Annotated in this window: 48 protein-coding genes (2 of these 48 running past the window's edge); 17 read left to right on the top strand and 31 right to left on the bottom strand. The window is 68.2% G+C overall.

The annotated features are described in order from the left end of the window. Positions 1-1,400, top strand: the 3' portion of a protein-coding gene (locus E0W60_RS10645) for an ATP-binding response regulator (protein WP_135703910.1). Its footprint begins 466 nt before the window's first position; 1,400 of the gene's 1,866 nt are visible here — the last part of the coding sequence; the start codon falls outside the window, past its left edge; its stop codon occupies positions 1,398-1,400. 47 nt (positions 1,401-1,447) lie between these two features. Here the strand turns inward: E0W60_RS10645 and E0W60_RS37000 are convergent, their stop codons facing one another. From E0W60_RS37000 to E0W60_RS10600, 10 genes are all read right to left on the bottom strand, one after another. Continuing rightward, positions 1,448-1,615 carry a hypothetical protein gene (locus E0W60_RS37000; RefSeq protein ID WP_165971435.1) on the bottom strand — a complete coding sequence of 56 codons (168 nt, stop codon included), beginning with the start codon at positions 1,613-1,615 and terminating at the stop codon, positions 1,448-1,450. A gap of 216 nt (positions 1,616-1,831) precedes the next feature. Continuing rightward, positions 1,832-2,254 carry a VOC family protein gene (locus tag E0W60_RS10640; RefSeq protein ID WP_135703909.1) on the bottom strand — a complete coding sequence of 141 codons (423 nt, stop codon included), beginning with the start codon at positions 2,252-2,254 and terminating at the stop codon, positions 1,832-1,834. Between the two features lie 29 nt (positions 2,255-2,283). Beyond that, positions 2,284-3,399 carry an NADH:flavin oxidoreductase/NADH oxidase gene (locus E0W60_RS10635; protein ID WP_135703908.1) on the bottom strand — a complete coding sequence of 372 codons (1,116 nt, stop codon included), beginning with the start codon at positions 3,397-3,399 and terminating at the stop codon, positions 2,284-2,286. 92 nt (positions 3,400-3,491) lie between these two features. Further along, positions 3,492-4,709 (bottom strand): YbfB/YjiJ family MFS transporter, encoded by a 1,218-nt coding sequence (locus E0W60_RS10630; protein WP_135703907.1) that lies wholly within the window; start codon positions 4,707-4,709, stop codon positions 3,492-3,494. Between the two features lie 158 nt (positions 4,710-4,867). After that, entirely contained in the window at positions 4,868-5,488 is a 621-nt protein-coding gene (locus tag E0W60_RS10625) for a TetR/AcrR family transcriptional regulator (protein WP_135703906.1), read from the bottom strand. A gap of 94 nt (positions 5,489-5,582) precedes the next feature. Beyond that, entirely contained in the window at positions 5,583-6,929 is a 1,347-nt protein-coding gene (locus E0W60_RS10620; RefSeq protein WP_135703905.1) for an MFS transporter, read from the bottom strand. A gap of 196 nt (positions 6,930-7,125) precedes the next feature. After that, entirely contained in the window at positions 7,126-8,154 is a 1,029-nt protein-coding gene (locus E0W60_RS10615) for a tripartite tricarboxylate transporter substrate binding protein (RefSeq protein ID WP_135703904.1), read from the bottom strand. Positions 8,155-8,198: 44 nt separating this feature from the next. Next, positions 8,199-10,670, bottom strand: coding sequence for a CaiB/BaiF CoA-transferase family protein (locus E0W60_RS10610; RefSeq protein ID WP_135703903.1), 2,472 nt, complete (start codon positions 10,668-10,670; stop codon positions 8,199-8,201). 42 nt (positions 10,671-10,712) lie between these two features. Next, complete coding sequence (locus E0W60_RS10605) at positions 10,713-14,030, bottom strand: acetyl-CoA carboxylase family protein (protein ID WP_135703902.1); 3,318 nt, start codon at positions 14,028-14,030, stop codon at positions 10,713-10,715. Positions 14,031-14,081: 51 nt separating this feature from the next. Continuing rightward, on the bottom strand, positions 14,082-15,632 hold the full coding sequence (locus E0W60_RS10600; RefSeq protein WP_135703901.1) for an acyl-CoA carboxylase subunit beta: 1,551 nt from the start codon (positions 15,630-15,632) through the stop codon (positions 14,082-14,084). A 202-nt stretch (positions 15,633-15,834) separates the two neighbouring features. On the opposite strand from E0W60_RS10600, the gene E0W60_RS10595 reads away from it, so the two are divergent. The 4 genes from E0W60_RS10595 (at position 15,835) to aspA (ending at position 21,753) form a co-directional block, all read left to right on the top strand. Then, positions 15,835-17,574 (top strand): sigma-54 interaction domain-containing protein, encoded by a 1,740-nt coding sequence (locus tag E0W60_RS10595; RefSeq protein ID WP_240745781.1) that lies wholly within the window; start codon positions 15,835-15,837, stop codon positions 17,572-17,574. 228 nt (positions 17,575-17,802) lie between these two features. Beyond that, entirely contained in the window at positions 17,803-18,921 is a 1,119-nt protein-coding gene (locus E0W60_RS10590; RefSeq protein WP_133093278.1) for an NAD(P)H-dependent flavin oxidoreductase, read from the top strand. A 338-nt stretch (positions 18,922-19,259) separates the two neighbouring features. After that, a complete protein-coding gene (locus E0W60_RS10585) occupies positions 19,260-20,276 on the top strand; it encodes a ribonuclease Z (RefSeq protein WP_135703899.1) in 1,017 nt (338 codons plus the stop codon). A 31-nt stretch (positions 20,277-20,307) separates the two neighbouring features. Next, positions 20,308-21,753 carry an aspartate ammonia-lyase gene (aspA, locus tag E0W60_RS10580; RefSeq protein WP_135703898.1) on the top strand — a complete coding sequence of 482 codons (1,446 nt, stop codon included), beginning with the start codon at positions 20,308-20,310 and terminating at the stop codon, positions 21,751-21,753. A 17-nt stretch (positions 21,754-21,770) separates the two neighbouring features. Here the strand turns inward: aspA and E0W60_RS10575 are convergent, their stop codons facing one another. From E0W60_RS10575 to E0W60_RS10555, 5 genes are all read right to left on the bottom strand, one after another. Continuing rightward, on the bottom strand, positions 21,771-24,161 hold the full coding sequence (locus tag E0W60_RS10575) for an acetamidase/formamidase family protein (protein ID WP_135703897.1): 2,391 nt from the start codon (positions 24,159-24,161) through the stop codon (positions 21,771-21,773). A gap of 99 nt (positions 24,162-24,260) precedes the next feature. Further along, positions 24,261-24,452, bottom strand: coding sequence for a DUF1427 family protein (locus tag E0W60_RS10570; protein ID WP_063240339.1), 192 nt, complete (start codon positions 24,450-24,452; stop codon positions 24,261-24,263). Positions 24,453-24,467: 15 nt separating this feature from the next. Beyond that, positions 24,468-24,695 carry a XapX domain-containing protein gene (locus E0W60_RS10565; RefSeq protein WP_135703896.1) on the bottom strand — a complete coding sequence of 76 codons (228 nt, stop codon included), beginning with the start codon at positions 24,693-24,695 and terminating at the stop codon, positions 24,468-24,470. Positions 24,696-24,786: 91 nt separating this feature from the next. After that, complete coding sequence (locus E0W60_RS10560) at positions 24,787-25,812, bottom strand: acetamidase/formamidase family protein (protein WP_135703895.1); 1,026 nt, start codon at positions 25,810-25,812, stop codon at positions 24,787-24,789. A 299-nt stretch (positions 25,813-26,111) separates the two neighbouring features. Next, positions 26,112-27,137 carry a LysR family transcriptional regulator gene (locus E0W60_RS10555; RefSeq protein ID WP_240745780.1) on the bottom strand — a complete coding sequence of 342 codons (1,026 nt, stop codon included), beginning with the start codon at positions 27,135-27,137 and terminating at the stop codon, positions 26,112-26,114. Positions 27,138-27,342: 205 nt separating this feature from the next. Between E0W60_RS10555 and E0W60_RS10550 the strand changes: the two genes are divergently transcribed. The 3 genes from E0W60_RS10550 to E0W60_RS10540 are packed head-to-tail and all read left to right on the top strand — an operon-like array spanning position 27,343 to position 30,906. Then, positions 27,343-28,341 (top strand): Bug family tripartite tricarboxylate transporter substrate binding protein, encoded by a 999-nt coding sequence (locus E0W60_RS10550; protein ID WP_135703893.1) that lies wholly within the window; start codon positions 27,343-27,345, stop codon positions 28,339-28,341. Between the two features lie 34 nt (positions 28,342-28,375). Next, positions 28,376-29,878, top strand: a complete 1,503-nt coding sequence (locus tag E0W60_RS10545) for a M81 family metallopeptidase (RefSeq protein ID WP_135703892.1) — start codon at positions 28,376-28,378, stop codon at positions 29,876-29,878. A gap of 35 nt (positions 29,879-29,913) precedes the next feature. After that, positions 29,914-30,906, top strand: coding sequence for a tripartite tricarboxylate transporter substrate-binding protein (locus tag E0W60_RS10540; RefSeq protein WP_135703891.1), 993 nt, complete (start codon positions 29,914-29,916; stop codon positions 30,904-30,906). Here E0W60_RS10540 and E0W60_RS10535 read toward each other — a convergent pair. Together E0W60_RS10535 and E0W60_RS10530 are read right to left on the bottom strand one after the other, a co-directional pair. Then, entirely contained in the window at positions 30,890-31,321 is a 432-nt protein-coding gene (locus tag E0W60_RS10535; protein ID WP_133093288.1) for a cupin domain-containing protein, read from the bottom strand. The two genes, E0W60_RS10540 and E0W60_RS10535, sit on opposite strands and share 17 nt — an antisense overlap. Before the next feature lie 137 nt (positions 31,322-31,458). After that, complete coding sequence (locus tag E0W60_RS10530; RefSeq protein ID WP_135703890.1) at positions 31,459-32,226, bottom strand: SDR family NAD(P)-dependent oxidoreductase; 768 nt, start codon at positions 32,224-32,226, stop codon at positions 31,459-31,461. A 128-nt stretch (positions 32,227-32,354) separates the two neighbouring features. Here E0W60_RS10530 and E0W60_RS10525 point away from each other — a divergent pair, with 128 nt between their 5' ends. Then, positions 32,355-32,948 (top strand): TetR/AcrR family transcriptional regulator, encoded by a 594-nt coding sequence (locus E0W60_RS10525; protein ID WP_135703889.1) that lies wholly within the window; start codon positions 32,355-32,357, stop codon positions 32,946-32,948. 106 nt (positions 32,949-33,054) lie between these two features. Then, positions 33,055-34,356 carry an MFS transporter gene (locus E0W60_RS10520; RefSeq protein ID WP_135703888.1) on the top strand — a complete coding sequence of 434 codons (1,302 nt, stop codon included), beginning with the start codon at positions 33,055-33,057 and terminating at the stop codon, positions 34,354-34,356. Positions 34,357-34,400: 44 nt separating this feature from the next. On the opposite strand, the gene E0W60_RS10515 is transcribed toward E0W60_RS10520, so the two are convergent. Continuing rightward, a complete protein-coding gene (locus tag E0W60_RS10515) occupies positions 34,401-35,039 on the bottom strand; it encodes a CDP-alcohol phosphatidyltransferase family protein (RefSeq protein ID WP_135703887.1) in 639 nt (212 codons plus the stop codon). A 7-nt stretch (positions 35,040-35,046) separates the two neighbouring features. Then, positions 35,047-35,337: an antibiotic biosynthesis monooxygenase family protein gene (locus E0W60_RS10510; RefSeq protein WP_135703886.1), complete on the bottom strand. Its 291-nt coding sequence runs from the start codon at positions 35,335-35,337 to the stop codon at positions 35,047-35,049. A 152-nt stretch (positions 35,338-35,489) separates the two neighbouring features. On the opposite strand from E0W60_RS10510, the gene E0W60_RS10505 reads away from it, so the two are divergent. Beyond that, positions 35,490-37,295, top strand: a complete 1,806-nt coding sequence (locus E0W60_RS10505; protein ID WP_135703885.1) for an ExeM/NucH family extracellular endonuclease — start codon at positions 35,490-35,492, stop codon at positions 37,293-37,295. Here E0W60_RS10505 and E0W60_RS10500 read toward each other — a convergent pair. The 7 genes from E0W60_RS10500 to E0W60_RS10470 form a co-directional block, all read right to left on the bottom strand. Then, positions 37,292-37,762, bottom strand: coding sequence for a DUF2127 domain-containing protein (locus tag E0W60_RS10500; protein ID WP_135703884.1), 471 nt, complete (start codon positions 37,760-37,762; stop codon positions 37,292-37,294). The genes E0W60_RS10505 and E0W60_RS10500 overlap by 4 nt on opposite strands. 76 nt (positions 37,763-37,838) lie before the next feature. Continuing rightward, on the bottom strand, positions 37,839-38,294 hold the full coding sequence (locus tag E0W60_RS10495) for a hypothetical protein (protein WP_135703883.1): 456 nt from the start codon (positions 38,292-38,294) through the stop codon (positions 37,839-37,841). Positions 38,295-38,367: 73 nt separating this feature from the next. Continuing rightward, a complete protein-coding gene (locus tag E0W60_RS10490) occupies positions 38,368-38,934 on the bottom strand; it encodes an SRPBCC family protein (RefSeq protein ID WP_135703882.1) in 567 nt (188 codons plus the stop codon). Positions 38,935-39,119: 185 nt separating this feature from the next. Next, positions 39,120-40,643, bottom strand: a complete 1,524-nt coding sequence (locus tag E0W60_RS10485) for an efflux transporter outer membrane subunit (protein ID WP_240745779.1) — start codon at positions 40,641-40,643, stop codon at positions 39,120-39,122. Positions 40,644-40,654: 11 nt separating this feature from the next. After that, the gene (locus E0W60_RS10480; RefSeq protein WP_135703880.1) at positions 40,655-43,843 is read right to left on the bottom strand and encodes an efflux RND transporter permease subunit; all 3,189 of its coding nucleotides are present in this window, start codon (positions 43,841-43,843) and stop codon (positions 40,655-40,657) included. 109 nt (positions 43,844-43,952) lie between these two features. Beyond that, positions 43,953-45,194 carry an efflux RND transporter periplasmic adaptor subunit gene (locus tag E0W60_RS10475; protein WP_135703879.1) on the bottom strand — a complete coding sequence of 414 codons (1,242 nt, stop codon included), beginning with the start codon at positions 45,192-45,194 and terminating at the stop codon, positions 43,953-43,955. 239 nt (positions 45,195-45,433) lie between these two features. Further along, positions 45,434-46,327 (bottom strand): alpha/beta hydrolase, encoded by an 894-nt coding sequence (locus E0W60_RS10470; RefSeq protein ID WP_135703878.1) that lies wholly within the window; start codon positions 46,325-46,327, stop codon positions 45,434-45,436. Between the two features lie 382 nt (positions 46,328-46,709). Between E0W60_RS10470 and E0W60_RS10465 the strand changes: the two genes are divergently transcribed. The 3 genes from E0W60_RS10465 (at position 46,710) to E0W60_RS10455 (ending at position 50,068) form a co-directional block, all read left to right on the top strand. After that, positions 46,710-47,645, top strand: coding sequence for a LysR family transcriptional regulator (locus tag E0W60_RS10465; RefSeq protein ID WP_133093301.1), 936 nt, complete (start codon positions 46,710-46,712; stop codon positions 47,643-47,645). Between the two features lie 129 nt (positions 47,646-47,774). Further along, complete coding sequence (locus E0W60_RS10460) at positions 47,775-48,374, top strand: superoxide dismutase family protein (RefSeq protein ID WP_133093302.1); 600 nt, start codon at positions 47,775-47,777, stop codon at positions 48,372-48,374. 116 nt (positions 48,375-48,490) lie between these two features. Next, positions 48,491-50,068, top strand: coding sequence for a phospholipase D family protein (locus tag E0W60_RS10455; protein ID WP_135703877.1), 1,578 nt, complete (start codon positions 48,491-48,493; stop codon positions 50,066-50,068). Positions 50,069-50,077: 9 nt separating this feature from the next. Here the strand turns inward: E0W60_RS10455 and E0W60_RS10450 are convergent, their stop codons facing one another. Beyond that, positions 50,078-50,341 (bottom strand): hypothetical protein, encoded by a 264-nt coding sequence (locus E0W60_RS10450; RefSeq protein ID WP_133093304.1) that lies wholly within the window; start codon positions 50,339-50,341, stop codon positions 50,078-50,080. Between the two features lie 190 nt (positions 50,342-50,531). Continuing rightward, positions 50,532-51,791: a M20/M25/M40 family metallo-hydrolase gene (locus tag E0W60_RS10445; protein WP_135703876.1), complete on the bottom strand. Its 1,260-nt coding sequence runs from the start codon at positions 51,789-51,791 to the stop codon at positions 50,532-50,534. 197 nt (positions 51,792-51,988) lie between these two features. Between E0W60_RS10445 and E0W60_RS10440 the strand changes: the two genes are divergently transcribed. Next, on the top strand, positions 51,989-53,089 hold the full coding sequence (locus E0W60_RS10440; protein WP_240745778.1) for a helix-turn-helix domain-containing protein: 1,101 nt from the start codon (positions 51,989-51,991) through the stop codon (positions 53,087-53,089). 19 nt (positions 53,090-53,108) lie between these two features. Here E0W60_RS10440 and E0W60_RS10435 read toward each other — a convergent pair whose 3' ends face one another. Beyond that, positions 53,109-53,840, bottom strand: a complete 732-nt coding sequence (locus tag E0W60_RS10435) for a BON domain-containing protein (RefSeq protein ID WP_133093307.1) — start codon at positions 53,838-53,840, stop codon at positions 53,109-53,111. Between the two features lie 147 nt (positions 53,841-53,987). Then, positions 53,988-55,646: an AMP-binding protein gene (locus tag E0W60_RS10430; RefSeq protein ID WP_135703874.1), complete on the bottom strand. Its 1,659-nt coding sequence runs from the start codon at positions 55,644-55,646 to the stop codon at positions 53,988-53,990. A gap of 261 nt (positions 55,647-55,907) precedes the next feature. Here E0W60_RS10430 and E0W60_RS10425 point away from each other — a divergent pair, with 261 nt between their 5' ends. Beyond that, positions 55,908-56,582, top strand: a complete 675-nt coding sequence (locus tag E0W60_RS10425) for an SOS response-associated peptidase (RefSeq protein WP_135703873.1) — start codon at positions 55,908-55,910, stop codon at positions 56,580-56,582. A 510-nt stretch (positions 56,583-57,092) separates the two neighbouring features. After that, a complete protein-coding gene (locus E0W60_RS10420) occupies positions 57,093-57,614 on the top strand; it encodes a DsbA family protein (RefSeq protein ID WP_135703872.1) in 522 nt (173 codons plus the stop codon). Positions 57,615-57,623: 9 nt separating this feature from the next. On the opposite strand, the gene E0W60_RS10415 is transcribed toward E0W60_RS10420, so the two are convergent. Continuing rightward, positions 57,624-57,671, bottom strand: partial view of a TonB-dependent siderophore receptor gene (locus E0W60_RS10415; protein ID WP_135703871.1) — the final stretch only. The gene runs 2,157 nt beyond the window's last position; the window shows 48 of its 2,205 coding nt (coding positions 2,158-2,205); its start codon lies off the right edge, out of view; the stop codon is at positions 57,624-57,626.

Raw genomic sequence — 57,671 nt, 5'->3', positions numbered from 1 at the left:
TGGCGATCGGCTTCTTTATTCCGTCGATCGTGCCGGTCTGGATCGCGTTCCTGGTCACCGGCGATATCGAATACCTGCCCATGTTCCTCGGCACACCGCTGTACCTGTTCGTGCTGATCATGTTCGCACGCAACTATTCGCGCGTGGCGCGGCATTCGATCGCGCTGCGCTTCGAAAACATCGAGCTGATCTCGCAGCTGCGCGAGCAGACCGCGCGTGCCGAGGCCGCGCAGCATGCGGCGGAGCAAGCGAGCCGCGCCAAGTCGGTGTTCCTGGCCTCGGCCAGCCATGACCTGCGCCAGCCGCTGCATGCGATGGGGCTGTTCCTGGTGTCGCTGGGCCGCACCGCGCTGGATGCGCGCCAGCGCCAGTTGCTGGAGCATGTGGAGGCATCGTCCGGCGCCGCACGCGAAATGCTGAACTCGCTGCTGGACTTCTCCAAGCTCGAAGCCGGCGTGGTCACGCCGCGGCCGCGGCCGTTCCGGCTGCAGCCGCTGCTGCACAAGCTCGAGAACGAATTCGCGCCGCAGGCCGATGCGCGCGGGCTGGTGTACCGCACGCGCGATACCACCACAACGCTGTACGGCGATCCCACGCTGGTCGAACTGGTGCTGCGCAACCTGATCGCCAATGCGATCCGCTATACCCGGGAAGGTGGCGTGCTGGTGGCGTGCCGCCAGCGCCGGCTGCATGCCGTGATCGAGGTATGGGACACCGGCATCGGCATTCCCGCCGCGCAGCATCGCGAGATCTTCCGCGAATTTCACCAGCTCGGCAATCCGGAGCGCGACCAGCGCAAGGGGCTGGGGTTGGGGCTGGCCATCGTCGAGGGGCTGGCGCGGACGATGCGCACGCACGTCACGCTGGGCTCGCGGCCGGGGCGGGGGTCGGTGTTCCGCTTCGTGATGCCGCGCGCGTGGAGCACGCCGGAAGACACGCCGCACCCGGTGGCACCGGGCGGGCTTGACGGGCTGCGCGTGCTGGTGATCGACGACGACGAAGCGATCCGCACCGCCATGTCGGAGCTGCTGGGGGCATGGCAATGCGACTGCCGCACGGCCGAATCCGAGGACGAGGCGCTGGCCATGCTCGCGGCGTTCCGGCCTGCACTGGTGCTTGCCGACTACCGCCTGCGCGGCCATCGCACCGGCCAGGAAGCGCTGGACGCGATCCGGCAGCAGCTGGGCCGTCATGTGCCGGCGATCATCATCACGGGAGATACGGCGGCGGACCGGCTGCGGACCGCGCATGCGGCAGGCACGCTGCTGCTGCACAAGCCGGTGGTTCCGCAGGAATTGCACGCGGCGATCGACACGCTGCTGCGCGATGCCCCCGCGCAGAATGTGCAGGACGCGCAGGGCGAAACACGCCGCGGCCATTCACAGGCCGAAGCTGATTAGGACGGCCCTCCCGCATCAAGCCGGATGGCCGCGCACCGCTGCGGGCGTCAGCCGCCCGAATGCAGCGGGGACAGCGAGTAAGCGAGCACCAGTCCCGCCACGATCGCCGGCGAACCCAGGCGAATCGCGGCACTGCGCGACAGCACGCCCAGATACACGTACAAGCACACCAGCACCATCGCAGTCACATACAGCAGGCTGTCATAGACTTGCATGGACGTCTCCCTTGGCCTTTTGTTCTTATTGCTTTACTTCGGTGGTCTGCCGGCGAAGCGTGATGCAAAGGCACTGCGTGGGGGTCGCTCCGCCGCCATGCTAAGGCTGTCTGTTACCAAGGATAGTCGGGAGTTCGCGCGGGCGTGGCAATCATGGAAATCCCTTTGCGGCGGCGCACCACGGCTGGTGCGCTGCCGCAAGGGAGGCGCGGCAGGTCAGCCGGCGGGCAGCATTTCCGGGTTCCACGCGACCTCCCACAGGTGCCCGTCGGGATCCTGGAAATAGCCCGCATAGCCGCCCCAGAACGTGTCCTGCGCCGGTTTGACCACGGTAGCGCCTGCCGCCTTCGCCTGCGCCATCACGGCATCGACTTCCGCCTTGTCGCCGACATTGTGGGCCAGCGAAAAATCGGTGGACGCGCGCGGTGTCACCGTCAGCCCGGCGTCGTGCGCCAGGCTCGCGCGCGGCCACAGTGCCAGCTTCAGCCCGGACTGCAGGTCGAAGAACGCGACCGCGCCGTGTTCGAACTGCTGGCCGACAATGCCCGGTGTCGACAGTCCCAGGCCATCGCGATAGAAGCGCACCGCGCGCTCCAGGTCGTCGACGCCCAGCGTGACCAGTGTGATGCGAGGCTTCATGGCACTACCCCCCTGCAGATGTGGTGGGCCTAGCGCTGGCCGAAGGCGGCGCCGGCAAACAGGTCCTTCAGTTCGCGCGGCTGCGAGCGCCAGTACTGCTTCGGCGCATGGACGCTGGCGCCCAGCCGCGCGGCCGCATGCCACGGCCAGCGCGGGTCGTACAGCATGGCGCGCGCCAGCGAGACCGCATCGGCCTCCTGGTTGGCAATGATCGCTTCGGCCTGCTCGGGCTCGGTGATCAGGCCCACCGCGATCGTCGGCAGCCCCACTTCGGCCTTGACGCGCTGTGCGTACGGCACCTGGTAGCCCGGGCCGAGCTTGATCGCCTGCTGCGGCGAGACGCCGCCGGTGGTGACGTGGATGGCCGCGCAGCCGCGCGACTGCACTGCCTTGGACAAGGCCACCGTGCCCTCGATGTCCCATCCGCCCGGCACCCAGTCGGTGGCCGAAATGCGCATCCACACCGGCCGCTCCGCTGGGAACGCTTCGCGCACCGCGTCGAAGACTTCGATCGGAAAGCGCATGCGGTTTTCCAGGCTGCCGCCGTATTCGTCGTCGCGATGGTTGGCCAGCGGCGACAGGAACTGGTGCAGCAGGTAGCCATGCGCGGCATGGATCTCGATGCCGTCCAGCCCGAGCCGTGCCGCGCGCCGCGCCGCCGCGACAAAGTCGTCGCGCACCTTGTCCATGCCGGCGCGGTCGAGCGCGGCCGGCGGCACTTCGCCGTCGCCATGCGGCACCGCCGACGGCGCCACGGCGTGCCAGCCGCCGGGCGCATCCGGCGCGATCTGCTGACCCCCGTCCCACGGCGCATGGCTCGACGCCTTGCGGCCCGCATGGCCGAGCTGGATCGCTATGCCGATGGGCGAATGCGCGCGCATCGCCTGCACCACGCGCCCCAGCGCCGCCTCGTTGTCGTCCGAATACAGGCCCAGGTCCTGCGGCGTGATGCGGCCTTCCGGCGAGACCGCGGTCGCTTCCACGATCAGCATGCCGGCGCCTGACAGCGCCAGCGTGCCGAGATGGATCATGTGCCAGTCGCCGGCGTTGCCGTCCTGCGCCGAGTACTGGCACATCGGCGCAATGATGATGCGGTTGGCGAGCCGGAGGCTGCCGATTTCCAGCGGTTCGAACAGATGGCTCATGCGTTGCTGCTCCTTGCAGGTCATGCCGGCCCGCAGCGGGGCCGGGGGAAATCTGGATTCTAGGCCGATGCCGGGATTGCTGCCGGCGACGTTCACGGTGCCGCGCGGCGCTGGCCGGCCAGGCTCAACACCAGCGCCAGTGCCAGCGCCGCCGCGCCGCAGCCGAAGATCAGCGCGTAGTTCTCATGCGAATGCGCAAACAGCCATGCATAGCCGTAGCCGGCCAGCGCCTGGAACAGCGCAAAGGCACTGGTGGCATGGCTCCATGCGGCGCGCTGCGCGGCAGGGTCGTGCGGCAGCGCCTCCTGGATCGCGCCCAGTCCGAGCGGCGCAATGCCGGGCGTGAAGGCACCGAGGACCACCGCCGCCACGCCCAGCGCAAGCGGATCGCCGCACAATGCCAGCATCGCCGCGGCAAGTCCCTGCAGCAGCAGCGCGACGCGATAGGCAACGCCGAAGCCGATGCGTTCGCCGGCAAAGCCGCACACCAGCGGCCCGGCGATCGCGCCCAGGCCATAGAGCACCCAGTACGATGCGCCGACCTCGCTGCCGCGCCCCAGCCCGCGTGCGACCAGGTCGACCAGCAGCAGCATCGCCGGCACCAGTCCGAACGCATTGATCGCGTATTGCGCGTAGAGCCATTGCAGCCGACGCCGCGCCGCTGCCGGCGGTGCCTTTGCCGCCGCGCCCGCACCGGATTGCGGCAGCGGGCCGGGCCAGCCGAACCAGCTGAACACGGTCAGCGCCAGCGCCAACGCGCCCAGCCCCAGCCAGGTCTCGCGCAGGCCGAACTGCAGCAGGCGCGGCACGAGCGTGCCCGAGGCAGCGATACCCAGGCCAAGCCCGACGAAGATCGTGCCCATCGCCAGCCCGCGGCGCGGCGCCGGGATATGCGGCAGGATCGAGGTCGCCACCAGCACCATGATGCCGCCCCCGGCCAGCCCCGAGACAAAGCGCCAGCCGAAGAACCACGCCACCGACAAAGGCCACGCGCAGGCAAAGAATGCCAGCGTGGCGGCAAGCATCAACGCGCGCAGCACCGTGCGGCTGGACCAGACCGATACCATCGGCCGGCCCAGCAAGGCGCCGGCCAGGTAGCCGGCGAAGTTGGCCGCGCCCAGCGCGACGGTCTGCGAGGCCGGGAACCAGTGCGACTGGATCAGCGGCGGCACCAGCGCGGTGTAGGCAAAGCGCGCCAGGCCGATGGCGACGAGGCTCGCGCACAGGCCGCACAGCGCGGCGTAGATCTCGCGCCATGCCAGGGGATCGGGCGCGGTGGGGGCGGCGCAGAGGCCGGCAGGTCTGGACATGGGAATCTCCGGTGTGGCCCCCGCCCTTGCGCCGGGCAAAACGGGGCCATCGGCGCCAGGCATGGCGCCGGAAAAAGGGCATGCAGCTGCCCGCCACGCTGCCTGGGCGGCGTGTCCGGGAGCTACAAACGGGAAAGGTCAGGCCGGGATGGCGGGAATCAGTCGGTGCCGGGCACCGCGGCCGCGCTCAGTGGCGGCAGGCCGAGCAGCGCCAGCGTCGGCCGCACAGCCGCCTCGAGCAAGGCGCGCTGGGGGGCGGAGCGAGCCAGCACGCGCATGCCGAGCAGCGTCGCCAGCAGCTGTGCCGAAGCGTCGTCGGCCGACACGCCGGTGCTGGCCGCGCCCTGCTGCTGCGCGGCGGCGAAACGGTCGCGGAAGAATGCGCGGATTTCGGCGAATGCGTCCGCGACCTTCTGCTGCAGGCCGGGATCGTCAGGCGTGACTTCCAGTGCGGTGTTGACCAGCAGGCAGCCGCGGTGCAGCGGATCCGCCAGTGAGCGCTCCAGGCTTTCAGACAGGTACGCCGAAATGGCCGCGCCGGGTGGCAGCGTCGTGCCCAGCCGGGCGATCCGCTCGCGCATGCTGGCTTCGACATAGCCTTCCAGCGCCAGCAGGAACAGCGAGCGCTTGTCGCCGAAGGCGTTGTACAGGCTGGGCTGGGTCATACCCATGGCACTGGTCAGGTCGCGCGTGGACGTGGCCTCGTAGCCGCGCGCCCAGAAGGCATCCAGCGCCGCCGTCAGCGCGGTCTGTTCGTCGAATTTGCGGGGTCTGGCCATGGTCGCTCGATTTTGTATCGTTCGCTATGAAACGAATTATAGATCGATCGATACAAAACACAAGGCCATGCTCGATGCAAGTGTCAGGCAAGGGTCAGGCCGGCGCCAGCGGGTCGGGCGCGACCCGCCGCAGCCAGCTCGCTATCGCCGCCACCGCGGCAAACGCGGCGCCCAGCGCCAGGGCCAGCCCCGGACCGTGGGTTCCGCCGATGCCGAAGCACAACGCCACCAGCGCGGCGCCGGTGGCCTGGCCGAGCAGGCGCGCGGTGGCAATCACCCCGCTGGCGCCGCCGCTGCGCTCACGCGGCGCGCTGGCCATCAGGGCCTTCAGGTTGGGCGACTGGAAAAAGCCAAAGCCGGCCCCGCAGATGCACATGCGGATGCCGATATCGAGCGCGCTGGGATTGTCCGGCAACAGCGCCAGCGACACCATGCCCGCACTCAGCACCGCCAGTCCCACGCCACCCAGCAGGCCGGGCGGATAGCGGTCGGAAAGCCGGCCAGCGAGCGGAGCCATCAGCGCCACCACCACCGACCATGGGGTCAGCAGGAACCCGGTCTCGACCTGCCCTCGCCCCAGCACATGCTGGAAGTAGAACGGCAGCGACACGAACGCCAGCCCCTGCGCCGCGAACGAGCACACCGCGGTCAGCGTAGACAGCGCGAACATCGGCCGGCGGAACAGGTCCAGCGGCAGCATCGGCGCGGGCCGGCCGCGTTCGCGCCAGACCAGCAGCCCGAACGCCACTACGAACACGCCGGCGGCCGCGAGCGATTCGTGCAGCGGCGCGCGCTGCGCGCCCTCGCCGAGCGCGAAGATCAGCGCGGCAAAGGCCACCACGTTGAGGAGCGCCGCGACCCGGTCGAAAGATTGCGTGCCGCGCGGCGTCTGCGGCAGCGCGCCGCGCGCGATCCCCAGCGCCAGCAGACCGATCGGCAGGTTGACGGCAAACAGCCACGGCCACGTGCCGAACGACAGGATCACCGACGCCACCGTCGGCCCCACCGCGAACGACACCCCGACCACCAGCGCGTTCAATCCCACCCCGCGCCCCAGCCTGTGCATCGGAAAGATCGAGCTGATCAGCGCCGTGTTGACGCTCATGATCGCGGCCGCGCCGATGCCTTGCAGCGCACGTGCCGCCGCCAGCGTCGGCAACGACCACGCCAGCGCGCAGATGACCGACGCGACGGTGAATACCGCGACGCCGCCAAGATAGATGCGCCGGTGCCCCAGGATGCCGCCCAGCGCCGCGAACGGCAGCAGCGTGGCGACCATGGCCAGCTGGTACGCATTGATCACCCAGACCGACGCCGCCGGCGTGGCGCGCAGGTCGGCGGCGATCGAGGGCAGCGCCGTATTGGCGATGGCGGTATCGAGGGTCGCCAGGGCGACCGCGATCAGGATGGCGGCCATGCCGCGGCGCTCGCGCGCTGTCATGGCGTTGTCTGCGGCGGCGGCAGACGCGGAGGGAAGGGGCGCTGTGCTTGACACTGTCGTTGCCGGTTACCGGTGGCCGCCAGTGGCAGCACCAGACCGACACGATACGGGAAAACGCTTCAGCGTGCTGAACAGGGCTTCATATGTATGCACATTTCCCGCAGGATTCCCGTCCGCCGCCGTGCAGTCTGCCGGGTCAGTCCAGCGTGATGCCTTCGCGCTGGATCACCGCCGTCCAGTTGCCCTCTTCCTTCTCCACGCGCTTCGCAAAGTTGGCCGGATCGATCATCACGACATCGCCTTGCTGTCCCAGCGCTGTCTTCGCCTTGCCGTCCTCGAGAACCCCCTGCATCACCGAATGGAGCTTCTGGACGATCTGCGGCGGCGTGCCGGCCGGTGCCAGCATGCCGATCCAGAAGGTCACGTTGAAGGGCGCAATGCCGAGTTCCTCCAGCGTCGGCACATCCGGCAACTGCGCCATGCGCTTCGATGCGCTGACGGCGATGGGCTTGAGCTTGCCGGCCTTGATCTGCGGCAGTGCCGTCCAGGTATCGAAGGCAGTATCCAGTTCGCCGCTGATCACGGCCAGTTGTGCCTGCGCCGCGGACTTGTACGGAATGTGCGTGGTCTTGATCTTTGCCCGGTTGTTCAGCATGGCAAAGCTGAGATGCGCGATATTGCCCGGTCCGGCCGAGCCATAGCTGACCTTGCCGGGATGCTGCGTCGCGTAGCGCACCAGCTCCGGTACCGAACCGACCGAGTTCTTCTGCGACCAGTCCGGATTGGTGACAAGGATGAATGGCGCTTCGAGAACCAGGGTGACCGGCGTGAAGTCCTTCGGCGAGTAAGTCCCTTTCTTGTAGATCTGCGGATTGATGGTGATGCTGCTGGAGTTGGTGACCAGCAAGGTATAGCCGTCGGGCGCGGCCCTGGCGGCCTCGCCGACACCGATCAGCCCGTTCGCTCCGGCCTTGTTTTCCACGACCACGGGCTGGCCGAGGGATTTGGTCAGGCGCTCCGAAAGCACCCGCGCCACGGTATCCGTGAACGACCCCGCCGGAAACGGGACAATCATGCGGATCGGCTTGCTGGGCCAGCCGTTATTCTGCGCCGCAGCCGGCGCGGCCATCGTCGCGGCCAGGATGCCCAGCGCGGCTGCCGCCATGCTGAACTTGCCGGCCTTTGCGCTTGCCTGGCAGCGCTGGATCCATGTCGGTTTGTTCATATCGTCTCCGTATCGTAGTAATGGTGTGCTGAATACTTGCCGGCCTATGGCGTTTCCTTCGCGTGCTTTGGTTTCGCGACGGTGCCGGTGATGCCCTGCCGCTCCAGGCTTGCGATCTGCTCCGCGCCCAGTCCAAGCACGCGGCTCAACACCGCTTCGGTGTGTTCGCCCAGCGTCGGCGCGACATTGCGGATGGGCACAGGGCCTGGCCCGGTCCTGAACCAGGCAGTGCTGCTGGTGTAGGTGCCGATATGGGCGCGCTCGACTTCGCACCAGAATCCGCGCGACCGCAGATGGGCGTCCTGCAGCACCTGCGACATGGGACGCACCACGCCAGCGGCGATCCCGGCCTGTTGCAGCAGGTGCATTGCCTGTTCGGCGTCCCGCGCCATGCACCAGGACCCGATCGCCTGCTCGATCCTGTCCGCCTCGGCGCGCCGCCCCGCTCCCTGCTCCAGCCGCGGATCGGCGGAGAGGTCCGCCCGTCCGATCGCCCGGCATAGCGCGGGCCAGTCCGCGTCGGTAACAGTCAGCACGATCCACGCATCGTCGCCAGCGCAGCGGAAGCAACCATGGGGTGCGTACATCGGATGGCGATTGCCCTGGCGCGGCGATACGGCGCCGGAGATGGACTGCTCCAGCATGAACGGCGCGGCCATCGGCAACATGGCCTCCACCTGCGACAGGTTGATGTGCCGCCCCTGCCCCGTCGCTTGCTGGGCAAACAGCGCGAGCAGGATCGCCGCGCCACCATTGAGGCCGCCGATCGGGTCGCCGTAGGCGTATGACGTCATCGCCGGCGGGCCATCGGGGTGCCCCGTGTAGAGCGGCAGCCCGCTGGCCTGCTCCAGCGTGCCGCCGTAGGCGCGGGTATTGCTCCACGCATTGCCGAGCCCGAAGGCCGGCATCGACAGCATGACAAGCCGTTTGTTTCTGGCGCGCAGCGCTTCGTAGTCCAGCCCTAGTTTTGGCAAGACCTCCGCGGAGTAATTCTCGATGACCGCGTCGGCGCCTTCGACCAGCTGCAGCAGCAACTGCTTGCCTTCGGGGCGCGTCAGGTCCAGCGTGATGCCCAGCTTGTTGCGGTTCATCAGGTTGAAGTTCGAGTTCTTCTCGTACAGCCTGTCCCGATAGAAAGCCTCGGTGAAATTGGCGCCGCGCCACCAGTCGGGATAGCCGGTACTTTCGACCTTGATGATCTCCGCGCCAAAGTCGGCCAGCGTCCGCGCCGCAAGCGGTCCCGCCCAGCCCATCGTCAGGTCGATGACGCGGATACCTTGCAGCGGCAAGCGCTCCCCTGCCGTTCGCCTGAGGCTCAGACGCGGGCGATGATCCAGCCCCGAGGTTCGATAGTGCAGGTCATGCTCGCCCTTTGCCGGCGCATTCCCGCCGGGCAGCGGACCCGCCGCGTCGAGGCGTAGCGGCACCACCGGGCCTTCAAGCGACGCGCCGCCCACGCCGACCGGCACGAAGGCACCGCGCTGCCGATGCACTTCCTGGCCGAGCAGGGTCTCCATCGTCGGCACGATCACGGCGGGATGCTTCTTGTTGCCCAGGATCTCGAACCACTGCCGGGCCGTGCGCGCCAGGAACGCAGGCAGAAGCAGCGCGTCGATCTCGTCCGCGCGCGCCATCCGCTCCGGGCCGCTTGCGTAGCGCGGATCGCTGCCGAGGTCCGGACGCCCGATGGCCTCGCACAGGCCCTTCCACTGCGGCAGGGTGTGCGTAAAGATGCCGATCCACCCTTCGGCGGTCTGGTAGATCCCGGCCGGATGCGTGCCGCAGAACCGGTTGACGCCAAGGCGCTGGAGCGGATGGCGCTTGTCCTGCACCATGCCCGCTTCCATCTCGACCACGCTGAAGATGGATTCGTGGGCGCTCAGCACATAGCGGCGGCTGCCCTGCCCGCTCCCGATCAGCGCCGCGGCGGCGGCCGAGAATGCGCTCAAGCCGACCACGATCGCCGACTGCACGTCGTGCGGCATGTGTGGCGGCCCATCTGTGGGGCCGCTGCCATGCACGGCGCCGGCAAGTCCGCGGCATACTGCTTCAGCGCCAGCGTAATGGCTGTATGGTCCGCTTTCGCCGAACCAGGTGAGTGCCACCTCGATCGGCTCTTGCCCCCGCGCTTCATCGGCCATGCCCTGCCAGACCGGCGTGCCGAGGATGCCCGGGCCTTCAGCCAGCGCACGGGCATCCAGCACCACGTCGCACGTGCGCGCCAGATGGGCCAGCCATGCGCGGTCCTCGGCGTTACCGTCGTGCGCGGTGACGCTGCGCTTGTTGGTGTTCAGCCATGCAAAGAGCGCGCTTTCCGGCTGCGCGGCCCCCGCTGCGCTGACCATGGGCGGCATCCGCCGCCAGGCGTCGCCGGACGGGCTTTCCACCTTGATGACTTCGGCGCCGAAATCGGAAAACAGCTTGCCTGCGTACGCCAGCGCAGGCCCGCTGCCGACTTCGAGCACGCGCAACCCACCCAGCGCCAGCTGCGCCGGGTCAATACCATGCTTGATCATGAAAACTCCTGGCTCTGTCTGTGGGCTCGTCAGGCACGGCGCTTACCACGCATCGATGAAGCCGCGGCGCTCCCTGCGGCTGCGCACTTCCGCGGAGGCGATGCCCTGTGCGATCCACTTCCGTGTCTGCGCGGGGTCGATCACCGCGTCGATCTCGACGGCGGCCGCGGTGTTGATCGCGTGGCCACGCTCGTAGGACTGGGCCACCAGCCGGTCGAACAGCGCCTTGCGCTCGGGGCCATCCGGCACCGCCTCAAGCTCCTTCTTGAAGCCCAGCCTGACCGCGCCTTCCAGGCCCATCGGGCCGAACTCGCCGGTCGGCCACGACACGGTGAAGCTGGCCGAGCGGAAGCCGCCGCCCGCCATGGCCATGGCGCCAAGCCCGTAGCCCTTGCGCAGCGTCACCGCCAGCAGCGCGACACGCAGCTTGGCCGCCGTCAGGAACATGCGCGACACGTGCCGCACCTGTGCGCGGGCCTCGACCTCCGGCCCGACCATGAACCCGGGGGTGTCGATCAGCGAGACGATCGGCAGCCCATGCGCATCGCACAGCTGCATGAAGCGCGACGCCTTGTCCGCGGCATCCGCATCGATGGCGCCCCCAAGGTGATAGGGGTTGTTGGCCATGATGCCGATGGGCTGCCCTTCCACGCGGGCCAGCGCAGTGTGGATGCCCGCGCCGAAGCCGCTGCGCAGCATCAGCACGCTGCCGGCATCGGCAATGCCCTCGATGGCCTTGCGGGTGTCGTAGACGCGCAGCCGGTTCTCGGGGACGACATGGCGCAGCGCCAGCGCCTCCGGTGCGCTCCAGTGCGCCACGCGGCCCTGGAACATCGACAGATAGTGCTTCGCTGCCTGCACGGCTTCGGCCTCGTTGTCGACCAGGATATCGACCACGCCATTGGCATGCTGCACCGATGCGGGCCCGACCTCTTCGGGGCTGAAGATGCCGAGGCCGCCGCCTTCGATCATGGCCGGTCCCGCCATGCCGATATTGGCCGACCGGTCGGCAATGATGACGTCGCAGCAGCCGAGGAAGGCTGCGTTGCCGGCGAAGCAGCGCCCCGAGACAATGCCCACCACCGGCACATTGCCGCTTAGCTCGGCAAAGGCGGCGAACGACGGCTGGTACAGCCCGGATACCGAAGGGAAATCCACGTCGCCGGGCCGGCCGCCACCGCCTTCGCCAAACAGCACCAGCGGCAGCTCGTCGCGCAGCGCCACCTCCACGATGCGGTCGGTCTTGATATGGTTGCGCTTGCCCTGCGTGCCGGCCATCACCGTGGCGTCGTAGGCCATCACCGCGCTGCGCGCCCGATCCTTGCCGACCAGTTCGCCATTGATATTGCCGATGCCCGTGATCAGGCCATCCGCCGGGGTGTTGGCAATGAGGTCCTGCTGGCTGCGGCGCGAAGCCTGCGCGGCGAGTGCCAGCGCTCCATACTCGACGAAGGTATCCGCATCGCACAGGTCGGCGACGTTCTCGCGCGCGGTGCGCTGCCCGCGCGAGCGGCGCCTGGCAACGGCATCGGGGCGCGCGGCGTCATCCAGGTAGGCATGCCGGTCCAGCACGCGCTGCAGGTCCGCGCGAATCGCGTTCGGATCGAGCTGCTGGGCGGCAGCCACGGCGATGCCATCGGCCTCGAGCTGCTCCAGCACGATCAGCACCTGGTTTTCGGCTGCCAGCGCGCCCGGCTCCAGCCGCAGGTCGACCACGCGCCCGCCGCATTCCGCGGCGATGGCGTGCTCCATCTTCATGGCGTCGAGCACCGCGACGGTCTGCCCCGGCTTGACGATCTCGTCCAGCGCGACGGCAATCTCCACCACCCTGCCGGTCAGCGGCGCACGGATCGCCACCAATCCCTCGCCGACCTCCTCTTCCGCATCGGCGTGGCGCGGCGCAAGCGCGTGCGAAGCACGGGCCGTGCCGCCCAGCAAGGCTTCCTGCGCGCGTCCGGCCTGCGCGATGGCCTCCGCCGATGCGGTCAGCTCCTGCACGATCGCTTCGAAGTGCCGGGTATGGACATCCTGCGCGAGGAAATCGTCGCGCTGCACCAGCGCGCGCAGCAGGTCGAGGTTGGTCGGCACGCCGGCGATGCGGAACTCCGCCAGGCTGCGCTGCAGGCGCCGCACGGCCGCATCGAACTTCGGCGCCGCGCTGCTGACGATCAGCTTGGCCAGCAAGGTGTCGAAGTTGGGCGACGGTTCATAGCCAGCGTAGCCATGGGAATCGACGCGGACGTCGGGGCCCGAAGGCGGATCGAAGCGCTCCAGGCGGCCGTGCGCAGGGCGCGCCAGGCCGTGCGCGTCGGTCATTTCCGCGTTGATGCGCACCTGGATGGCATAGCCGCGGGGTTGCGGCGGCGCAGCGGGGTCCAGGCCGAGATCGGAGAGGGTCTGTCCCGCGGCGATTCCGATCTGCAGCGCGACCAGGTCGACGCCGGTGACCTGCTCGGTGATGGTGTGCTCGACCTGCAGGCGGGGATTGGCTTCGATAAAGACAAAATCCTTCTGCTCGCCGGATTCGGTTTCCTCGACCAGGAACTCGAAGGTGCCCAGGCTCTGGTAGCTGACGCGGCGCGCCAGCCTGAGCGCCGCCTTGATGATCTGCTCGCGCAGCTGCGGCCTGAGCACCGGGCTGGGGGCGATTTCCACCAGCTTCTGGAAGCGGCGCTGCAGGGTGCAGTCGCGTTCGCCGAGGGCAATGACGTGCGCGCCGTCGCCGGCGATCTGCACTTCGATATGGCGCGCGCGGGCCACCAGCCGCTCGGCGTAGACGGCATCGATGCCGAACGCCGAGCCCGCCTCGGAGCGGCAGCGCGCATAGGCTTCGGCCAGTTCTTCGCGCCGGCGCACCACGCGCATGCCGCGCCCGCCGCCGCCACCGACCGCCTTGATCACCACGCCCGCGCCGCCTTGCTGGTCGAAGAAGCTGGTGATTTCCTCGAGCGACGCTGCGCCGCGCGTGGCCGGCATGACCGGCACGTCGCTGTCGGCCGCCAGTTCCAGTGCCCGCCCCTTGTCGCCGAACAGCGCCAACTGCTCGACGGTGGGGCCGATAAAGCGGATGCCGGCCTCGTGGCAGGCCTGGGCAAAATCGGCCCGTTCGCTGAGGAAGCCATAGCCCGGATGGATGGCATCGCAACCGGATGCTTTCGCCGCGGCAATGATGCCTGCGATGTCGATGTACGCAGCCGGCCCGGCACCATCGAGGGCAACGGCCTCGTCGGCCAGGATCCGGTGCAGCGCGCCCTGGTCGTCTTGCGAATAGACCGCGACGGTCCCGATTTCAAGATCGCGTGCGGCACGCAGCACGCGCAGCGCGATCTCACCTCGATTGGCGATCAACAGCTTCTTCAATGCAGTCTCCTCGTTTGTATTTCGATGTCTGTGCCGTGGGTGCCTGGCCGCTCAGGGCCGGATGCCGAACCGGCTGATGCCGGCTTCGCGCAGCGGCGCCGCCAGGTTGGCGAACTCGCACAGCAGCGTGCGGGTCTCGCGCGGGTCGATGATGTCCTCGATGACGAACGCTTCCGCGCTGCGGAACGGCGACGTCAGGCTGCGCACGCGCAGCTCGATCTCGGCGCGCTTCTGCACCGGATCGTCGGCGCCTTCGATCTCGGCCTTGTAGGCAACGTCGAGGCCGCCTTCGATCGGCAATGCGCCCCAGTTGGCGGAGGGCCACGCGTAGCGGAAATTGAAGCGCCCCATGTGCTGGTGGCCGGCTGCCGACACGCCGTAGGCACGGCGCAGGATCACCGAGCACCACGGCACCGTGGCCTGGTAGAGCGCCGACAGCGCGCGCACGCCGTAGCGCATGATTCCCGCCTTTTCGGCCTCGAGGCCGACCTGGAACCCGGCCGTATCGACCAGGTTGACCACCGGCAGGTGGAAGGCCTGCGCCATGTCGACGAAGCGCGTGAATTTCTCGGCGCTGGCGCTGTCCCAGCTGCCGCCATGGAAGGACGGGTCGCTGGCGATCACCGCCACCGGCCAGCCATCCAGCCGTGCCAGCGCGGTGATGACGGCGCAGCCCCAGTGCATGCCGATCTCGAAGAAGGAATCGGCGTCCACCAGCGCCTGCACGATGGGCCGGATGCTGTAGTCCGCCCGGTTATCCCGCGGGATTGCCGACAGCAGCCATTCGTCGCGGCGCGCCGGGTCGTCGTCGGGCTCGCTCCGCGGCGGCAGCTCGAAAACGGAAGGCGGCAGATACGACAGGAACCGGCGCGCGCACGCGAAGGCTTCCTGCTCGCTGCCGACCTCGTCGTCCACCACGCCGTTGCGGGTGTGGATCTGGCTGCCGCCCAGCTCGTTCTTGCTCAGTTCCTCGCCCACGCGGGCCACCACCGACGGCGGGCCCTCGTTGAACAGTTGCGAGGTTTCCCTGACCATCACCGAATAATGGCTGGCGGCCACGCGGGCCGCGCCCATGCCCGCCACGGATCCCAATGCCAGCGACACCACCGGCACCACGGACATGTTCTCCACCACGTGCTGCCAGACCTTCATGGTGGGGATGAGGGTATGGCCCTTGATCTCGATATTGCGCACCGAACCGCCGCCGCCGGTGCCGTCGACCAGCCGGATCATCGGCAGCCGCAGGTCGTGCGCCATCTTTTCGGCGTGGATCAGCTTGTCGCCCACTGCGCCTTCGTTGGCGCCGCCGCGCACGGTGAAGTCGTCGCCCACCAGCACCGCCGGCCGGCCGCCGACCTGCGCGCGGCCCATCACCAGGTTCGAGGGAACCAGGTCCACCAGCCGCCCGTTGCTGTCATAGCGGCCGCTGCCGGTCAGGCCCCCGACCTCGCGGAACGAGCCGGGATCGGCCAGGGCATCGATACGCTCGCGCACCGTCAGCTTGCCGGCCGCCTTGTGGCGTTCCACCTTGCCTTCGCCGCCCATCCGGGCGGCAAGCCGCCGGCGGTAGGCCAGTTCATCGATTTCGGGCTGCCAGCTCACTGTCCTCTCCTGTGTCTTTGCGCGGCACATGTGTCGCCAACACTTCCGCAGGAGCCGTGCCAGCCACAGGGCGCTCGATTACGCGTTGATTTCATTGAACAAATGCCCGGCCGCCGTTAGGATGTCCACTATGAGTACACAAACGTGTCCGCATTAGAGGCACGCATGGAGACATCAAGTGTCCTCAGTGACGACACAAGACATGAGCGGGATCGCGCTCGGGGTGCTGGTCTGTTCTCGCGACGGCTCCCGGCTGGCGGCGATCGGAGCCTGTACCGACCCGGCCATTGCCGACGCGGCGTTCACCGCATGCGCACACGCGCAGGCGCCGGGCGAGGGGCGCCGGCTTTTCCCCGTCGAGGCAGGCACCCGGCGCTTCATCGGCCTGAGCCTGGAAGACGGCGACCACCAGCTGATCCTTCTGCATCGCACCGACACACAGGCCGTGCTGCTCGACTTCCTGGGCACAGTGCCCTTCGCCGGCGCGATCCTGGACCACTTCCTGAACGATCCCTACCAGGCCATCACCGTGGTCGACAAGGAGGGACGGGTGCGCTTCATCAGCCCCGTCCACGAGAAATTCCTGGGCCTCGACACCGGTGCCGGCATCGGCCGCCCGGCGGCCGAGGTCATCCCCAATTCGCGGCTGCCGCAGGTGGTGGCCAGCGGGAAGGCGGAGATCGGGCAGCTGCAGCAGCTCGACGGCGCCACCCGCGTGGTCAACCGCATGCCGATCCGCCAGGACGGCGAGGTGGTGGGCGCCATCGGCCAGGTCATGTTCAAGGGGCCCGAAGCCCTGGGCCGCATGCACAAGGAACTGGTCGAGCTGCGTTCGGAAGTGGCGCGTTACCAGCGCGAGTTTGATCACCTGCGCGACGGCTTGCCCGAGCGGCAGCCGACCTTTGGCCTGATCGGCGAAAGCGCGCCGATGCAGCGCCTGCGCCGCGAAATCCAGACCGTGGCACGCCTTGACGTGCCGGTGCTGATCCTGGGCGAAAGCGGCACCGGCAAGGAGCTGGTGGCCCGCGCCATCCACGGCGCCGGAGCCGAGCCGGCCAGCGCCCGTCCGCTGGTCAGCCTGAACCTGGCCGCCCTGCCAGCCACGCTGATCGAATCCGAACTGTTTGGCCATGCGCCCGGCGCCTTTACCGGGAGCCAGCGCCAGGGACAGGCGGGCAAGCTCGAGCTGGCAGCGGGCGGCACGGTCTTTCTCGACGAGGTCGCCGACATCCCGATGGAGATGCAGGTCAAGCTGTTGCGCGTGCTCGAAGACCACATGGTCGAACGCCTGGGCAGCCGCCGCGCGCAGCGGGTCGACTTCCGGCTGGTCTCGGCCACCAACCGCGACATTCCCGAGTTGATCGATGCCGGGCGTTTCCGCCTCGACCTGTACTACCGGCTCAGCGGCGTGGTGCTTCGCATTCCCGCGCTGCGCCAGCGGCGCGAGGACATCCCGGCTCTGCTGCAGCATTTCGTCGACGCCTTCTGCGCGCGCAACGCCATGCCGGCGCCAGGCATCGACCACGAGGTGGCGCGCCACCTCGCCGGCCAGCCCTGGCCCGGCAATGTGCGCCAACTGCGCCAGCGCATCGAGGAAGCGCTGGTCTTCTGCGATGGCCGGACGCTGCGCGTAGCGGACTTCGCACGCGGCGAATCGGCGCGCGGGCTATCGGGGCTGGAAAGCCAGCCCCCTGTGCATGCGGCCGGGCAAGCGCATCGATATGAGGCTTCCGCGGCGGACGAGCTGCCATCGCCCTCTTCCGCACTTCGCACGCCGGGCGACCCGGCCGCGGGCATGAAGGAACTGGCCTATGCCGCGGTGATGGACGCGGTCGCGCGCCATGGCGGCAACAAGAAGCGCGCAGCCGAGCAACTGCGGATTTCCCGCTCGCACCTGTACAAGATCCTGGAACGCGGGCCGAACCCGTCGCAATCGAAATAGGCGCGCGCCACCGCCCTATCGGCACCGTCGCCGATGTCGATAGAATGTGCGTCGACCGATCGCGACCGGGCCTGACCAGCGCCTGCATTCATGAGCCCGTCGCATACGAGGCCTTCGTGCGCGAACTGCGCCATGACTGACCAGCGCCCGCTTGCGCGCCATTGCGGGCTGCAACCGCTTTCTGCCCGGAGCGTTTAGGCGCCGGGCGATTCAACATAGGAACTGCACATGGAAACATCGAAGCCCCTGGACAACGGCCGCGGCCTGCTTGCGCGCCTGCATATTTCCACGCCGATCATCCAGGCGCCGATGGCAGGCGTCGGCACGCCCGCGCTGGCGGCTGCCGTGTCCGAGGCCGGCGGCCTTGGTTCGCTCGGCGTCGGTGCCATGGACGCCGAGGGCGCGCGCAAGGCGATCCGCGAGACCCGGGCACTGACCGGCAAGCCGTTCAATGTCAACCTGTTCTGCCATGCGCCGGCCCAGCCCGATCCCGCGCGCGAAAAGACCTGGCTGGACTATCTCACCCCGCACTTCCTGAAGCACGGCGGCACGGCCCCCGCCACGCTGCGCGAAATCTACAAGAGCTTCGTCGAAGACGAGGACATGCTGCGCATGCTGCTGGAAGAGAAACCCGCAGTCGTGAGCTTTCATTTCGGCCTTCCCGCGCAGCAGAAGATCGATGCCCTGCGCAGCGCGGGCATCGTGCTGCTGGCCAGCGCGACCTCGTTGCAAGAGGCGCGCCAGATCGAAGCGGCGGGCATCGACGCCATTGTCGCGCAGGGCATCGAAGCGGGCGGCCATCGTGGCGTGTTCGATCCGGCCGCCTACGACGAGGGCCTCGGCACGCTGGCGCTGGTGCGTGTCCTGGTGCAGAAGACGAGCCTGCCGGTGATCGCAGCCGGCGGCATCATGGATGGCGCGGGCATTGCCGCGGTATTGGCGCTCGGCGCGCAAGCGGCGCAGCTTGGCACCGCATTCATCGCCTGCCCCGAGACGGCGGTCGACGCCGCCTATCGCAGCGCCCTCGCGGCGGACAGCAAGCGCCCCACCACGCTCACGCGCGCCATCTCCGGCCGCGCCGCCCGGGGCTTTGCGAACCGCCTCACGGCACTGGGCGAGCATCCGGACGCGCCCGCCATCCCCGACTACCCCACCACGTATGACGCCGGCAAGGCGCTCCACGCTGCCGCCAAGGCCACGGGAAGCGCCGACTATGCGGCCCAGTGGGCGGGACAGGCGGTGCCGCTGGCGCGAGCGCTGCCCGCGGCCGAACTGGTCGGACGGCTGCAGTCGGAACTGCGGGACGCGATTGCGCGCCTGGCCTCCCTGCAACACGTGGCCGCCTAGCATCGCCGTGCCGGCCGCCGTGTCAGCGATGCAGCGGGCCGGCCGGCGTGATGTCTTGATCTGCAGCAGGGATGCCGATAAGGTTGGGTATGCCTAAATCAGGTGGCCGGACCGCTCACGTAAAACATCTTTGGTGATGCCTTCCATCACTGCCGGTGAGGGATGAGAACCCCGCGAAATCGCCCGGCGCACGCGAAAAAAAGGCCACCTGTCGGAGACAGGGATTCGGTGGAAGCGCCGCAAACCGGAGCGTCCTATTCTGATACAAGGGCCCGGTAATCGGCCTATGTGCCCGCACAGGCACCTTGCCTCTCCTGATTTCCCCCGCGCGTGTGACCATGCGTCCCCTGCTGCAAGCCCGCCTCGTCAATGACGTCTTCGGCGACCCCGTCCTGTTCGTCGACTTTCTCGACGAACGGCGCGCCTTGCTCTTCGACCTGGGCGACATCACGGCGCTGATGCCGCGCAATCTGATGCGCGTGTCGCATGTGTTCGTCACGCATACCCATATGGATCACTTTTCCGGCTTCGACCACCTGCTGCGCGTACTGCTCGGGCGCAAGCCGTCCATCGCGCTGTACGGCGGGCCCGGGTTCGTGGCGCAAGTCGGGCATAAGCTGCGTGCCTATACCTGGAATGTCGTGCACCGCTATGACCTGGAGTTGGTCGTTGAGGCGTTCGAGCTTGCACTGGATGGCCACATCCGCAGCGCGCGGTTTTCAAGCCGGGACCGCTTTGCCAGTGTGGCAGTCGCGACGACTGAGCAATGCGGCGATATCGTGCATGACGAGACAACATTCCGAGTGCGCGCCTGCTTTGTCGACCACGGCATTCCCTGCCTGTCCTACATCGTCGAAGAAAAGGTCCGGCTCGGCGTCGACAAGGAGCGCCTTGGCGCATCGGGCATGACAAAAGGCGCGTGGCTGCGCGAGCTTAAGCATGCGGTCCTGACCGGTGCCCCCGTCGACACGCCGATTCCCGTGCAATGGCGCGACAGCGGCGGCGACCATGCGGTAACGCGAACGGTCGGCGAACTAAGCCGCCTGATCCTTGACGCCACGCCTGGCCAGCGCATCGGCTATGCGACCGACCTGCGCGATACCAGCGACAACATGCAGGCGCTGTCGAACCTGATGCAGGGCGTCGACCATCTCTTTATCGAGAGCGTGTTCCTGGAAGCGGATCGCGCCCACGCCCTGCGCAAGAACCACCTGACCGCCGCCCAGGCTGGCCGGATCGCGTCATGCATTGGCGCCCGCGCGGTGACGCCGTTCCATTTCTCGCCGCGTTACCGTGGCCGTGCGGAGGAGATGGCCAGTGAAGTGCAGGCGGCCCGGGAGCACCTGCGACGTTGAGCAGCCGCATCAACCCTTATCGAATCGCGTCATGACCAATACCCATCGCACCGAAGCCGACCTGCTTGGCGAACGCCAGGTGCCTGCCGATGCCTACTACGGCGTCCACACCCTCAGGGCCTGGGAGAACTTCCAGATCAGCGGCACCCCCATCTCATCGTGGCCGGAGCTGATCATTGCGCTGGCCTCCGTCAAGCAGGCCGCCGCCGAGGCCAATGCCGAACTCGCCCTGCTGCCCGCCACGCTGCGCGACGCCATCCTGGCCGCCTGCAATGACGTGCGCGAAGGCAAGCTGCACGACCAGTTCATTGTCGACACGATCCAGGGCGGCGCCGGCACATCGACGAACATGAATGCCAACGAGGTCATCTGCAACCGCGCGCTCGAGCACATGGGGCACCGCAAGGGCGAATACCAGTTCCTGCACCCGAACGAGCACGTGAATATGGCGCAAAGCACCAACGACGTCTATCCAACCGCGCTGCGCATTGCCACGTATTTCGCCATCGAGCACCTGCTCGAAGCGATGGAAGTCCTGCGCGCCGCGTTCGACCGCAAGGCGACGGAGTTCTCCGGCCTGCTCAAGCTTGGCCGCACCCAGCTTCAGGATGCGGTCCCGATGACGCTCGGCCAGGAATTCTCCACCTACGCGGTCATGCTCGAGGAAGACATGGCGCGCCTGCGCGAAACCGCTTTGCTGATCCGCGAAATCAACCTGGGCGCCACCGCGATCGGCACCGGCATCACCGCGCATCCCGACTACGCGCCGAAGGCCCTGGCCGCGTTGCGGCGGATCACGGGCATCGACCTGTGCCTCGCGCCCAACCTGGTGGAGGCCACGCAGGATTGCGGCGCCTTCGTGCAGATCTCCGGCGTGCTCAAGCGCATTGCCGTCAAGCTGTCCAAGACCTGCAACGACCTGCGGCTGCTGTCGAGCGGACCGCGCGCGGGCTTCGGCGAGATCAACCTGCCGCCGATGCAGGCGGGCTCGTCGATCATGCCCGGCAAGGTCAATCCCGTCATTCCGGAGGTTGTCAACCAGATCGCCTTCGAGGTGTTCGGCAACGACACCACCATCACCTTTGCCGCGGAGGCCGGCCAGTTGCAGCTCAATGCCTTCGAGCCGGTGATTGCCGCCAGCCTGCTACGCAGCTTCCGGCACCTGACCAATGGCTGCCTGACGCTGGCGCAGAAGTGCGTCGACGGCATTACCGCCAACCCTGAACGCTTGCGCGAAACCATCGAGCGCTCGATCGCCCTGGTGACCGCGCTCAATCCCGTGATCGGCTACAAGAACGCGACCTCCGTCGCCGCCGAGGCCCATGCCAAGGGCACCACCATCCGCGAAGTGGTGCTGGCGCGGGGCCTGATGACCGCCGAAGCGCTCGACGAGGCGTTGCGGCCCGAAACGCTGATCCGGCCCCGTGCGGACAAGCTCGCCGACAAACCTGCAGACAAGCCCACCGGCAAGCCATGAACAGGATTCGCCGTGGCTCATCCCTGGCCGTAATCGCGCCCGGCAGGTGTGCCGGCAAACAACGACTTCTTGATGATGGCATGGATGCCCCAGTTGCCATTGACGACCTGCGTCACCCCGAAATCGACGGCGACCGATATCAGGGTGACCGCCTCGTCTTCGGTCAGCCCCTTGACCGTCATCAGGAAGCGGCGCGCCTTGCGGAAGGCATCGCGCATGGCATCGTCGAGCGTGGATTTCAGGTAGATATCGCTCTGTGCCGTCTTGCCCAGCTCGGTCAGGTGATTGGGTGAACTGAAGCCATGCAGTATCCACTCGTCGGCGGTCTCTACCAACGGGTAGCTCAGGTCGGCAAATGGAGCCCCGCGTTCAATCATGGTGCTCTTGTGCAGGACCAGCTGGAAGTCTCCGGTGAGCGAGCATTCGATGGCCGTTCCGCATAGTTCCGAGTCTCCCTGCGAGGCATGGGGATCGCCAATCGACAGTAACGCGCCCGGAACGCCAACCCTGAGGTAGACGGTAGCGCCCCGCGTGACCCGCCAGTTGTCCAGGTTTCCGGCGAAGCTCGATGGCGGGATGGAATCGATCAGCCCGTCCTGCGCCGGCGCCACGGCGATGACGCCGAAGTGCGGCCGGACCGGTATGGCCACGTCGCGCAGCACGTCGTAGTTCTTGCTGATGGTGGCATGGTCGACCGGCACGCCGGGATAGTCGATGGTCGGATGCAGCACGCCGAAGGGATCGCGCTGCGGCGTCCAGCGAAAGCTATAGACCGCGCGCGCGCAACCGTCGGCACGTTCGCAATCGATCTCGAACACGGTGACCACCTCGCGCTCGCGCGGTTCCGTCAGCATGTCGCGGTAGTGAAACCCCCACCAGGTCGAAGCGTTGCTGCCGAAGGCCTTGCCGGCAAAGCGCGGGTTGGCGCACCGCCGCGGACGTACGTCGAGGATGCGCACCTCGAGGACATCGCCGGGCATGGCGCCACGAACCGCGACCGGGCCGGTGCAGATATGGACGCCGAAGCCTTCTCCGGCACCACGGCCATAGACCGACGCATCGATCGGCCCGGCGCCGCGCCGGTTCACGTTCTTCTGCTCCGCGGTCCAGTGGAAGACGCTTTCCGCGCCGGGATCCCCCTCGATCATGCGCTCGCGGTCGTCCGATGCGTGCTGGGTCAGCGTCTCGATCGTGACCGTGTCGCCCGACTGTACCTCCAGTACCGGCTGCAGTTCATGGCTCAGGTAACCCCAATGCACGGTCTTGTCCGTCGCCTGCAGCCAGTGGTGCCGGCCTTCGTGGCGTGCGGCATGCGCGCGCGCCTGGGCAATGGAAACCACGGCCGGGGCTGCTTGTTGCGCGCCAACCGGGCCATCACCGGGCGGCGCTGCGCGCATGCCAGGCGCAAGCCTCGCGTGCGCGGGAAGTCCGCGCGACACTTTCTGCGGTGGCCGGGGCGCGGGCGCGATCGCCATCTGGTCGCGGTATGCGCGCGGCGAGATCCCGAACTGTTCGCGAAACGCGTGGCTGAAATAGGACGGGTCGTTGAAGCCCCAGCGATAGCAGATATCGGCAATCGAGAGCTTTTCATACTGCGCGTTGGCCAGATCGGCCCGGCATCGGTCAAGCCGGCTGGTGCGCAGATAGGATGAAAAGCTGCTGCCCGATTTCTCGAAGAGCTTCTGCAGGTAGCGGGCCGACAGGCGCTCGTCCGCGGCAATGGCGGCAAGGCTGAGCTCGGGTTCCGAAAGGCGGGCGTTGATGCGGCTGCAGACGCGCGCAAAGATGGCGGACCGCGATGGCGTCATGTCCGCGGGCGGCGTTGCCCGGCTGTCCGCAAGGACCGCGCCCAGGCACGAAATGATGGTGTTCTCGAACGGCTGGAGCGCCTTGCCCTCGGCGGCCACTACCGTATCGAAACTGAGCGCCATCGATTGCAGCAGCCGGGCAAACAGCTCGGCCGAATCACCGGAAAGCACCAGCGCGGCGCCCGGCAGCGGGGCCGTGATCCTTGCGCCGAGCAAGGCCTGGCCGATGTGTACCGCCATCAGACGGAAGCCGGTGCTCAGCACCAGCTTGCGGGAGTCCTGCTGCGGCACGCATGCCAGCTGGCCCGGCCGCAGCGGCTCGCGCAGGTCCGGCGCGGCGAGGGTGGCGTTACCTTCGACCAGCATCAGCAGCATCATGCCGCGCCCGCCTCCCGCGGCAATGCTCAGGGTCTGTGGAACCGACGAGATGCACGCCAGCTCGACCCCCGCGGGCGTTGTCCGCGACTGGATCGTGCCGTGCAGGGTGTGATCCGCGCACAGGCTTTCGCAATGCAGGCGCGCGACCCTGAGTTCGTCGCGCCAGGCGGCGCCGCGCCGGTTGTGCGGATAGGCTTCGGTGGAAAAGCGCAAAAGGTGCAATTCAGCCTCCCAGGCAGCGTTCTGCAACAGCGCAATTGGCGGACATGGTTGTCCGCCAACGCTTCAGGCATCTCATGCAAGGTCCTTCAGCCCGCCGGGCTATCCGACCAGCAGTTGGCCCCGCATTGCGGCAACCAGCACGAAACCGGCAAATGTGCCGAAGATGGCGAAGATGCCGCCGAGCACGTTAGGCGCCGGTATCGGCGCACGAACAGCAGTGTAGACAATACCAGTCACCAGTCCGACGGCCGCTGCCTGCAACTCGGTCGTCCCCAATGCAATTTCGACCATGTCGTTCTCCCGCTCTCAGGAAATTCCGTTGCCCTGGCTGCCTTGCGGCGGGCGCCCGAAGGCGATCGTCCTGCGCAACGCCTGCACGATCAGGTAGCCGAGGTAAGTAAAAAGAATGGCGCAGATCCCGCCGGTGACATTGGGCGCGGGAATCGGCAAGTCCAGCCAGGAATACAGGGTGCCGGTGACCAGGCCGACGATCAGGGCCACCCATTCGTTGCGTCCTACGTAGACGTATTGCATGCGCGTATCTCCGGTTCCGCAGCCGCGCGGGCCCTCCCCGCCTTGCGGCGGTGGGCGTCCGGCGGTGCGAGGGTTCGATGAGGATGCCAGTTCAGCCCTTGCCTTTCGGGGGAAAGATCGCGCGCGGCATGGTGCAATGGATGCCCTGCGTGCCATCGACGACCTGCGTCACGCCGAAGTCGGCCGACACGCTCATCAGCGAGTAGGCGTCGTCGCGCGACAGGCCCTGCTGCTCGGTCAGCAGCTGGATCATGTCGCGGGCCGCGTTCTTGCCGGCTTCATCGAGGTCCTCGTGGAAACCGTGCACGACCCAGCAGTCGGGCGTTTCCAGCAGCGGCGAAGGGAAGTGGAAATCCTTGCGCAGGATCACCTGGAACAACACGTTCAGCGAGGCTTCAATCGCCGTGCCGCTGATTTCGCCGTCGCCCTGCGAGATATGCGGGTCGCCGATCGAGAACAGCGCGCCATCGACCTGGACGGGATAGTACATGGTGGCCCCCGCGCCGATACGCCAGTTGTCGATATTGCCGCCATGCAGCCCGGGCTCGACGGTAGTGACCCGGCCACGCTTGTCGGGCGCGACCCCGGCCGTGCCAAGATGGGGGCGCACCGGCACGCGCACACCGGCAAGCGCCGGCTGGCGGCAGCATTCGCGGTCGTCGACCACCTTGCCGGGCGTGGTCAGCTTGCCGGGATAGTCGAAGGCATAGAGCGCATGCGCGGTGTTGGAGGCCTGGTCCAGCTCGTAGATCGTGACCCGCTCTTTCTCGAACTCCCGGTAGAGCTGCCCCCAGTGCGCCGCAATGTTGGCCCCGAAGCGAAAGCGCGGGATCATCTGGAGATAGCGCACCTCCAGCATATCGCCGGGCCTGGCATCCTCGACATAGATCGGCCCGGTCATGATATGCACGCCCGGGTTGCGGTCATCGTGCGGGATGGTCCGGTAGATCTCGCGGATGGCGGCATCCATCATCAGGTCTGGCGCATCGCCGGCGTGATGGGTCACCGCTTCGGCGCGGATGAGGTCCCCGCTTTTCACGGTCAGGGCGGGCGCCTTGGTGGCATCGAAATAGCCCCAGTGGATGGTCTCGGGGCGGGCGGGCAGGTCATGCAGCATGTCGTCTCCTGGATTTTTTTCGCAGCCGCATCCCCAGCCGCTCACTCGGTGATCGGCTGTATCCGGTCAGGCAGGGAGGGGGATATCGGCTATTCGTGTTTCTTATGAATCGCCGTCATTGAGCCCGGCGATTCACGTCCAGGCAGGGAAGCCCGGATGCCGCGCCGCAGTGCTTTCGGTGCCGCGCGGTGAATCCATACTAGAAAGAGCCGGTGCATGACCGATAGGGCGATACGCCCCAAAGACTTGTGCTGGCGCGTACTAGGGTAAACGTGCGCTGGGGCGGCACGATCTGGGCATCAGTGGGACGCGCGCGGCTTACGATTCGCTGACGGCTTCGGTTCGCGATCCACCATGCCCGCCGCGGCCACGGCACGCGCGCCCAGCACCGGCACGCCTTCGTGCCGCCAGGCGCCGGGGTTGGCCCGTTCCACGACCAGGTCACGGAAACGCTGCGCCGCGGGCCGCGGCGTGACTTCGCCATTCCAGACCACGACCACCGGCTCCACGTGGCTGCGCAGGTCGAAGCGCAGAATGCGTGCGACCTTGGCCTCGCAGAGCTGCGCGGCGATGCGCTCGGGGAAGACTGCCAGGTAATGCCCTGTCTGCATGAGGCTTGCGGTCGCGGCGACATCGCTCGTGCGGATTCCCGATGCCGGTGGCGCAACGCCAAAGGCGTGGAAGGCCGTGTGCAGCAGGTGGAGCATGCGCGATCCGGCCGCAGGTATGCACCACCGCTCTGAAGACAAGGCCTGTGCCGCGATCTTGCGGCGCGCCAGCAGCGGGTGGTCGCGGCTGGCCACAATGACGACCTTCTGCGCCGGCACCACGGGCGTGGTCCGCAATTCCGGCCGGGACAGGCGAGGGTCGTCGTAGGCAAACAGCAGGTCGAGCGAGCCGTCGACAAGCTGCTCCGTCATTTCGCCGATGCCGCCTTCGATCACGCTGATTTCCACGCGCGGATTGTCACGGTGGAAATCGGTCATGGCCTGCGCCAGCAGCGGCTGCACCGAGATCGTCCGAAAGGCGATGCGCAGCTCGCCCTGGCTGCCGGCACGCACCGCGTGCAGCGATTCCGCCAGCCGCTCGAACTGCGCCAGCAGCACCTTGGCGTGAGCCGCCATCTCGCGGCCGGGCTCGGTCAGCACCAGGCCGCGTCGGCTCCTGACATAGAGCGGCGTGCCGACAATATCCTCGATTTCCCCCAATGCCTTCGACACCGCAGCCGGACTGACGTGCAGGCGCTCGGCCACCGCCGCGGCCGTACCCGCTTCGCTGAGCGCAAGAACGAGGCGGAGATGACGAAGTTTCAGGCGACCAAGCATGGACTGGGCGGATTCCCGGACGGCGCGGGCAGGATCATTCGGCATCGGTGGAAAACTAGTGACGGGGAGATAGCCGCATTTTAAGAGTTAACCATTTGGTTTATCTACAGTGACTTTTATTCGCTTTTGGGTAAAGACCTCGATCCCTTATAGTCGGCGGCATTCCATCAATACAAGGCGGCGCAAGACCCCAGGAGGAGAACCGATGATCACGCTGAACACTATTGCCAGGATCGTACGCGGGGTCATGGCAGCCGCCACGGTGGGCACCATGCTTGTCGCGATTCAACCCGCCGCTGCCGCGGCATGGCCGGATCGGCCGCTGCGGCTGGTGGTGCCGTTTCCCGCGGGCGGTTCCTATGACATCGTAGGCCGCACCCTGGCGCGCAAGCTGGAACAGCGGCTCGGGCAGCCGGTGGTGGTCGAGAACATCGCTGGCGGCGCTACCGTGCCGGGCGTCATGTCGGTACTGAAGGAGAAGGCCGACGGCAATACGCTGCTGCTCGCGAGCGACGGCACGCTGAACATCAATCCGCATACCGTCAAGGACTTGCGCTACAACCCCGACCGGGATTTCACGCCCGTCACCATCGTGAGTACCGTGCCGCACTGGATCGTCACGCGGGTGGACCGCAAGCAGATGAACCTGACCGAGCTCAGGGACTACATCGTCAAGCACCCGGGCAAGGTCTCGATCAGCATCAATGCTGTCGCCGGCGCGGCGCATCTCGGCCTGGCGGACTGGAAGCGACGCAACGGACTGGACTTCACCATCGTGCCGTATCGCGGCTCTCCGCCGGCCATGTCGGACCTGATCGGCGGCCAGACCGATGCCCATGTGGATGTCATCGGCTCCTCCATCAGCTACGTCGGCGACGGCAAGGTCAAGCCGCTGGCCGTGCTGCAAACGGCGGCGGTCGCGCAGTTCCCCAAGCTCCAGCGGCAGGCCGCTGACAGCAAGGATGCCCTGCTCGTCCGCGCCAACCTGGCGCTGGTCGCCAAGGCCGGTACACCCGAAGCCGTCGTCGAGCGGCTGTACCGGGAGGTGCGCGCCAGCATGCAGGAGACTGATTTCGTCGAGCGGCTGCAGTCGCTCGCCTACGAACCGGTCCTCACCACGCCCGCCGAGAGCCGCCGCCTGATCCACGCCGAGACCGTGCGCTACGGCGCCATCGCTCGCACGGTCAATCTCGAATCCAACTGACATCACGTCCGACCCATTTTCTGGAGCTCGCCCAATGCGCTTCGTCATCGCCCTGATGCGGCATGAGACCAATACCTTCTCGCCGATTCCCACGCCGCTGTCCGCCTTCAGCCGCGGCAGCAGCACCGATGGTCCGCTGTATGGCGACGACGCCGTGCGCGCCTGCCAGGGCACCAACAGCGCTGCGGCGGCGTTCATGGACCTGGTGGTCGCCCAGGGCGACCAGTTCGTGATGCCCCTGATGGCAAATGCCGTACCTAGCGGCGTGGTGACACGGGAAGCCTTCGAATCGATGTCGGCCACCATCATCGAGGCCGTGCGCGAAGGCTGCGACGCCGTCATGCTCGACCTGCACGGTGCAATGGTGGCCGAAGGCCTTGCGGATGCCGAAGGCGAACTGCTTGTCCGGATCCGCGCCGCCGCGCCGGAGGTGCCGATCGCGGTATCGCTCGATTTCCATGCCAACTTCAGCAAGGCACTGGTGGACAATGCCACGGTCATTGCCGGCTACCGGACTTATCCGCATGTGGACGTGTACGAGACCGGAGCGCGCGCTGCGCAGACGCTGATGGCGGCAATCCGTGGCGAAGTCCGCCCGGTCATGCTGTGGCGCACGCTGCCGATGCTCACCCACATGCTGCGCCAGACACCGCGCGAGCAACCGATGAAGGACATCATGGATCGAGCCATCGCCGCGGAGCGCGATGGCGAGGTGCTGAACGTGTCGATCTTCGGCGGCTTTCCGCTTGCGGATATTCCACATGTCGGCCTGACGGTGGTCGTGGTCGCCGATGCAGCCCATGCCGAGGCGGGCACCCAGCTGCTCGACGAACTCAGCGCCGCAGCATGGGAGCGCCGCGCCGACTTCGTCTTTCCGCTCGAACCCATGGAAACGTCCATCGCTCGCGCACGCGAAGCCAAGGCCGGCCCCGTGATCCTCGTCGACCACGGCGACAATTGCGGTGCGGGCGGGCCGACCGACGAGATGACGGTGCTTGGTGAGGTGCTGCGGCAGGGACTGAAGGACGTTGTCGCCGGGCCCTTCTGGGATCCGGGTGCCGTAGCCCTGATGATCGAGGCGGGTGTGGGCACGACCGTGACGGTCGACGTCGGCGGCAAGACCGACATGCCCGCGCTCGGCCTGAAAGGCAAGCCGCTACGCCTGACCGGACAGGTTCGCTGCATCACCGATGGCGCCTACCAGGTGACCGGGCCGATGTTCACGGGCATGCGGCTCAGCCTCGGCCGGACAGCGGTGCTTGACGTGGACGGCACGCTGGTCGTCGTCTGCGAGAAGCCGCAGGAGCCATTCGATACTGGCGTCTTCACCCACGCCGGGATCGACCTGTCGCGCCGCAAGTATGTCCTGATCAAGTCGCGCCAGCATTTCCGCGCCGGCTTCGAGCCGATCGCGAAGGACATCGTGCTGGTGGCAGGCCCTGGCGTCTGCAACTCGGACTACAGCCAGTTTCCCTTCCGCAACCTGAGCCGCCCCATCTATCCGCTGGACGAACACGCCGCGCTCCAGACGTTCTGATGATCGATGTATTCTCGCTTCCCAAAGGAGACACCATGCCGGTCCGATTCGCACTGCGCAACCTCGCAGTCGGCATTTCCCTTGCCTTGGGCATGGGCGTCTTGCCGGCCACCGCGCTCGCGGCCCCCCCCGATACCCCGCTGCGCATCGTGGTTGGATTCGCGCCTGGCGGCGCCCTCGACATCTTTGCGCGTGCGCTGGCCGAGAAGCTGCGCGCCTCCCTCGACACGCCGGTCCTGGTGGAAAATCGTCCGGGCGCTTCAGCCCGGCTGGCGCTGGACAATGTCCGGCGCTCACCCGGCGACGGCAAGACGTTGCTGATTTCACCGGCGCCGCCGTTCACGATCTTTCCACTGACCTACAAACAGCTGCCCTACGACCCGGACAAGGACCTGGTCCCTGTCGCGTACCTGGCAGATGTGCCGCTGGTGGCATCGACCAGCGTCGGCCAGCCGTACCGGACCATGCAGGAATACCTGGCGTGGGTGAAGCGCGATCCCTCGAAAGGCGGCGTCGGACTGGTGACCCTCGGCGGCAGCATTCATTTCGGCGTCGTCACCCTCGGCAAGGAAATCGGCGTGCCGCTGACGCCCACGGCGTACCGCGGCGTGGTGATGATGCTGACCGATGAGATCGGCGGCACGCTGCCCATCGGCATCGACGCCATTGCCGGGCAGATGGAGCTGTACCGCGCCGGCAAGATCCGCTTCCTCGGCGTTACCGGCACCAGGCGTTCATCGCTGCTGCCTGACGTGCCGACGCTGGCAGAAGCCGGCGCCCCCGGCTTCGAGACGGCCTCCGGTTGGTACTCTGCGTTCGTGCCGGCGGGCACCCCGCCCGCCGCCGTTGCCAGGTTGGAGAAGGCGCTGCTGGAGGCTGTCCGCGCGCGCGACCTCCGCGACAGGATGGCGACGCTGGGCATGGAACTGAACGGCCAGCCGGCCGCGGCACTGCGTCAGACCATCCAGGACCAGCGGGGGCGGTGGAAGCCTGTAGTCATGGCTTCCGGCTTTACGGCGACCGAGTAGTCGTATCCGCGGCAGGATCGTACGGCAGTACCCGCTCCTGCTCCTCCGGGCTGTTGCGGGCAACGATGGCGCGGGCCGGCTCGGTGGCGCTGAGATTAAATGGCTGGTGCGGAACACCGGGCGGGATAAACAGGAACTCGCCCGCCCCGGTGACCACGGAATCTCGCAAGCCGGGGCCGTAGCGGGTTTCCACCCTGCCCTCCAGCACGTAGATGGCGGTCTCGTGCTCGCAATGGACATGGGCTTCCGCGTGCGCGCCGGGTGGGACCACGACAAGGTGCATCGACAATGCCCTCGCGCCTGCCGTCGTGCCGGAAATGCCAACGAAATACGGCAGCTTCTGGCTGGTGGCGATTTCCCGGTCCGGGCGCACCGCCACCAGGGTCGACGGAATGCTCGCGCTCGTTGTCTGCATGATGCAATGCTCCGCTCTCTCGGCTCGCCAGGGGCGCCACGCCGGCATTTCCAGGCCTTATCGGCCATCGGGAAATTCATCATAGTGATTTGCCGATGGCCGTTCAATCGCGCCGCTGCGCCTGGCCGCGCATCGCCTTACTGCGCCGACAAGCCCCCATCCACGCCGATGCTCTGGCCATGGATATAGCGTCCGGCCGGCGCGGCCAGCAGCACCGCTAGCCCCGCCACGTCCTCCGCCTCGCCGATGCGCCGCATCGGCACGCCCGCGGCCAGCCGCGCTTCGCGCTCCGGGTCGCCCCACAAGGCATCGCGCGAGAATTCCGTGCGCACCGGGCCCGGGTTAATGGCATTGACGTTGATGCCGGACGGGCCGAGCTCCAGCGCAAGGCTGCGCATGGCCTGGTCGATCGCTGCCTTGGTCACGCTGTACAGGCCAAGGAACGCCGAGCCGCGCTTCGCCGCGATGCTCGACATGAAAGTGATCGAGCCATCGCGGCGCTCGGCCATCTGCGGCGCCAGCGCGTTCACCAGCATCAGGTTGCCGCGCACATTGCCGGCCATGGCCGCATCGAACAGCTCGGGGCCTTGCGTCAGCATCGAACCCGGCGTGGCGCCGGCCGCCGCGTTGAGGACCAGCGCATCGACCCGGCCGTACGCGGCCAGAGCCTGCTCGGCGAAGGCGCGCACGCTGTCGACGTCGGCAATGTCACAGGCGATGCCGGTGGCGCGGATGCCGTCCGCTTCCAGCTGCGCGGCGACGGTGCGCGCGGCTTCGCCGTCACGTCCCGATACCACCACGGCGGCGCCGGCGTTGCCGAGCGCCCGCGCCATGGCGAGGCCCATGCCGCGGGTGGATCCGGTGATGACGGCAACGCGGCCGCTCAGATCGAAAAGGTTGTGCATGATGAATAACTCCTGAATGGGGATGGCTGCTGTTTTTCCGGCTCTATAGATGATGACTGACATCTATTGAATAAAGTATGGCCATCATCTAAACTGCAGTCAAGGCAGAATTCCGAGGAGTCCTTCACATGGCACGCGCATCACGCGAACAAGCCGACAAGAACCGCGAGGCGATCGAGCAGGCGTCGTCGCGGCTGTTCCGCGAGCGCGGACTGAACGGCGTCAGCGTCGCCGAGCTGATGGCCGGCGCCGGCCTGACCCACGGCGGCTTCTATGGCCACTTTGCTTCCAAGGACGCGCTCGCCGCGCAGGCCTGCAAGCGCGCCTTTGAAGAATCCGCCGCGCGCTGGGAACGCCGGCTGGCGCGCGCCAACGGCGACCGGCACACCATGCTGGCCAACCTGGTCGAGCCGTACCTGACGGCTGCGCACTGCGCCAACCCTGGCGCCGGCTGCGCTGCCTCATCGCTGGCGGTGGACGTGGCGCGCGAGCCCGCCGACAAGCCGGTGCGGCAGGCTTACCTGGACGGCTTCAAGGTACTGGTCGATGAGATGGCCACGACCGTAGCCAGCGATGACCCGCGGGTACGCGAGGAAGAAGCCCTGATCCGCATGGCCATGCTGGTCGGCGCGCTGACACTGGCGCGCGCAACCGCGGGCGATCCGCTTTCCGAGGCCATGCTCGACGCCGTCCGCAACCGTTTGCTGGGCAGTTCCGCCTAGCCCGCCCCTTAACCACGTGCCGGGCCCTTCCCCCTGCCACCTATGGGCTGGCGGGCTGGGCCTCTTTCGCCTGTCGCCACCCCAACTCCGAGGTCAGAGAAACCCAATGTTCGCGCAAGCCCTTTCCCGCCGGCTCGACCGGCGCGGCATCCACTACGCGTGGCTGGTCGCCGCCCTTACCTTCCTGGTGATGCTTACCACCTCGGCCGCGCTCGGCCTGCCCGGGGCGTTCCTGTCGCCGCTGGCGCGCGAGATGGGCTGGAACACCGACGAGATCTCGTCGATCCTTGCCTTCCGCTTTGCGCTGTTCGGGCTGATGGCGCCGTTCTCGGCCATCCTGATGGAGCGCTTCGGCGTGCGCAACGTGGTCTGCGCGGCGCTGGCGCTGATCGCGGGCGGCATGGCGCTGGCAACGGTGTCGACCGAGCTGTGGCAGCTCTTCGTGGCGTGGGGGCTGATGCTGGGCGTCGGCTCCGGGCTGACCGCGCTGGTGCTGGCAGCCGTGGTCGCCAACCGCTGGTTCAGCGCGCGGCGCGGGCTGGTCATCGGCCTGCTGACCGCCAGTTCGGCCACCGGCCAGCTCGCGTTCCTGCCGGTGGCCGCCTGGCTGATCGAGCATATGGGCTGGCGCGTCGCCGTGCTGCCCGTGCTGGCCGCGTGCGCGCTGCTGGCCGTGCTGGTGCTAGGCCTGATGCGCAACCGTCCCGCCGACGTGGGCCTGGCGGCGTTCGGCGAAGTCCCGGCCGCGGCGCCGGTGCAGCCGTCCGCCCCCCCGGCGCCGCTGACGCTGCGCGCGCCGTTCGCGGTGCTGCGCGATGCGGCGCGCACGCAGGCGTTCTGGGTCCTGGCCGGCACCTTTTTTATCTGCGGCCTGAGCACCAATGGCCTGATCCAGACGCATTTCATCGCGCTCTGCGGCGACTTCGGCATGGGCCCGGTGCCGGCGGCGTCGGCACTGGCGATGATGGGCGCCTTCGACTTCGTCGGCACGATCCTGTCGGGCTGGCTGTCGGACCGCTATGACAGCCGCAAGCTGCTGTTCTGGTACTACGCGCTGCGCGGCCTGTCGCTGTTCTGGCTGCCGCATTCGACCTTCACGCTGTACGGCCTGTCGATCTTTGCCATGTTCTACGGGCTGGACTGGATCGCCACCGTGCCGCCGACGGTCAAGCTGGCCGCCACCGCGTTCGGGCGCGAGCGCGCGCCGGTCGTGTTCGGCTGGATCTTCGCGGCCCACCAGATCGGCGCGGCCGTGGCGGCGTTCGGCGCGGGGATGACCCGCACGCTGCTGCTGACCTATACGCCGGCGCTGTATGCCGCCGGCGCGGCCTGCCTGGTGGCGGCGCTGCTGGCGCTGATGGCCAGCCGCAAGCGTGCGGCAAGCATGGCGGAGCCCGTTCGCGCGTGAGCCCACGCAGTGCGCGCGGGTTCCCGCACGCACCGGGCCATTCTTCAGAACTTGGGGATGCGCAGCGTCTTGCTGACCATCAGCGTGCCCGACAGCGCGAACAGCAGCGCCAGCGGATGCAGCACGGCAGGGCCCAGCACCCAGGCGCCGCCAGGCAGGTCGCCACCCAGCTGTCCTTGCCAGGCACACCATGCCAGCACGGCGGTGAGCAGCACGCTGGTCGGGATCGGCGTGCCTTCGAAATACGCCACCTTGCCGCTGTCGCTGCCGGCGGCCAGCGTTTCGGCGGTGACGTTGAAGCGCGCCAGCCGGCTCACGCCGCAGCAGACGAAGTAGATCAGAATGGCCAGGTCCCAGCCGCCGCGCATGCCGGCGGCAAACGCCAGCGTGGCCGGCCCCACGCCGAACGAGATCACGTCGGCCAGCGAATCGAGCTCGCGCCCCAGCGCCGAATGGGCATGGCGCCAGCGCGCGATGCGGCCGTCGAGCACGTCGAAGATAAAGGCCAGCGGCGCCAGCGCCGCGGCCGTGTAGAAGTGCGACAGCTGCTGGTCCGCCACGTAGAACATGGCGAAGAAAACCGACCCCATGCCACAGGCTGCATTGCCGAGCGTGAACACGTCGGCAAGCTGCAGTTCGCGCAGCATCGAGAAATGGCGGGGACGCTCCGGCCGTGTGTTCATCGCGCGCTTACAGGGCCTGCGATACGTGGTGCACGCTCGGCGGTGCAGCGAAGGTATCGCCCACCAGCGCACGCCATTGCTGGAATTCCGGCGATTCGCGGAAGTGGACCATGTGGTCCTCCACGGTCTCCCAGTCGACCACCAGCGTGTACTGCTCGGGCTGCTCGATCGAGCGGAACAGCTGCACGCCATGGCAGCCGCGCGAGCGCAGGAAGAGCGGCTTGGCCTGGCTGACGCCCTGTTCGAGCTGCTGCTCCATGCCGGGCTTGATGGTGAGTTGAGCGATTTCCTTGATCATGGCGGTTCTATTACCTTTGGGTAGGAGGCCGGCGCACGCCGGCGGGTTCTTACTACCTTAGCACGATCGACGGCGCCGCATGCCGCGGAAAGCATTCCGTTACACCGCTCGGCTAGCATCGTGGACCTTGCCACTTCGTTGCCAGAGCTGCCATGCCGACCCGCTTGCGACCGCTGCCCGAAAGTTTTTGCATCCCTGCCCTCACCATTCTTCTCTGCCTGCCCGGTGCCGCGCCGGCGTTTGGCGCCGTGCAGCCATGCGGCGCGCCGGCGACGGCCATTGCCCAGGTCCAGGACGGCGGCGCATGGTCCGGCCGGATGGTCGAGGTCGAAGCGGTGGTCACCGCGGATTTCAGCGGCGATCGCGGCCTGCGCGGCTTCTTCGTGCAGCAGGCCGACGCCCAGCGCCAGCAGCGGCCGGGCATTTCCGAAGGGCTGTTCGTCTATGCCCCGCGGGCAGTGGCGCGCACGGGCGACCTCGTGCGCCTGTCCGGAAGGGTCGAGGAAAAATTCGGACAAACACAGCTGACCTTGTCCGATGCGCCGGCGGTCTGCGCCAGCGGCATTCCGGTCACGCCGGCAACGCTGGTGTTGCCGGCCAGCGATGCCGACCTGCGTGCCCGCGCCGGCATGCTGGTCAGGATGCCGCAGACGCTGACGGTCAGCGAAACCCATGAACTGGCGCGCTATGGCACGCTGGCGCTGAGCGTGGGGCGCCCGTTCGCGCCCACGCAGGTCGCCTTGCCAGGCGCGGGCGCAGCGCAAGCCGCGGCGGCCAATTTGCGCAACCGGTTGCTGCTCGACGATGGCTCGACGCGCCAGTACCCGGAAGTGGTGCCGTACCCGCCGCCGCAGCTTGCCGCCAGCCATCCGTTGCGTACCGGCGATACCGTCAGCGGCGTGGCCGGCGTGCTGGAGAAGCGCCACGGGCAGTGGCGCCTGCAGCCGGTACGCGGCGCGCGGGCGCCGGCGTTCCAGGCCGCCAATCCGCGCCCGGGCGCGCCGGCGCGCCATCCCGCCGCAACGCTGCGGGTGGCGGCATTCAACCTGCAGAACTACTTTAACGGCGGTGGCGGCAGTGGTGGCCTCGCTTCGGGCGACAACCGCGGCGCGCGGACCGCCGCGGCGCTGGCCCGGCAGGAGGCCAAGCTGGCCGCCGCACTGCGTGCGCTGGATGCCGACGTGATCGGCCTGATGGAGTTGCAGAACAACGGCTTTGGCCCGGACAGCGCCGTGCGGCAACTGGCGGCGCGGCTCGGGCCCGACTGGCGCGTCGTCGATCCCGGAACGCCCGCGCTCGGCGGCGATGCCATCGCGGTGGGCCTGCTGTACAACGCCCGCGCCACGGAGATCGTAGGCCGTGCCGCCACCACCTGGCTGGGCGCCCGCAGCCGCCAGCCGCTTGCCGCCAGCTTCCGGGCAAAGGCCGGCGGCGCGCCAGTGACGGTCGTGGTCAACCACCTCAAGTCAAAGAACTGCGCGGAAGCCGCTGGCGCGCAAGCCGACCAGGGCGATGGGCAAGGATGCTGGAGTCCCTCGCGCGTGCAGGCCGCCGGCGCCCTGGCCGACTGGATTGCCATGGTGCCGACCGGCGCCCCCGGCGCGGGCGTGCTGGTGATCGGCGACCTGAACAGCTATGCAATGGAAGATCCGGTGCGGCTGCTGGCACGGCGCGGCTATGCGGACATGGTGGCGAAGCTGGCGGGGCCGCAGGCCTACAGCTACGTCTACAACGGACAGGCCGGCTACCTCGACCATGTGCTGGCGGATGCCGCGGCCGCGAGGCATGTCGTAGCCGTGCAGCCGTGGCATATCAATGCCGACGAGCCGGCGGCGTTCTCTTATGCGCCGGCCCCGGGCGCGCCTTCGGTGCCGGCCTACTACGCCCCCGATGCATACCGGTCCTCCGACCACGACCCCTTGCTGATCGACCTCGCCCCGGCCGCCGGATCGCCCTAGCCGGCCGACATGCGCCGCAGCAGCAATCCCTGCGCAAGGTACAGCACCACCAGCAGGTTGGCCGCCGCCAGCCCGCCATGCAGCCAGCCCGGATGGACAAAGGCTTCGTACAACTCCAGCGGGATATAGATGCCGCCGGACCAGATGCCGATCCAGTTGCCCCAGGCGAGCCCGCGCCAAAGTCCGTAGGCCTCGGCGAAGCGCATCAGCGCATAGACCGCCGCCGAGCCGCCGATCGCCCACAGGCGCGCGTTATCGGGATGCGCAAGCAGCGACAGGAAGATGGTGGGATAGCGGCTGGCGGGGTTGACGTGCAGGCGCTGGATGATGGCTTCGGCCAGCGCCTGCGCATCGCGGTGCAGCAGCGCGGCCAGCCCCAGGCCGGCGACGATCACCAGCAGGCCCTTGGCCGCCTCGAACATTGCAATGCCCTTCAGGCCCAGAGCGCCCTCACCCTGCTTTGCCATGCGTGTTCCCCGTCCGGATTGCAGTGACTGCAAAGCCGGTATTGTGCAACAGGGAAACGCCACGCAGCGGCGGTAGTCAGCGGAGGTAGTCGCGGTAGTCGCTGTAGTCCCGCTCGCGCATCGGCCCGTCGGCATCGATGCCGCCGCTGGCGGCAAGCGGGCCATCGACGGTCAGCGGTCCGGCAACGTTCAGGTCGCCATTGACCACCATGTCGCCATGCACGGTCAACGGTCCCTTGAACACCTTCAGGTAGCCGCCGCGATACGGCACAGAGCGGGCGCTGACCGGGCCGGTGAAGAATGCTGCGGTCAGCGGGCCGCTGGCATAGACGTGGCCGGCGACGGTCAGGGTGCCATGGACCCGCACCGGCCCCTGCACTTGCGCCGATCCGCCGATCGTGATCGGACCCGACTCATGCGGCTGGGCGCGCAGCGGTGCCGCGCCGAACTGCAACGCCAGTGCCAGCGCGGCGCCCAATGCCAGCCGCCACATCCAGGCTGCGGTATCAAGGCCAAGGGTACGGGACGTCATGGTGATGGCAAAGCTCCTGCAGCGGCATGGGCCGCTGTTTCCAACTTAGTGCCGATCGCCCCGCCGTGCAAGGCTATGGCGCCTGCGGTGCTTCCAGCCTCGCCTTCAGGCGCCTGACGGCCTCGGCGGACTCGGACTGCAGGCGCGAGCGCAGCATCAGGCGATTGAGCAGCGCAAAGAGCAGCGTGGGCGACTGGTAGCTGAATTCCCGTTCGAAACGCGTGCTTTCCGCTGATGGCGTCAGCGACGGCGTCATGGCCGGAGTGAGCTTGTAGGTGATGGTACCGGCCCGGCGCCCGCCCGGCACCTCGCCCGCAATCGCCCAGACGCGCGGACGCTGGTTGATGGTGACGGTCCAGATCACCACGGCGCTGCGCTCGCCCGCCACGAAGCTTTCGGCCACGCGCTCACCGAGCGCCAGCGGATGGTCCGTGGCCCCCGCTACCGCGCCCGAGGCGGGATACCACGCCGGCCAGTGCTGCGGCGTGGCAATGTAGTCGAACACCTCGGCCGGAGTCCGGGCGATCACCACTTCGTCGTGGATGCTGGTGCGGTCCGCCCACGGCAATGGCACCAGCAGCAGCGCCACCGTGAGCGCGGCAAAGATCAATCCCCAGACCGGTTTCCTGAAGCGAAGCATGACGGCGCAACCCAGGCGCCCGCAAATCTGACGCGTGGCGCGATGCTTCCAGTGTAGTGATTCCGGGGCATCGCGCCAGCATCGGCGTCGCTTGTTGGTGCGCTTGTTGGTGCGCTTATTGTCGCGCTTATCGACGCCCTTGCGGCGCGCGGTTGCACCGCGTCATGGCGTGCCGCTGCGGCGCGTCATTGCGCGGGCACGGTGGCCGTCACCGGCCGCGTTGCCGCCACCGTCTCCGGCACCGGCCCCCAGCCGCCGCCCAGCCGGCGGATCAGCGACACCGTTGCGGCAGCGCGCAAGCCCGCCACCGCATTGGCCTCGCGCTGGGACTGCAGCACGGTGCGGTCGGCATCGATCACGGTCAGGTAGTCGACGGCGCCGGCATCGTAGCGGCTGCGCGAGATCCGCGCCGCGCGGCGCGCGCCGCCCAGCGCGCTGTCCAGCGCGCCTGCCTGCTGGCTCAGCCAGCGCACATCGGCCAGGCTGTCCTCGACTTCCCGGAACGCCACCAGCACGGTCTGCCGGTACGCGGCCACGCTTTCCTCGTGCGCGGCACGCGCGCCGGCCAGGTTGGAACTGTTGCGGCCGCCGTCGAACACCGTCTGCGCGATGGTCGAGCCGATCAGTGGCCCCAGCATCCAGGTGCGCGACGACCATTTGAACAGGTTGGACAGGTCGGCCGATTCAAAGCCGAACAGCCCGGTCAGCGTGATGCGCGGGAAGAACGCCGCCTTGGCCACGCCGATGCGGGCGTTGGCCGCAGCCATCTGCCGCTCCGCCGCGGCGATGTCCGGGCGCCGCTCCAGCAGCTCGGACGGCAGCCCGGCCGGGATCGCGATCGGCGCGGCATCGAACGGCCGCGCCGGCAGCGAGAACGCCGCGGGCGGCACGCCGGTCAGCACCGCCAGCGCATGCTCCTGGTTGGCGCGGCGGCGCTCGATGCCGGCCAGGTCGGCGCGCGCGGTGCCAAGCTCGGCCTCGGCGCGGGCCGGGTCAAGGTCGGTGGTCTCGCCGGCGTCGTAGCGCTTCTTCAGCAGCTTCAGCGCGTCTTCACGCAGCCGGATGGTCGCATTCAGCAGGTCGCGTTCGCTGTCGAGCGTGCGCAGCGCAAAATACGCCTGCGCCACGTCGGCCTGCAGCGCGAGCTGCACCGAGCGGTACAGGTCCTCGGCCGCCTCGCCATCGGCGCGCGCGGCATTGACGCTGGACGCGACGCGGCCGAACAGGTCCAACTCATAGCTGGCGAAGGCGCGGGCCTTCAGCACGGTCTGCGGCGAGACCCGCGTGCCATCAGGCAGGCCTTGCGACGCGGCCGACGGCTGGGATCGGGTCGGATCGAGCCCCACACTGAGCTGCGGGTAGAGATCCGCCTCGGTCGCGCCGGTGAAGGCACGCGCCTGCTTCAGGCGCGCCGCGGCGATGGCGAGATCCTGGTTGGATTCGCCGGCGGCGGCCATCAGGCGGTCCAGTTCGCCGTCGCCGAAGATCTTCCACCATTCGCCGCGATGCTGGCCTTCGGCCGGTGTCGCGGTCTTCCATTGCGCGCCTTCGGCCTGCGCGGCCTCGGCTTCCTTGTAGGCCGGCACGGTGGCGGTCTCCGGCACCTTGTAGGTCGGCGCCAGCGAGCAGCCGGCCAGGATCAGCGCGGCGGCCAGCGTAGCCAGCTTCGGCAACCAGTAGTTTGTTGTCGACATTGCAGCAGCATTCATGTTGATCACCATTATTCAGCCGATGCGGTCAGGCGGGCGGCGCCCTGCTCCTGCGCCGCCGCGCGGCGCTGGCCCCGGGTGGCCAGCAAACGCAGCGCCACGTAGAACACCGGCGTCAGGAACAGCCCGAAGAAAGTCACGCCGAGCATGCCCGCGAACACCGCCACGCCCATCGCATGGCGCATCTCCGAGCCGGCACCGCTGGACACCACCAGCGGCACCACGCCCATGATGAAAGCGAACGACGTCATCAGGATCGGACGCAGGCGCAAGCGGCTCGCTTCGATCGCGGCCTGCACCACGGTACGGCCGTTATGCTCGAGCTCGCGCGCAAACTCCACGATCAGGATCGCGTTCTTCGCGGATAGCCCCACCAGCACGATGAAACCGATCTGCGTGAAGATGTTGTTGTCGCCTTGCGTCAGCCACACCCCCGTCATCGCCGCCAGCAGGCTCATCGGCACGATCAGGATCACCGCCAGCGGCAGCGTCAGGCTTTCATACTGCGCAGCCAGCACCAGGAACACCAGCAGCACGCACAGCGGGAAGATCCAGACGCCCGCATTGCCGGCCAGGATGTCCTGGTAGGTCAGCTCGGTCCATTCGAACTTCATGCCCTTCGGCAGCGTTTCCGCGGCGATGCGCTCGGCGGCGGCCTGCGCCTGCCCTGACGAGAACCCCGGCGCGGGCCCGCCGTTCATGTCGGCAGCCGTGAAGCCGTTGTAGCGCACCACGCTGTCCGGACCGAAGCCCTGCTTCACCTGCACCAGCGATGACAGCGGCACCATGTCGCCGGCGGCGTTGCGCGTCTTCAGCTGCAGGATGTCCTCGGCATGGGCGCGGAACGGCGCATCCGCCTGCACCTTGACCTGATAGGTGCGGCCGAACTTGTTGAAGTCGTTGACGTACGCCGAGCCCAGGTAGGTCTGCAGCGTGTCGAACACCTCCGTCACCGGCACGCCCAGCTGCTTGGCCTTGACGCGGTCCAGCTTGACGTCGAGCTGCGGCACGTTGACCTGGTAGTTGCTGAAGATGCCGGTCAGCTCGGGCGTGGCGCGCGCCTTGGTGGCGAAGGCATTGGTTGCCTCGAACAGCGCGTCATAGCCCAGCGCCGCACGGTCCTCGATCATCAGCTTGAAGCCGCCGATGGTGCCGAGGCCCTGCACGGGCGGCGGCGGGAACACCGCGATAAAGGCATCCTGGATCGCCCCATACTTCTGGTTGAGGTCGGCGGCAATGGCCGCGCCCGACAGCTCTGCGCTCTTTCGCTCTTCAAACGGCTTGAGCGTGGCGAACACGATGCCGGCGCTCGGGCTGTTGGTGAAGCCGTTGATCGACAGGCCCGGGAAGGCCACCGCCGATTCCACGCCCGGATGCTTCAGCGCGATCTCGCTCATCTTGCGGATCACGTCCTCGGTGCGGTCCAGCGTGGCGCCGTCGGGCAGCTTGGCGAAGCTCACCAGGTACTGCTTGTCCTGCGCCGGCACGAAGCCCTTGGGCACCAGCTGGAACACGCCCCAGGTCAGCGCCAGCATCACCGCATAGACGCCGAACACCGAACCCTTGCGGCGGATCACGCCCTTCACCCCGCGGCCATAGCTTTCCGCGCTGCGGCCGAAGAAGTTGTTGAAGCGCTTGAAGAAGCCGCCGAACACGCGGTCCATGCCGCGCGACAGCCAGTCCTTGGGCGCGTCATGGCTCTTCAGCAGCAGGGCCGACAGCGCCGGCGACAGCGTCAGCGAGTTGAACGCGGAGATGATGGTCGAGATCGAGATCGTCAGCGCGAACTGCTTGTAGAACTGGCCGGTCAGGCCGGTCATGAAGGCCAGCGGCACGAACACGGCGATCAGCGTCAGCGCGATGGCGATGATGGGGCCGCTGACTTCGCGCATGGCCTTGTAGGTGGCCTCCTTCGGCGTCAGCCCTTCCTCGATGTTGCGCTCGACGTTTTCCACCACCACGATCGCGTCGTCGACCACGATACCGATGGCCAGCACCAGCCCGAACAGCGACAGCGCGTTGATCGAGAAGCCGAACGCATGCATCAGGCCGAAGGTACCGACGATCGACACCGGCACCGCCAGCAGCGGAATGATCGATGCGCGCCACGTCTGCAGGAACAGGATCACCACCAGCACCACCAGCGCGATGGCCTCGAACAGCGTATGCGTCACCGCCTCGATCGAGTGGCGCACGAACTGCGTGGGGTCATAGACGATGCTGTAGTCGATGCCGTCCGGGAAGTTCTGCTTCAGCTCTTCCATGGTCTTGCGCACGTCATCCGAGATCTGGATGGCGTTGGAGCCCGGCGCCTGGAAGATGGGGATGGCCACTGCCGGCTTGTTGTCCAGCAGCGAGCGCAGCGCGTACTCGGACGCGCCCAGCTCGATGCGGGCAACGTCCTTCAGGTAGGTCACCGCGCCGTCGGCGGAGGTGCGCACGACGATATCGCCGAACTCTTCCACCGTGCCCAGGCGGCCCTGCGCATTGACCGACAGCTGCAGGTCGGCGCCCGGCAGCGACGGCGACTGGCCGATCACGCCGGCCGCCACCTGCACGTTCTGCTCGCGGATGGCCTTGATGACATCGCTGGTGGCGAGCTGGCGCTCGGCCATCTTCTCGGGGTTGAGCCACACGCGCATGGCGTAGTCGCCCGAGCCGAACAGCTGCACCTGGCCCACGCCCTGGATCCGCGCCAGGCGGTCCTTGACGTTGATTACCGCGTAGTTGCGCAGGTATGTCATGTCGTAGCGGTCGTTGGGCGAGACCAGGTGGACCACCATGGTCAGGTCCGGCGAGCTCTTGACCGTGGTGATGCCCAGCCGGCGCACGTCTTCCGGCAGGCGCGGCTCGGCCTGCGACACGCGGTTCTGCACCAGCTGCTGCGCCTTGTCCGGGTCGGTGCCCAGCTTGAAGGTCACGGTCAGCGTGAGCAGGCCGTCGCTGTTGGACTGCGACGACATGTACAGCATGTCCTCGACGCCGTTGATCTGCTCTTCCAGCGGCGAAGCCACGGTTTCGGCGATCACCTTGGGGTTGGCGCCCGGATACTGCGCGCGCACCACCACCGACGGCGGCACCACTTCCGGGTACTCCGAGATCGGCAACTTGAACATCGAGATGGCGCCAATCAGGAAGATCAGCACCGACAGCACCCCGGCGAAGATGGGGCGGTCGATAAAGAATTTGGAGAGGTTCATCTTGGTCTCTGCCTGCGTTGGCGTAGCGGTCCCCCTGGCGGCCCGCCGTGGCGGGCGCCATCCACATCTGCAGGGGGGCGCTAGGGGTTTTCTGCTGTCGGTAGGCGGATCAGCTCACCGGCTTGGCGTCCGCATCGCCTTTTCCGGCGGCGGCCTGCTTGCGGTCAGGCGTTGCCTGGCGCGGCTCCAGCTCGCTGCGGAATGCCATGGCCACCGCCTTGGGCTGAACCGTGTCGCCCGGCCGCACCCGCTGCAGCCCGTTGACGACGATGCTCTCGCCCGGCTTCAGCCCCTTGCGGATCACGCGCAGGCCTTCGTAGTTGGGTCCGAGCTCGACTTCGCGGTAGACCAGCTTGTTGGCCTTGTCGAGCACCAGCACGAACTTCTTGCCCTGGTCGGTGCCGACGGCGCGGTCGTTGACCAGCACCGCCGCATGCGGCGCGCCGCCGCCCATCTTGACCTTGGCGTACAGGCCCGGCAGCAGGCGGCCGTCGTCGTTGTCGAACACCGCGCGCACGCGGATGGTGCCGCTGCGGGTATCGAGCCGGTTGTCGACCGACTGGATCTTGCCCTGGTGCGGGTGGCCGTCTTCGTTGGCCAGGCCGAGGTAGACCGGCAGGTTGGCCTGCCCGCCGCCGGCGCCCGGCGCGGTGTAGCGCAGGTAGCTCTGCTCGTCGATCTCAAAGCTCGCGTAGATCGGCGACACCGACACCACCGTGGTCAGCGCCGGCGTGGCCGTGCCCGGCGCCACCAGGTTGCCCACGGTGATCTCGGCACGCGACACGCGCCCGGACACCGGCGCGGTGATGCGCGTATAGGTCAGGTTCAGGCGCGCGGCTTCGAGTTGTGCCTGCGCGGCGCGCACGTTGGCGCTGGTTTCGCGCGCGGCGTGGATGCGCTCGTCGAACTCGCGGCGCGAGATGGCGTTGTCGTCCAGCAGCCGCTGCGCGCGTTCGCCCTCGCTCCTGGCGTGCCCCGCGCGGACTTGCGCGGCGGCCAGCGCGGCCTCGGCGCGTGCCACTTCGGCGGCGTAGGGGCGCGGGTCGATGGTAAAGAGCGGATCGCCCTTCTTCACCAGCGCGCCCTCGCGGAAGTGGACCGCATCGATGGTGCCGCCCACGCGCGGGCGGATCTCCACGCGGTCGACCGCCTCCAGTCGGCCGGAGAACTCGTCCCACTCCGTTATGGTCTGGCCCACCGCGGCGGCCACTTCGATCGACGGGGCCGGCGGCGGGGTGTTGGCATGGGCCTCGCCGCTGTGCCACGGGCGCAGGACCGCGCCGGCCACGCCGGCACCGAGCACCACGACGATGGCAAGGGCAATCAGGGTACGTCGCTTATGCTGCTGCATTTCTCAAACTCCTGTTCGGGTTTTCTTCAACCGGAAAAGCAAATGGCCGAACGCCGCCTGCCGGTCCGCGCAGGGCGGATCGGAACCGATTCAGATTGGATAGTCGGACTTAGGGCCGCCCATGCAAACCGGCGGACCTGGCTCTGGCCGATACAGAGCCGGCTGGCGATTGGCTGGAGCGGCTCAGCCGGCGGGCTTGGCTCCAGGCCGGCTGGCGCTTGCGCCAGCCTGGCGTTCGGTCAGGGTGAGGTATCGTCGGCCGCAGCCAGACATCGCTGCAGGAACCGCGCACCTTCGTCGACCCATGCCTGACACGCGTCATGGGTCTCTTCCACGCCGTCGCCACAGGCGCCGGGCATGATCATGGCCTGGGCCGGCACACCGGCCTTGCCCAGCCGCTGCGCGAAGGCCTCGCCTTCAGCGCGCAGCGTATCCTGTTCCGCGACCTGGACCAGCGTGGGCGGCAGCCCGGCCAGGCGCGAAGCCATCGCCGGCGCGGCATAGGGATGCACGCTGTCCGCCGGCGTCGGCAAGTAATCGCGATAGTTGCAGGCCATGCGCCGCAACGTTTCCATCAGCACCTGCCCGCTGCCGAAGCCCGCGCACGATGCGTGCTGCAGGCAGGGGTCGGTCACCGGCCGGATCAGCCACTGGCCGCGCGGCTGCGCGGTGCCGCGGTCGCGCAGCATCTGCGCCAGCGCGATCGCAAGGTTACCGCCGGCTTCCTCACCCACCAGCGCGAAGCGGGTCTTGTCCAGCTTCAGGCGCCGGGCGTTGCGCAGCACCCATTGCACCGTGCTGTGCGCGTCTTCAGGCGCGGCCGGGAACGGGTTTTCGGGCGCCAGCGAATAGGCCGGCGTCACCACCACGGCCGGCACCGCCCTGGCCAGGTCCTGCACCAGCTTGCGCGCCCGCTCCAGGCCGCCATCGACAAAGCCGCCGGCATGCAGGTACACCAGCCAGGGCAGCCACGTGGCCGCCTCGGCGCCCGGCGCGGGATAGCCCGGCGGGTAGCACACGCACACCGCGATCTCGCGGCCGTCGCTCGTTACCGTGTGCTCGACCACGCGCGGCTCGCCCTGGCCGGTGGCGGCGGGAGCGGCGTTCTGGCGTTGGCCTGGCTTGTTTGGCATGGCGTCCGGCGCACGGGAAAAACAATGCGCTTGAGTGTTGCGATGCAACGGATTATGGTGATTGACGAGGATGGGATAAAGCGAGAGATCGCCAATGCACTGTTCCGGGATTGGAATAATCGAACCACTCCCGATGACCGAAACCCCACGCGTGACAAGGTCATCGAAAATGTGATTCACTCCAGTTCCTGGCACGCATGGCGACCCGCAACCCTGCCTTCGTTGCGGGCGCTGCTCGCCCTGACAAACCCACGCCGGCCCGCGCCCCACGCATCCGGCGCCAGCCAGCCGGCAGCACTCCCCCAATCACAACCACAAGCCACGCCGTGCGCGTCACGAGCGCGCGCGGCACGCCGTTCGGATCTCTCGTCGGAACCTCATCATGGACCGTCTCGTATCAATGCAGGCATTCACACGGGTCGTGGACGTCGGCAGCTTTGCGCGCGCCGCCGAATCGCTGGACCTGCCCAAGGCCACGCTGACCCGCCTGATCCAGAACCTGGAGACGCACCTCGGCGTCAAGCTGCTGCACCGGACCACGCGCCGCATCAGCGTGACCAACGACGGCGCGGCCTACTACGAACGCTGCGTGCGCATCCTGGCGGACGTGGAAGAAGCCGAGCAGTCGCTGACGCGGCAGAACAATTCGCCGCGCGGCACCTTGTCGGTCGACACCACCGCGCCGCTGGCCAATCTGGTTCTCGTGCCTGCACTGAATGACTTCCTGCAGGCCTACCCCGACCTGAAGCTCGAACTGACCATCAACGGCAAGCCCATCGACCTGCTGCAGGAAGGCGTCGACGTGGTGTTGCGCGTGGGGATCCCGCTGGACGAATCGATGGTGGCCCGACGCATCGGCCATGTAAAGCTGGCGTTCTACGCCTCGCCGATCTACCTGAACCGCGCCGGCACGCCGGGCGACCTGGCCGAGCTGGCGCAGCACAAGGCGGTGAACTACCTGTCCAACCGCACCGGACGCGAGATGCCGTGGCCGATGGCGCGCGGCACGGAGCGCGGCGAGGTACTGCTGCCCTCGGCGATCTCGACCAACGATCCCGAGGTCTACGTGGGCTGCACGCTGGAAGGCCATGGCATCGCCCGCATCTCGCGCGCCATGGCCGAGCCTTACGTGGCCAGCGGCCGGCTGGTCGAGATCCTGGCCGACTGGCAGACCGACGAGTTGCCGATCTCGGCGATGTATCCGCAGAACCGGCACCTGTCGGCCAAGGTGCGGGTGTTTGTCAACTGGGCGGCGGACCTGTTCTCGCGCCACCCGCATTTTGGTGCGGTACAGCAGCGCCTCGCGGTGGCGGCCTGAGCGCGCCCTGGCGCAAGTTGCAAGCGCCGGAGCCTCCGAAACGTGCCTGGCAGGACAAAACCGGAAGCCGCGAGCGCGTTGCCCGTCCTATACTGTTTCATCCGAAATCACGACGAGAAGAGGATTCCGATGAAACAAGTGCTTATCCCCCTGGCCGCCTGCGTTGCCGCCACCGTGGTGCTGGCCGGCTGCGCCGGTTCCGGCAAGAGCGCCTCGGCCTCATCCAGCGCCACCGGCGCCAGCGCCAGCGCTGCCGCCGCATCGTCGTCGACCACGAGCGGTGCCCGCGCCGCGGCCGCGCTGCAGCCCAAGAGCGGCACCAATACCGCCGGCACCGTGACTTTCCAGCAGCAGCCGGGCGGCGTGCTGATGACCGCCTCGATCACCGGACTGCCGCCGAATACCGTCCATGGCTTCCACGTCCATGAAAAGGGCGACTGTTCCGCGCCCGACGCGATGAGCGCCGGCGGCCATTTCAATCCGGGTGGCAAGCCGCACGGCCAGATGACCATGCCTGATCACCACGCCGGCGACATGAACAACATCACTGCCGACTCGAGCGGCAATGCCAGGGTCAGCATGCTGCTGCCGGACCTGTCGGTGGGTACCGGAGCCAACAGCGTGATCGGGCGCGCAGTGGTGGTGCACAAGGATCCGGACGACTACAAGACGCAGCCGACCGGCAATGCGGGCGGACGCATTGCCTGTGGGGTAGTGGCGGCTTCGTAAGTCGCAGGTGTTTCGCACCTGAGTATCTCCGCTCGCGGGAGAGGGTCAGGGCATGGCAACATCGCGGACATTGCCGACACGCGCGGCCCCGCCCGCGGGACGCGCCGACCATCGCCATGCCATTGCCCACAGACGCTGCGTTCGTGCCCCACCACCGCCTGCACGCCAGTTCGCTCGTGCTGTGCTGCGCCGCCCTGCTGGGCGGCTGCGCGCTGCCGCCGCTGGACAACCGCACCGAATCCACCGCCATCACGCCCGCCGAGGCCGCGGCCACGCCGCTGGGCCGCGCGATCGCGGCCGCGCTGGCCGGCCACCCCGGGCTCAGCGGCATCCACCCGCTGAACAACGCCCAGGCCGCCTTCGCCGCGCGCATCCACCTGGCACGCACGGCGCAGCGCACGCTCGACGTGCAGTACTACATCTGGCGCAACGACCTGACCGGCACGCTGCTGCTGGAGGCGCTGCACGAGGCCGCCGACCGCGGCGTGCGCGTGCGCCTGCTGCTCGATGACAACGGGCTGTCGGGCATGGACGAGCTGCTCGCGGCCATGGACGCGCACCCGCAGGCCGAAGTGCGGATCTTCAACCCGTTCGTGCTGCGCCAGCCCAAGGCGCTCAATTTCCTGACCGATTTCCGGCGCCTGAACCGGCGCATGCACAACAAGTCGTTCACCGCCGACGGCGTCGCCACGATCATCGGCGGGCGCAATGTCGGCGACGAATACTTCGGGGCCACGGACGGCGTGCTGTTCGCCGACCTCGACGTGATTGCGATCGGCCCCGCCGCCGCCGACGTGGCGCACGACTTCGACCGCTACTGGGCGAGCGCTTCGGCATACCCGGTGGACCGGCTGGTGCCGCCGGTCAGCATGGAGCGCCTGGACGAACTGGCCGGCAACGCCCGCGCGGTGGAGCAGAACCCGGCCGCTGCGGCCTACGTGGCGGCGCTGCGCGAGGTGCCCGACGTGCGGCACATGCTCGACGGCACGCTGGAGTTCGAGTGGGCCAGGGCGCGCATCGTCAGCGACGATCCCGCCAAGGCCCTTGGCGAGGCGGGACGCGACACGCTGGTCGCGCACCAGCTGCGCGAGATCCTGGGGGAGCCCCAGCGCGAGCTGGACCTGGTCTCGCCCTACTTCGTCCCCTCCACCGCGGGCACCGCGTATTTCTCGCAGCTGGCCGAAAAGGGCGTTGCCGTGCGCGTGCTGACCAACGCGCTGGAGGCCACCGATGTCGCCGCCGTCCATTCGGGCTATGCCAAGCGCCGCAAGGCGCTGCTGGAGGCAGGCGTGGACCTGTATGAGCTGCGGCGGTCGGCGACACCGGACAAGAAAGAGAACCGCGCCGGCCCGTTCGGCAGTTCCGGCTCGAGCCTCCATGCCAAGACCTTTGGCGTGGATGCCAGCCGCGTGTTCGTCGGCTCGTTCAATTTCGACCCGCGCTCGGCCCACCTCAATACCGAGCTGGGCTTCGTCATCGACAGCCCGGCTCTGGCCGGCCGCATCGAATCGACCTTCGCCACGGTGGTGCCGGAAGCGGCCTACCAGGTCAAGCTCGACGAGCAGGGCAAGCTGTACTGGCTGGAGCGGCGCGGCAACGAGGTGGTGCGCTACGACACCGAACCCAACACCAGCTGGTGGCGGCGGCTCGGCATCTGGTTCCTGTCGATCCTGCCGATCGAGTCGATGCTGTAGCCGGGCCGTTCAGATCTGGTCGATCAGGCTGCGCACGACGTCGGCCAGGCGGCCGGCGCGCTGGCGGCCATTGGCGTCCAGGTCCATGGCACTGCCGCTGGCAAGCGCCTTGAGGCCGAACAGGGCATCGCCGACATCGCGCCAGCCCGGGTAATCGGCATGGATCTTCTCCAGCGCGGCGGCGCCTGCCGCGACTTGCGCGGCAGCCGGCACATTGCCGGCCGCCAGGTCTTCCAATGCCGAGGCGGCATCGACCAGGCCTTTGCGGTTCATGCTGCGGTCTCCCCACTATGTCTTGTCATGGCCGCCACTTGCGGGCGGCGTTGACACTGTAGCAGGATGCCGGGGCCTGTGGCCGCCGGCGGCGCATGGCTCATACCTGACGCGCCACCTCGGCGCCCGCGGGTGCCATGCTCCGCACACCGGCCCGGGCCTCGATGGCGCCCCGCTCAGTTGCGCCCGCTCAGTTGCGTCCAATATCCTCCAGGATCCGCGTCATCAGGTACAGCCGCGGCACGATCGAATCCAGCTCGACGTACTCGTCGCGCGCGTGGTAGCCGTATCCCGCCAGGCCGAAGCTCTCCACCACCGCCGGCTTGCCCGAGCGCGCGGCGTAGCTGGCGTCGGTGGCGCCGCCGGTGCTTTCGGCCAGTGCCAGGGTGCGGCCGTCCAGCTCCGCGTAGATCTCCTGCGCGCGCCTGGCCAGCGCGCGGCCGCGGGCGTCGGCGATGAACGGCGGGCGGCCTTCTTCCATCGTCACCGTGGTCTGCGTGTCGGGCACCAGCTGGCCCGATCTGACCTTGTCCTGCAGCGCGACTTTCAGCCTCTCGGCGGCGCCGCTGGCCGTGGTGCGCACGTCGCCATAGGCCACCGCGCTTTCGGGGATCTGGTTGCGCACCGTGCCGGCCTGCGCCTGGGTCCAGTTCAGCTGCGAGCCGGGCACCTGCGCGCCGACGTCGCGGGTCTGCTGCAGCTGGTAGGCCAGCTCGACCAGCGCATTGCGGCCGCGCTCGGGCGCGGCGCCGGCATGCGCGGCGCGGCCCTTGACCTGCATGGTGGCGGTGGCGGTGCCGGACGCGCCCAGCAGCAGCGACTCGGCCTTGACCACGTCCTTGGCGGCAGTGGGCTCGCACGACAGCACCACGTCATGCTGCGCGGCCAGCGTGGCAATGGTTTCGCCGGAGCCGACCGAACCCACTTCCTCGTCGGGGTTGAACAGCACGGTGATCTGCGCGTAGTCGCGCCAGCCCTTGTTCTTCAGGATCTCCAGCGAATGCAGGATGACCGCAATGCCGCCCTTGTCGTCGGCAATGCCGGGGCCGTAGAGCCGGTTGCCCTCCTCGCGGATCGGCTGCGTCGCCAGCGTGTTTTCCGGATAGACCGTGTCCATGTGGGCGATCAGCATGATGCGGCGCTTGCCGTTGCCGATAAACGTGCCCTTGACCATGGTGCCCGGGCCCTTGGCGACCGGCACGCGCTCCACCCTGGCGCCCAGTGCCTGCAGCCGCTTCTCGGTGTAGCTGGCCATCTGGGCCAGGCCCTGCGCGTTGGCGCTGCCGGATTCGATCGACACCATCTCCTTGAGCGACTGCACCACCGCCGGCTGGGCGGTGCGGGCAGCGGCCAGCAGCGCAGCATCAGGCTGGGCGGCAGCGGCCAGGTGGCCTGCGCCGGCAAGTGCCAGGGCGGCGGCAACGGCAACGTGTCGAACGGAAAACGGCATGGAATCTCCTCGGGTTGGTCTTGTTGGGATCTTGGAAGCTTATTGGGGCCATGCCGTGTCGCAACGCGGGCATGCACGGCACAACGTGCAAGATGCTAGCCCTTGCCAGCGGGCATGGGGAGGATCAATATCGCCAATCACAATGCCGATCCCGCCACGCCTGGCCCGCGATCGACCCTGCACCAATTGCCCCTGACATGCGCGCCCCCACTGATCCACTGGTCCCCGACACCCCCGCCGCGTCCGCAACACCCTTGCATGTCCGCCTGCTATGGCTGCCCCATGCGATGCCCGGCACCCTCTTCACCACGCTCGACGTGCTGCGCACCGTCGCCGGCGTGGCCAGCCTGCAGCGCCCCGATGCCGCGCCGACGTTGAGCTGGCAGTTGTGCGGCGCCAACGGCCGCATGCTGTCGGCCGACCTGCCGGGCCTGGAAGCCTCCACGCGCCGCATCCGCGCCGCGGTCAGCCGCTCGCTGCTGGTGATCCCGGCCCTGCTGGCCAGCAATGCGCACCAGCTCGGCGACATCGTCCGCGGCGATACCGCCGCGCTGCGCATGGTCGAGCGCCATGTGGCAGCCGGCGGCTGGCTTGCCGCGTGTTCGTCGGGGATGCTGTTGCCGCTGCAGCTCGGCCTGCTGGACGGCGCCCGCAGCGGCGCGCCGTGGATGTACCAGAGCTGGATGACGCACCAGTTCCCGCGCGCGGACCTGGGCGGGGACCAGGCCATGAGCGTGCACGGGCAGGTGTTCTCATGCGTGGCGCCCGCGCTGCAGGTGGAATTCATGCTGCGCGTGCTGGGCCACCTGCACGACCCCGACCTGGCGCAGGCCGCCGCGCAGCTGATGCTGTACCAGCCCGAACGCCAGCGCAGCGTGCCGGCGCTGGTGTCGCAGCGCTGGCTCAGCCGCACGGCGGACAGCCCGGTCTACCGGGCTGTCCAGTGGCTGCAGGAACATGTGGCCGAGCCCTACCAACTGGCTGCGGTGGCGCAGGCCGCGGCGGTCAGCGAGCGGACCCTGCTGCGGCATTTCCGGCAGGTCACCGGCATGACGCCGCTGGACTACCTGCACACGCTGCGCGTGGAGCGCGCGCGCATGCTGCTGGAGGTGACGCTGCACGGCACGCAGGCGATCGCCGAAGCCTGCGGCTACAGCGACGCGGCCGCGTTCAGGCGGTTGTTCCAGCGCATCGCGGCGATGTCGATGTCGGACTATCGCGCGCGCTTCGCGCTGCGCGCGCGGCGGCGCTACTGGCGCATGGAGGATGCGGCGGCCCGGCGCGGCATGCCGGGCTAGGCGGCGGCAAGGGGCAAGGTCAGGCGCGCAGCGAGATGTGGTTGACCACGTCCTCCACGCCCTGCACGTACCACGCGTCGCGCTCGACCTGCCGGCGCGTATTCTCGCTGGCGACGCAGCCTTCCAGCGTGACCACGCGATTTTCGGTACGCACGCTGACCTGGGCCGCGTCGACAAAGGGATCGGTCTCCAGCACCAGCATCAGCGCCTCGGTGATCTCATCGTCGCGGTCGGCTTCGGCGGGTGCCACCACCAGCTCATTGACCACGCAGCGGCAGCCGCGCGACCACCAGGCCAGCACGCCGGCCAGGCGCATGTGCGACAGGCTGATCACCTGGCCCCACAGCGTCACCACGCCGTCATGCGCCTCGACCTCGATCCAGCCGCTGCGTTCGCCCACGGGCTCCCGCACGGTCTCGTGCTGGCCCTTGACGCGCGCGCAGATCCTGCAGCTACGGAATTCGATGGCATTGAGCAGGCGCTCGCATACCGCATCGCGCAGTTCGCCGTCGCCGACGGTGACGCTGCCGTTCATCACGCGCAGATGGTCGATCACGCTGGTCACGCCGTCCACGCGCCGCAGCGCGGTGGCCGCGCGGGTCTTGTCGACGATATCGGCTACCTCGCCCTCCAGGATCAGCGCGCCGTCCGACAGCCGCAACTGGATGGTGGGATGGAGAACATGCCCCTGATAAGGCACATGCGCCAAGGCTGCGCGCGCCTGCGTCAGCACCGCTTCGCTAGTCTGCATTTTGATCGCCTCGCCCGAATGGTCTGGAGATGAGAAGACGTGCGCCCGGCCTGCGGGCGCGCCTGGCGCGGCGCCGCGGCCTCCATCACCGCCGGGGACCTGGCAACCGCTTCCTCATTATAGGAAGCGGTCCAGGGGCGTCCGGGCTCAGGCCGCGGCCGCCTCGCGGGCGCGCGCCACCTCCTGGTTGCGCAGGATGAAACGCTGGACCTTGCCGCTTGGGGTCTTGGGCAGCTCGGCGACGAACTCGATCTCGCGCGGATAGGAATGGGCGGCCAGGCGCTTGCGCACATGCTGGCGCAGCGCCTCGGCCAGCTCGGGCGTGGCCGCGTGCTGCCGGTCGAGCACGACGAAGGCCTTGATCAGCTCGGTGCGCTCGGGGTCCGGCTTGCCGATCACCGCGGCCTCGACCACGGCCGGATGCTCGATCAGCGCGCTTTCCACGTCGAACGGGCCGACGCGGTAGCCCGAGGTGGTAATGACATCGTCGGCGCGGCCGATAAAGCTGATGTTGCCATCGTCGTTGAGTTCGGCCGAGTCGCCGGTCAGGTAATAGTGGCCGGCGAACGCACTGGTGGGCGTGCCATGGTAGCCGCCGAACCAGCACATCGGCGAGCGCTCCAGGTCCAGCGCCAGCGTGCCGGGCTGCCCGGCGGGCAGTTCGCGCTGCTCGTCGTCGACCACGACCACCCGGTGGCCCGGGCTGGCAAAGCCCGCGGCGCCCATGCGCACCGGGTGCGACAGCGCATGATGGTTGCACAGCACCATGCCGAGTTCGGTCTGGCCATAGTGGTCGTGGATGGGCGCGTCCAGCTCGCTGGCGAACCAGCGGATCACTTCGGGGTTCAGCGGCTCGCCGGCGCTGCTGACCGCGCGCAGCTGCCCGCGCAGTTGTTCCGACACGGCCTGCCCGGCGGCGATCAGCAGCCGGTAGGCGGTGGGCGATCCCGCCAGGTTGGTGATGCCGTACTTGCGGATCACGCGGCAGGTGCTTTCCACGGTGAACGGGCCATCGTAGAAGGTGGTGGCGTGCCCCAGCGACAGCGGCCCCGTCACCGCATAGTAGAGGCCGTAGGCCCAGCCCGGGTCGGCCAGGTTCCAGAAGGCGTCTTCGTCGCGCAGGTCGACCGCGTCGCGCATGTACCCGGCAAACGCGGCAATGGCGTTCAGCGGCACCAGCAGCGGCTTGGCCGGCCCGGTGGTGCCCGAGGTGAACATCATCAGGAAGGGATCGTCGCCGCCGCGCATGACCGGCTCGAAGCTGGCAGGCTGGCGCGCCAGCTCGGCCCAGAAGCTGAAATCGCCGGAAGCTGCGTCCCCGGGCGCCTCGCTGGTGCCGGCCACGGTGACGACCGGCGGCGCGCCCTCCACTTCATCGAGCTTGGGACGGTTGACGGTATCCGTGACCACCACTTTCGCGCCCGAGCTATTGAGCCGGTGCTCGATGGCCTTGGGACCGAACGCCGTGAACAGCGGCTGGTACACCGCACCGGCGCGCCAGGTACCCAGGATGGTCACGAGCAGCTCGGCCCTGCGCGGCAGCAGCCCCGCCACGCGATCTCCCGGCTGCACGCCCTGTGCCCTCAAAAAGCCGGCAAACTGCGCCGACAGCGCCTGCAGTTCGGCAAACGTCCAGCTGCGCGCGTTGCCGTCGCGGCCTTCCCAGTACAGCGCGATGCGGCCAGCCTCGGCATGGCGGTCGCAGCATTCCACGCAGGCGTTGATCGCATCGAGGCTGCCGTGCAGTTGCCGGGCCACCGCCTCGTCATAGGAAAAGCCATCGTAGGCCTGGGCGTAGTCGCGCATGGTGTCTCCAGTTTGTCCGGCTCCTGCCGCGGACGCTGCCCGGGACATGGTGCCTGTTATCGTCTGTGATGGTCTGTGATCATCGGTGCCGCGTGGCGCGGCTGCCGCAGCAGTGTGCGGCACTGCCGGGCCGGCGGGCAATAACCGATTCCGCCAGCGCGCCTGACGGTTTTTGCCATGCCCCGGACGCAACGCGCGGTGCGCTTGACGCCATGCGGCCCGGCGCCGACGATACGTGCATCACGGCAAGGAGGCCAGCGCATGTGCACCAACTACGCCCCGGTCCAGCGCCAGATCCTGCGCGACATCTTTGGCGTGGAGCCGCCGCCGGGCGTCTTCAAGGCCGAGACCTATCCCGATTACCTGGCGCCGATCGTGCGCGCTACGGACGACGGCGTGCGGCATGCCGGGCTGGCGTCGTTCGGCATGGTGCCGCGGCAGCGCATCCCGCCCGGCACGCGCCGCTACGACACCACCAACGCGCGCAGCGAAACCGTCGGCGAGCGCCCTGCCTTCGCCCGCTACTGGCGCCAGGGGCAGCTGTGCCTGGTGCCGGCTACGGCGTTCTACGAGTACGCCTACCCCGAGGTCGCGATGCCGGGTGGCCCGCCCGGCAAGCCGGTGCGCTGGCGCGTCTGGCTGCCCGGCGAGCCCGCCTTCGGCATCGCCGGCCTGTGGCGCGGCTGGCCCGATGCGAGCCTGTCCTTCACTATGCTGACGGTGAACTCCGGGCAGCATCCGGTGATGGAGCGCTTCCACAAGCCAGGCGATGAGAAACGTTCAGTGGTCGTCATCCCGCGCGAGCAATGGGACGACTGGCTTGCCTGCCGCGACCCCGAAGTCGCCCGCACCTTCCTCAAGTTGCTTCCCGCCGAGGCCATGGAGGCAGAACCGGCGCCCAAGATCACCGGCGCGCCGATCCCGGACGCCGACTGACCCGCCTGCAAACGGTGCCAGGCCGGTGTAAGTCCGGTTCAAATCCGGTTCAAATCCGGTTCAAGACCGGCACCAAACGCCGCGAGCCCTCCCTCAAGAGGGTGTCGGACGTTGCGAATGCTGCGCATACTGCCGCGCACACCGGCCACAAGAGCCGACATCCCCGGGTCAGTCCATCATGCAAAACGTCATCGCGTTGTGCGCGTATTTTTTCGGGTTCCTTGTCGCATTACTGTTTGCCGCGCGCTGGATCCTGCGTAACCATCCGGCGCTACGCGAGCGCCCGCCCACCCGGCCGCCTTGCGCTGCCAAGGACGATCCGCCAGGGCCCGGCTGACCAATCTAATCCTGCAGGGCGCCGTGCACCTGGTGATCCTGGCGGCCTACCTGTTCTTGTCGATCGTGCCGTAGCCGGCGCCGGGCCCTTGGCCTGGCGTCTGCGGCGTCTACACTGGAACCTCCCACCGCGAATCCGCGCATGCCTTGCCGCGCACGCACCGGAGAACGCCAATGCTGGAAGTCGCCGTCACCGCCGCCGACCATGCCGTCGGCCCCGATACCGCCAGGGTCACCGTCGTCGAATACGGCGACTTCGAATGCTCCTACTGCCGCATCGCCTACGGCGCCATGAAGATCCTGCTGGAGCACTATGGCCCGCAGGTGCGCTTTGTCTACCGGCACTACCCGATGGCCAACTGGCACCCTTCCGCCGAGCCGGCGGCCGAGTGCGCCGAGGCCGCGGCGGCACAGGATCGCTTCTGGCAGATGTACCGCATGCTCTACGAGCACCCGCAGGGGCTGAAGCCCGACGCCCTGCGCCATTACGCCGGCATGGCCGGCCTGGATCTCGATCGCTACGACAACGACATGTCCACGCACCGGCACCTGCCGCACATCCGCGCCGACCAGCACGGCGGCACGCGCTGCCGGGTGCGGGGCACGCCCGCGTTCTTCGTCAACGGCACGGTGCAGGATGTGACCTTCGGCATGGAGCGGCTGCAGCGGGCCATCGATACCGCGCTGGCAGCCTAGCCGGCCGCGTCAGAAGCGGTACGTCACGCTGCCGACCACGGTACGGCGCGCGCCGAA

Source organism: Cupriavidus oxalaticus (genome assembly GCF_004768545.1).
GTDB classification, from domain to species: Bacteria; Pseudomonadota; Gammaproteobacteria; order Burkholderiales; family Burkholderiaceae; genus Cupriavidus; species Cupriavidus oxalaticus_A.
The sequence above is the reverse complement of the archived record's forward strand: the minus strand, read 5'-3'. Positions and strand labels throughout refer to the sequence as shown.

Excerpts from the sequence above, each read along its gene's own strand:
- E0W60_RS37000 (WP_165971435.1), bottom strand. The coding sequence starts at position 1,615 with ATGCAAGTCTATGACAGCCTGCTGTATGTGACTGCGATGGTGCTGGTG.
- E0W60_RS10640 (WP_135703909.1), bottom strand. The coding sequence starts at position 2,254 with ATGAAGCCTCGCATCACACTGGTCACGCTGGGCGTCGACGACCTGGAG.
- E0W60_RS10635 (WP_135703908.1), bottom strand. The coding sequence starts at position 3,399 with ATGAGCCATCTGTTCGAACCGCTGGAAATCGGCAGCCTCCGGCTCGCC.
- E0W60_RS10630 (WP_135703907.1), bottom strand. The coding sequence starts at position 4,709 with ATGTCCAGACCTGCCGGCCTCTGCGCCGCCCCCACCGCGCCCGATCCC.
- E0W60_RS10625 (WP_135703906.1), bottom strand. The coding sequence starts at position 5,488 with ATGGCCAGACCCCGCAAATTCGACGAACAGACCGCGCTGACGGCGGCG.
- E0W60_RS10620 (WP_135703905.1), bottom strand. The coding sequence starts at position 6,929 with ATGACAGCGCGCGAGCGCCGCGGCATGGCCGCCATCCTGATCGCGGTC.
- E0W60_RS10615 (WP_135703904.1), bottom strand. The coding sequence starts at position 8,154 with ATGAACAAACCGACATGGATCCAGCGCTGCCAGGCAAGCGCAAAGGCC.
- E0W60_RS10610 (WP_135703903.1), bottom strand. The coding sequence starts at position 10,670 with ATGATCAAGCATGGTATTGACCCGGCGCAGCTGGCGCTGGGTGGGTTG.
- E0W60_RS10595 (WP_240745781.1), top strand. The coding sequence starts at position 15,835 with ATGAGCGGGATCGCGCTCGGGGTGCTGGTCTGTTCTCGCGACGGCTCC.
- E0W60_RS10590 (WP_133093278.1), top strand. The coding sequence starts at position 17,803 with ATGGAAACATCGAAGCCCCTGGACAACGGCCGCGGCCTGCTTGCGCGC.
- E0W60_RS10585 (WP_135703899.1), top strand. The coding sequence starts at position 19,260 with ATGCGTCCCCTGCTGCAAGCCCGCCTCGTCAATGACGTCTTCGGCGAC.
- aspA (WP_135703898.1), top strand. The coding sequence starts at position 20,308 with ATGACCAATACCCATCGCACCGAAGCCGACCTGCTTGGCGAACGCCAG.
- E0W60_RS10570 (WP_063240339.1), bottom strand. The coding sequence starts at position 24,452 with ATGGTCGAAATTGCATTGGGGACGACCGAGTTGCAGGCAGCGGCCGTC.
- E0W60_RS10565 (WP_135703896.1), bottom strand. The coding sequence starts at position 24,695 with ATGCAATACGTCTACGTAGGACGCAACGAATGGGTGGCCCTGATCGTC.
- E0W60_RS10560 (WP_135703895.1), bottom strand. The coding sequence starts at position 25,812 with ATGCTGCATGACCTGCCCGCCCGCCCCGAGACCATCCACTGGGGCTAT.
- E0W60_RS10555 (WP_240745780.1), bottom strand. The coding sequence starts at position 27,137 with ATGCTTGGTCGCCTGAAACTTCGTCATCTCCGCCTCGTTCTTGCGCTC.
- E0W60_RS10550 (WP_135703893.1), top strand. The coding sequence starts at position 27,343 with ATGATCACGCTGAACACTATTGCCAGGATCGTACGCGGGGTCATGGCA.
- E0W60_RS10545 (WP_135703892.1), top strand. The coding sequence starts at position 28,376 with ATGCGCTTCGTCATCGCCCTGATGCGGCATGAGACCAATACCTTCTCG.
- E0W60_RS10540 (WP_135703891.1), top strand. The coding sequence starts at position 29,914 with ATGCCGGTCCGATTCGCACTGCGCAACCTCGCAGTCGGCATTTCCCTT.
- E0W60_RS10535 (WP_133093288.1), bottom strand. The coding sequence starts at position 31,321 with ATGCAGACAACGAGCGCGAGCATTCCGTCGACCCTGGTGGCGGTGCGC.
- E0W60_RS10530 (WP_135703890.1), bottom strand. The coding sequence starts at position 32,226 with ATGCACAACCTTTTCGATCTGAGCGGCCGCGTTGCCGTCATCACCGGA.
- E0W60_RS10525 (WP_135703889.1), top strand. The coding sequence starts at position 32,355 with ATGGCACGCGCATCACGCGAACAAGCCGACAAGAACCGCGAGGCGATC.
- E0W60_RS10520 (WP_135703888.1), top strand. The coding sequence starts at position 33,055 with ATGTTCGCGCAAGCCCTTTCCCGCCGGCTCGACCGGCGCGGCATCCAC.
- E0W60_RS10515 (WP_135703887.1), bottom strand. The coding sequence starts at position 35,039 with ATGAACACACGGCCGGAGCGTCCCCGCCATTTCTCGATGCTGCGCGAA.
- E0W60_RS10510 (WP_135703886.1), bottom strand. The coding sequence starts at position 35,337 with ATGATCAAGGAAATCGCTCAACTCACCATCAAGCCCGGCATGGAGCAG.
- E0W60_RS10505 (WP_135703885.1), top strand. The coding sequence starts at position 35,490 with ATGCCGACCCGCTTGCGACCGCTGCCCGAAAGTTTTTGCATCCCTGCC.
- E0W60_RS10500 (WP_135703884.1), bottom strand. The coding sequence starts at position 37,762 with ATGGCAAAGCAGGGTGAGGGCGCTCTGGGCCTGAAGGGCATTGCAATG.
- E0W60_RS10495 (WP_135703883.1), bottom strand. The coding sequence starts at position 38,294 with ATGACGTCCCGTACCCTTGGCCTTGATACCGCAGCCTGGATGTGGCGG.
- E0W60_RS10490 (WP_135703882.1), bottom strand. The coding sequence starts at position 38,934 with ATGCTTCGCTTCAGGAAACCGGTCTGGGGATTGATCTTTGCCGCGCTC.
- E0W60_RS10485 (WP_240745779.1), bottom strand. The coding sequence starts at position 40,643 with ATGAATGCTGCTGCAATGTCGACAACAAACTACTGGTTGCCGAAGCTG.
- E0W60_RS10480 (WP_135703880.1), bottom strand. The coding sequence starts at position 43,843 with ATGAACCTCTCCAAATTCTTTATCGACCGCCCCATCTTCGCCGGGGTG.
- E0W60_RS10475 (WP_135703879.1), bottom strand. The coding sequence starts at position 45,194 with ATGCAGCAGCATAAGCGACGTACCCTGATTGCCCTTGCCATCGTCGTG.
- E0W60_RS10470 (WP_135703878.1), bottom strand. The coding sequence starts at position 46,327 with ATGCCAAACAAGCCAGGCCAACGCCAGAACGCCGCTCCCGCCGCCACC.
- E0W60_RS10465 (WP_133093301.1), top strand. The coding sequence starts at position 46,710 with ATGGACCGTCTCGTATCAATGCAGGCATTCACACGGGTCGTGGACGTC.
- E0W60_RS10460 (WP_133093302.1), top strand. The coding sequence starts at position 47,775 with ATGAAACAAGTGCTTATCCCCCTGGCCGCCTGCGTTGCCGCCACCGTG.
- E0W60_RS10455 (WP_135703877.1), top strand. The coding sequence starts at position 48,491 with ATGCCATTGCCCACAGACGCTGCGTTCGTGCCCCACCACCGCCTGCAC.
- E0W60_RS10450 (WP_133093304.1), bottom strand. The coding sequence starts at position 50,341 with ATGAACCGCAAAGGCCTGGTCGATGCCGCCTCGGCATTGGAAGACCTG.
- E0W60_RS10445 (WP_135703876.1), bottom strand. The coding sequence starts at position 51,791 with ATGCCGTTTTCCGTTCGACACGTTGCCGTTGCCGCCGCCCTGGCACTT.
- E0W60_RS10440 (WP_240745778.1), top strand. The coding sequence starts at position 51,989 with ATGCGCGCCCCCACTGATCCACTGGTCCCCGACACCCCCGCCGCGTCC.
- E0W60_RS10435 (WP_133093307.1), bottom strand. The coding sequence starts at position 53,840 with ATGCAGACTAGCGAAGCGGTGCTGACGCAGGCGCGCGCAGCCTTGGCG.
- E0W60_RS10430 (WP_135703874.1), bottom strand. The coding sequence starts at position 55,646 with ATGCGCGACTACGCCCAGGCCTACGATGGCTTTTCCTATGACGAGGCG.
- E0W60_RS10425 (WP_135703873.1), top strand. The coding sequence starts at position 55,908 with ATGTGCACCAACTACGCCCCGGTCCAGCGCCAGATCCTGCGCGACATC.
- E0W60_RS10420 (WP_135703872.1), top strand. The coding sequence starts at position 57,093 with ATGCTGGAAGTCGCCGTCACCGCCGCCGACCATGCCGTCGGCCCCGAT.